Source organism: Luteimonas aquatica (assembly GCF_022662575.1).
Lineage (GTDB): Bacteria > Pseudomonadota > Gammaproteobacteria > Xanthomonadales > Xanthomonadaceae > Luteimonas > Luteimonas aquatica.
The window spans coordinates 607136-663380 of sequence record NZ_JALBFU010000001.1 but is presented as its reverse complement, the minus strand read 5'-3'; the positions used below and the strand labels follow the sequence as shown (position 1 = coordinate 663380).

At 69.7% G+C, this 56245-nt stretch carries 51 protein-coding genes (1 of these 51 only partly in view); 16 read left to right on the top strand and 35 right to left on the bottom strand.

The window, feature by feature from the left end; all coding sequences use genetic code 11:
* Positions 1-180: 180 nt before the first annotated feature.
* Both MD221_RS03125 and MD221_RS03120 read left to right on the top strand, forming a co-directional pair.
* The gene (locus MD221_RS03125) at positions 181-585 is read left to right on the top strand and encodes a VOC family protein (RefSeq protein WP_242107751.1); all 405 of its coding nucleotides are present in this window, start codon (positions 181-183) and stop codon (positions 583-585) included.
* Positions 582-1295 carry a hypothetical protein gene (locus tag MD221_RS03120; protein ID WP_242107750.1) on the top strand — a complete coding sequence of 238 codons (714 nt, stop codon included), beginning with the start codon at positions 582-584 and terminating at the stop codon, positions 1293-1295. The genes MD221_RS03125 and MD221_RS03120 overlap by 4 nt, the downstream gene beginning before the upstream one ends.
* A gap of 198 nt (positions 1296-1493) precedes the next feature.
* Here MD221_RS03120 and MD221_RS03115 read toward each other — a convergent pair whose 3' ends face one another.
* Complete coding sequence (locus MD221_RS03115; protein WP_242107749.1) at positions 1494-1973, bottom strand: peroxiredoxin; 480 nt, start codon at positions 1971-1973, stop codon at positions 1494-1496.
* A gap of 162 nt (positions 1974-2135) precedes the next feature.
* Here MD221_RS03115 and MD221_RS03110 point away from each other — a divergent pair, with 162 nt between their 5' ends.
* Together MD221_RS03110 and MD221_RS03105 are read left to right on the top strand one after the other, a co-directional pair.
* On the top strand, positions 2136-2582 hold the full coding sequence (locus MD221_RS03110) for an Hsp20/alpha crystallin family protein (protein ID WP_242107748.1): 447 nt from the start codon (positions 2136-2138) through the stop codon (positions 2580-2582).
* A 119-nt stretch (positions 2583-2701) separates the two neighbouring features.
* Positions 2702-3592 (top strand): DnaJ C-terminal domain-containing protein, encoded by an 891-nt coding sequence (locus MD221_RS03105; RefSeq protein ID WP_242107746.1) that lies wholly within the window; start codon positions 2702-2704, stop codon positions 3590-3592.
* 31 nt (positions 3593-3623) lie between these two features.
* On the opposite strand, the gene MD221_RS03100 is transcribed toward MD221_RS03105, so the two are convergent.
* From MD221_RS03100 to purB, 11 genes are all read right to left on the bottom strand, one after another.
* A complete protein-coding gene (locus tag MD221_RS03100) occupies positions 3624-3986 on the bottom strand; it encodes a response regulator (protein WP_242107744.1) in 363 nt (120 codons plus the stop codon).
* Between the two features lie 63 nt (positions 3987-4049).
* A complete protein-coding gene (locus MD221_RS03095) occupies positions 4050-5081 on the bottom strand; it encodes an acrylyl-CoA reductase family protein (protein WP_425602188.1) in 1032 nt (343 codons plus the stop codon).
* 7 nt (positions 5082-5088) lie between these two features.
* Positions 5089-5382 carry a GIY-YIG nuclease family protein gene (locus MD221_RS03090; protein ID WP_242107742.1) on the bottom strand — a complete coding sequence of 98 codons (294 nt, stop codon included), beginning with the start codon at positions 5380-5382 and terminating at the stop codon, positions 5089-5091.
* 123 nt (positions 5383-5505) lie between these two features.
* Complete coding sequence (locus MD221_RS03085) at positions 5506-6099, bottom strand: LOG family protein (RefSeq protein ID WP_242107741.1); 594 nt, start codon at positions 6097-6099, stop codon at positions 5506-5508.
* A gap of 161 nt (positions 6100-6260) precedes the next feature.
* Positions 6261-7697, bottom strand: coding sequence for a dihydrolipoyl dehydrogenase (gene lpdA, locus MD221_RS03080; RefSeq protein ID WP_242107740.1), 1437 nt, complete (start codon positions 7695-7697; stop codon positions 6261-6263).
* Positions 7698-7837: 140 nt separating this feature from the next.
* The gene (gene sucB / locus MD221_RS03075) at positions 7838-9097 is read right to left on the bottom strand and encodes a dihydrolipoyllysine-residue succinyltransferase (RefSeq protein ID WP_242107739.1); all 1260 of its coding nucleotides are present in this window, start codon (positions 9095-9097) and stop codon (positions 7838-7840) included.
* A 30-nt stretch (positions 9098-9127) separates the two neighbouring features.
* Positions 9128-11995 (bottom strand): 2-oxoglutarate dehydrogenase E1 component, encoded by a 2868-nt coding sequence (locus MD221_RS03070; RefSeq protein ID WP_242107738.1) that lies wholly within the window; start codon positions 11993-11995, stop codon positions 9128-9130.
* Between the two features lie 166 nt (positions 11996-12161).
* Positions 12162-13385, bottom strand: a complete 1224-nt coding sequence (locus MD221_RS03065; protein WP_242107737.1) for a cupin domain-containing protein — start codon at positions 13383-13385, stop codon at positions 12162-12164.
* A 156-nt stretch (positions 13386-13541) separates the two neighbouring features.
* On the bottom strand, positions 13542-15263 hold the full coding sequence (locus tag MD221_RS03060; RefSeq protein ID WP_242107736.1) for a hypothetical protein: 1722 nt from the start codon (positions 15261-15263) through the stop codon (positions 13542-13544).
* Between the two features lie 337 nt (positions 15264-15600).
* Positions 15601-15999, bottom strand: coding sequence for a VOC family protein (locus MD221_RS03055; protein WP_242107735.1), 399 nt, complete (start codon positions 15997-15999; stop codon positions 15601-15603).
* Positions 16000-16018: 19 nt separating this feature from the next.
* Positions 16019-17395 (bottom strand): adenylosuccinate lyase, encoded by a 1377-nt coding sequence (purB, locus tag MD221_RS03050; protein WP_242107733.1) that lies wholly within the window; start codon positions 17393-17395, stop codon positions 16019-16021.
* Between the two features lie 84 nt (positions 17396-17479).
* On the opposite strand from purB, the gene MD221_RS03045 reads away from it, so the two are divergent.
* The gene (locus tag MD221_RS03045) at positions 17480-18892 is read left to right on the top strand and encodes a class II fumarate hydratase (RefSeq protein WP_242107731.1); all 1413 of its coding nucleotides are present in this window, start codon (positions 17480-17482) and stop codon (positions 18890-18892) included.
* A 12-nt stretch (positions 18893-18904) separates the two neighbouring features.
* Here the strand turns inward: MD221_RS03045 and MD221_RS03040 are convergent, their stop codons facing one another.
* The 5 genes from MD221_RS03040 to MD221_RS03020 are packed head-to-tail and all read right to left on the bottom strand — an operon-like array spanning position 18905 to position 22419.
* Positions 18905-19531: a YggN family protein gene (locus MD221_RS03040; RefSeq protein WP_242107729.1), complete on the bottom strand. Its 627-nt coding sequence runs from the start codon at positions 19529-19531 to the stop codon at positions 18905-18907.
* A 58-nt stretch (positions 19532-19589) separates the two neighbouring features.
* Complete coding sequence (locus tag MD221_RS03035) at positions 19590-20660, bottom strand: hypothetical protein (RefSeq protein ID WP_242107727.1); 1071 nt, start codon at positions 20658-20660, stop codon at positions 19590-19592.
* Positions 20657-21559, bottom strand: a complete 903-nt coding sequence (locus MD221_RS03030) for an ABC transporter ATP-binding protein (RefSeq protein WP_242107726.1) — start codon at positions 21557-21559, stop codon at positions 20657-20659. Before MD221_RS03030 ends, MD221_RS03035 begins: the two co-directional genes overlap by 4 nt.
* Positions 21556-21933, bottom strand: a complete 378-nt coding sequence (locus MD221_RS03025; RefSeq protein ID WP_242107725.1) for a GntR family transcriptional regulator — start codon at positions 21931-21933, stop codon at positions 21556-21558. The genes MD221_RS03030 and MD221_RS03025 overlap by 4 nt, the downstream gene beginning before the upstream one ends.
* Before the next feature lie 3 nt (positions 21934-21936).
* Complete coding sequence (locus MD221_RS03020; RefSeq protein WP_242107724.1) at positions 21937-22419, bottom strand: hypothetical protein; 483 nt, start codon at positions 22417-22419, stop codon at positions 21937-21939.
* A 140-nt stretch (positions 22420-22559) separates the two neighbouring features.
* Here MD221_RS03020 and MD221_RS03015 point away from each other — a divergent pair, with 140 nt between their 5' ends.
* From MD221_RS03015 to MD221_RS02985, 7 genes are all read left to right on the top strand, one after another.
* Positions 22560-23117 (top strand): glutathione peroxidase, encoded by a 558-nt coding sequence (locus tag MD221_RS03015; protein WP_242107723.1) that lies wholly within the window; start codon positions 22560-22562, stop codon positions 23115-23117.
* Positions 23118-23348: 231 nt separating this feature from the next.
* Positions 23349-24269, top strand: a complete 921-nt coding sequence (locus MD221_RS03010; protein ID WP_242107722.1) for an FKBP-type peptidyl-prolyl cis-trans isomerase — start codon at positions 23349-23351, stop codon at positions 24267-24269.
* A gap of 67 nt (positions 24270-24336) precedes the next feature.
* A complete protein-coding gene (bamJ, locus tag MD221_RS03005; RefSeq protein ID WP_242107721.1) occupies positions 24337-25164 on the top strand; it encodes a BamJ family beta-barrel-assembly machinery protein in 828 nt (275 codons plus the stop codon).
* A gap of 35 nt (positions 25165-25199) precedes the next feature.
* Positions 25200-26546: a UDP-glucose dehydrogenase family protein gene (locus MD221_RS03000; RefSeq protein ID WP_242107719.1), complete on the top strand. Its 1347-nt coding sequence runs from the start codon at positions 25200-25202 to the stop codon at positions 26544-26546.
* Between the two features lie 4 nt (positions 26547-26550).
* On the top strand, positions 26551-26766 hold the full coding sequence (locus MD221_RS02995; protein ID WP_242107717.1) for a SlyX family protein: 216 nt from the start codon (positions 26551-26553) through the stop codon (positions 26764-26766).
* Positions 26767-26901: 135 nt separating this feature from the next.
* Positions 26902-27588 (top strand): DUF2058 domain-containing protein, encoded by a 687-nt coding sequence (locus MD221_RS02990; RefSeq protein WP_242107715.1) that lies wholly within the window; start codon positions 26902-26904, stop codon positions 27586-27588.
* Positions 27572-28372 carry a transporter gene (locus tag MD221_RS02985; RefSeq protein ID WP_242107713.1) on the top strand — a complete coding sequence of 267 codons (801 nt, stop codon included), beginning with the start codon at positions 27572-27574 and terminating at the stop codon, positions 28370-28372. The genes MD221_RS02990 and MD221_RS02985 overlap by 17 nt, the downstream gene beginning before the upstream one ends.
* 62 nt (positions 28373-28434) lie before the next feature.
* On the opposite strand, the gene MD221_RS02980 is transcribed toward MD221_RS02985, so the two are convergent.
* From MD221_RS02980 to MD221_RS02955, 6 genes are read right to left on the bottom strand one after another with little or no spacing between them, the layout of a single operon-like run.
* Positions 28435-29124: a hypothetical protein gene (locus MD221_RS02980; RefSeq protein ID WP_242107712.1), complete on the bottom strand. Its 690-nt coding sequence runs from the start codon at positions 29122-29124 to the stop codon at positions 28435-28437.
* 14 nt (positions 29125-29138) lie between these two features.
* Complete coding sequence (locus MD221_RS02975; protein ID WP_242107710.1) at positions 29139-29957, bottom strand: alpha/beta fold hydrolase; 819 nt, start codon at positions 29955-29957, stop codon at positions 29139-29141.
* A gap of 20 nt (positions 29958-29977) precedes the next feature.
* Positions 29978-32674, bottom strand: coding sequence for a methionine synthase (gene metH, locus MD221_RS02970; protein WP_242107708.1), 2697 nt, complete (start codon positions 32672-32674; stop codon positions 29978-29980).
* A 33-nt stretch (positions 32675-32707) separates the two neighbouring features.
* Positions 32708-33307 carry a short chain dehydrogenase gene (locus MD221_RS02965; RefSeq protein ID WP_242107706.1) on the bottom strand — a complete coding sequence of 200 codons (600 nt, stop codon included), beginning with the start codon at positions 33305-33307 and terminating at the stop codon, positions 32708-32710.
* Positions 33308-33318: 11 nt separating this feature from the next.
* A complete protein-coding gene (locus tag MD221_RS02960) occupies positions 33319-34497 on the bottom strand; it encodes a homocysteine S-methyltransferase family protein (RefSeq protein WP_242107705.1) in 1179 nt (392 codons plus the stop codon).
* Between the two features lie 54 nt (positions 34498-34551).
* A complete protein-coding gene (locus MD221_RS02955) occupies positions 34552-35481 on the bottom strand; it encodes an ArsR/SmtB family transcription factor (protein ID WP_242107703.1) in 930 nt (309 codons plus the stop codon).
* Between MD221_RS02955 and MD221_RS02950 the strand changes: the two genes are divergently transcribed.
* Positions 35432-36892: an acyl-CoA dehydrogenase family protein gene (locus tag MD221_RS02950; RefSeq protein WP_425602187.1), complete on the top strand. Its 1461-nt coding sequence runs from the start codon at positions 35432-35434 to the stop codon at positions 36890-36892. The two genes, MD221_RS02955 and MD221_RS02950, sit on opposite strands and share 50 nt — an antisense overlap.
* Before the next feature lie 25 nt (positions 36893-36917).
* Positions 36918-41912 carry an NAD-glutamate dehydrogenase gene (locus MD221_RS02945; protein WP_242107699.1) on the top strand — a complete coding sequence of 1665 codons (4995 nt, stop codon included), beginning with the start codon at positions 36918-36920 and terminating at the stop codon, positions 41910-41912.
* A gap of 599 nt (positions 41913-42511) precedes the next feature.
* On the opposite strand, the gene MD221_RS02940 is transcribed toward MD221_RS02945, so the two are convergent.
* On the bottom strand, positions 42512-43393 hold the full coding sequence (locus tag MD221_RS02940; protein ID WP_242107697.1) for a lysozyme: 882 nt from the start codon (positions 43391-43393) through the stop codon (positions 42512-42514).
* Between the two features lie 238 nt (positions 43394-43631).
* Here MD221_RS02940 and MD221_RS02935 point away from each other — a divergent pair, with 238 nt between their 5' ends.
* On the top strand, positions 43632-44402 hold the full coding sequence (locus MD221_RS02935) for an NAD kinase (RefSeq protein ID WP_242107696.1): 771 nt from the start codon (positions 43632-43634) through the stop codon (positions 44400-44402).
* A 42-nt stretch (positions 44403-44444) separates the two neighbouring features.
* Entirely contained in the window at positions 44445-45350 is a 906-nt protein-coding gene (locus MD221_RS02930; protein ID WP_242107693.1) for a 5'-nucleotidase, read from the top strand.
* Between the two features lie 66 nt (positions 45351-45416).
* On the opposite strand, the gene MD221_RS02925 is transcribed toward MD221_RS02930, so the two are convergent.
* The 11 genes from MD221_RS02925 to MD221_RS02875 form a co-directional block, all read right to left on the bottom strand.
* Positions 45417-45971 carry a DUF2939 domain-containing protein gene (locus MD221_RS02925; protein ID WP_242107692.1) on the bottom strand — a complete coding sequence of 185 codons (555 nt, stop codon included), beginning with the start codon at positions 45969-45971 and terminating at the stop codon, positions 45417-45419.
* 37 nt (positions 45972-46008) lie between these two features.
* Positions 46009-46695, bottom strand: coding sequence for a DUF2461 domain-containing protein (locus tag MD221_RS02920; protein WP_242107691.1), 687 nt, complete (start codon positions 46693-46695; stop codon positions 46009-46011).
* A 66-nt stretch (positions 46696-46761) separates the two neighbouring features.
* On the bottom strand, positions 46762-48204 hold the full coding sequence (gene sbcB, locus MD221_RS02915) for an exodeoxyribonuclease I (protein WP_242107690.1): 1443 nt from the start codon (positions 48202-48204) through the stop codon (positions 46762-46764).
* Positions 48201-49595 carry an FAD-dependent oxidoreductase gene (locus MD221_RS02910; protein ID WP_242107689.1) on the bottom strand — a complete coding sequence of 465 codons (1395 nt, stop codon included), beginning with the start codon at positions 49593-49595 and terminating at the stop codon, positions 48201-48203. Before MD221_RS02910 ends, sbcB begins: the two co-directional genes overlap by 4 nt.
* Positions 49592-50893, bottom strand: a complete 1302-nt coding sequence (gene kynU / locus MD221_RS02905) for a kynureninase (protein WP_242107688.1) — start codon at positions 50891-50893, stop codon at positions 49592-49594. The genes MD221_RS02910 and kynU overlap by 4 nt, the downstream gene beginning before the upstream one ends.
* Before the next feature lie 88 nt (positions 50894-50981).
* A complete protein-coding gene (locus tag MD221_RS02900) occupies positions 50982-51992 on the bottom strand; it encodes an amidohydrolase family protein (protein WP_242107687.1) in 1011 nt (336 codons plus the stop codon).
* 10 nt (positions 51993-52002) lie between these two features.
* Complete coding sequence (locus MD221_RS02895; protein ID WP_242107686.1) at positions 52003-54162, bottom strand: FUSC family protein; 2160 nt, start codon at positions 54160-54162, stop codon at positions 52003-52005.
* Positions 54163-54349: 187 nt separating this feature from the next.
* On the bottom strand, positions 54350-54880 hold the full coding sequence (locus MD221_RS02890) for a 3-hydroxyanthranilate 3,4-dioxygenase (RefSeq protein WP_242107684.1): 531 nt from the start codon (positions 54878-54880) through the stop codon (positions 54350-54352).
* Between the two features lie 9 nt (positions 54881-54889).
* Positions 54890-55324: a RidA family protein gene (locus tag MD221_RS02885; protein WP_242107682.1), complete on the bottom strand. Its 435-nt coding sequence runs from the start codon at positions 55322-55324 to the stop codon at positions 54890-54892.
* Positions 55321-55986, bottom strand: a complete 666-nt coding sequence (gene can, locus MD221_RS02880; RefSeq protein ID WP_242107680.1) for a carbonate dehydratase — start codon at positions 55984-55986, stop codon at positions 55321-55323. Before can ends, MD221_RS02885 begins: the two co-directional genes overlap by 4 nt.
* A protein-coding gene (locus MD221_RS02875) for an aldehyde dehydrogenase (protein WP_242107679.1) crosses the window boundary here: on the bottom strand, positions 55983-56245 show its 3' end. The gene runs 1171 nt beyond the window's last position; only the last 263 of its 1434 coding nucleotides appear in the window; its start codon lies beyond the right edge, outside the window; its stop codon occupies positions 55983-55985. The genes can and MD221_RS02875 overlap by 4 nt, the downstream gene beginning before the upstream one ends.

Genomic DNA, 56245 nt, shown 5'->3' with positions numbered 1-56245 from the left:
CGGGATCGAATCGCGCCGCTCGATCCCGCAACGGGCTGGTCGATGCTCGAAACCACGGCGACCCTGCGCCGTCCGTACCCGCGGGAATGCGATTGACGCTCGCCCCCGGTCGGGAGCAAAGTCGTCGCCATTCCCGCCTGGCGCTCGGCGCGTCGGGCGATGCACGAATCGGGGGCTTTCGTGGCAAAGATTACCGGGATCGGCGGCGTCTTCCTGAAGTGCAAGGGCGACAGCGCCGCGTTGGCGGCGTGGTACCAGAAACACCTGGGCCTGCAGCTGGAGGTCTTCGGCGGCGCCGTGCTGCGCTGGCCGGACGACAAGGCCGAGGACGGAGGGCTCACCGTATGGCATCTCGCCGACAGGGACAGCCAATGGTTCAGCCCGAGCGACTCGTCCTTCATGATCAACTACCGCGTGGACGGCCTCGACGAAATGCTCGCGCAGCTGCGCGCGGCCGATATCGCGATCGTCGGCGGCCCGGAGTCGCACGAGAACGGCAAGTTCGCCTGGATCATGGATCCGGACGGCAACAAGGTCGAACTGTGGGAGCCGATGCTCTGGGACGACAAGAACAAGGGCGCGTGAGTGCCGCGAAATCCGATGCCTTGGCACGAGTATGGAATATGTCGCGCTTGAGTCCGAAAGAACAGGCAAAGATTGACAGGAGAAAAGCGCTGCCGGTCCTGGCAGGGGCGGCGCTGGCGTTTCTCGCGTCCGTCCATTTCCTTGGCTTCGGCTTTTTCTCGACGATCAGCCTGGTGCTGCTGGCGATGGTGGGGTGGTACATCGCCACGGTCGAGGGCAACCTGTCGGCCGACGAGGCATTCGCCGCAGCAAGACGGCGCGAATCGGCTGCGCGCAGGCGCCCGCAGGCCGCGGGCGCGCCGCTGTCGGCGGAAGCAGGTTCCTGGGTGCTCGACGAGGACGACGAGGCCTGGAGCACGCGTTTGCAGGGATGCGATCTCGAGGTGAGGATCGCCGCGGAATGGAACGCGGCGAACGAAGCGCCGCCGCCGAGCGAGGCGCTGCTGGCAAGCGTGGCGGAGCTCGTTTCGGATTTCGGTCGGTTCGAGGAGCGGATGCGGCTGTTCCTGGAAGGCGAGGCGCAAAGGCCCGGCCTAATAAGGTTTCATGAAGAGATCGCGCGGCTCCAGGCGGAGCAGGTGGCCTTCCTGTTTCCGGCATATCCGGACAGGGCGGTGATTCACTTCGAACAGCTGGCGGCGGACAGGTGGTGGATGTGCCGATACGAAGGCGGCCAGGCCGTCCAAGGATCCTTGCGGTTCGATACTTGAAGGCGATATGTGTCGTGCGCCTGCGAGGACAGTGCGAAAAACTGCCGGGCGTCGGAAGCCCCGACGGACATGCGGACCACCTCGCTGTCGCCGGGCATCACCTATCAGCTCGGCGCGATCCGATGACCGGGCATATCCTAGGTCCGTATCGGCACATGCCGGAACGCGACATGCCGATACGGATCTGCCAAGGCGGAGTCAGGCCAGCTGCTGCAGCAGATAGTCGGCCGAGGACACGCGGAACTCGCCGGGCGCCTCGACGTTGAGCAGCTTCACCACGCCGTCCTCGGCGTACAGCGAGAAGCGCTTGGCGCGCGTGCCCATGCCGTAGGCGCTGGCGTCCATTTCCAGGCCGAGCAGGCGCGCGAATTCGCCGTTGCCGTCGGCCAGCATCAGCAATCCCTCCGGCGCCTGCTGGCTGCGGCCCCAGGCCTGCATGACGAAGGGATCGTTGACGGCCATGCACGCGACCTCGATGCCCTTGGCGCGGAAGTCGTCGAAGCGTTCGATGTAGCCCGGCAAATGGCGTTCCGAGCAGGTGGGCGTGAACGCGCCCGGCACGGCGAACAGCACCACCTTCTTGTCGTTGAACAGCGTGGGCGTGTCGATGATCTCGACGCCTTCGCCGATGCGCTGCAGTTTTGCCTCGGGTATGCGGTCGCCGGTCTGGATGGCCATGGGAAAGTCCCGTCGGAAGGGTGAACACAGTGTAGTCGGGGCGGCGTCCGGGGATGTCAAGGCGGCTTGAAATCATCGCGGGCGGGCCTATTTCGCTGGCATGGCGGCGCCATGCCGCCGTTCCGCACACAACCGTCAAGTCACCCCATTGGAGTCAGCATCATGAGTATCGTCCGTTATCGCCAGTGGCCGCTGCCGGCCGCGCTGCACAACGAGATCAAATACGCTTTCGGCCGCTTCGGCGACGGCGAAGCCGCCGCCGCGGACGCGCCGTGGGTGCCCGGCGTCGACATCAAGGAGGAGGCCGGGCGTTTCGTCATCCGAGCGGACCTGCCCGGCGTCGATCCGCGGGAGATCGAGATCCAGATGGACAAGAACATCCTCTCGATCCGCGGCGAACGCAGCGCCGAGCAGGCGGCCGAGAACGAGCGCTTCGCGCGAGCGGAGCGTCGCCACGGGCGCTTCCATCGCCGTTTCGCGCTGCCCGAGAGCGCCGATGCCGAGCGCATCTCGGCCAGCGGCCGCAACGGCGTGCTGGAGATCGTGATCCCGAAGAAGGCGGAAGTGGCGCCGCGCCGCATCGCGGTAGGGTCGCCGACCGTGCAGTGACCCCGTCGCGGGCATGAGCCCGCGGCACCGGGATGCGCCGCGATGGCGGTTTTCCGACAATCCGGGTATATCCTCGACCCGCGGCCGGACGGCCGCGGGTTGGGCGTTTGAGGGCGAGCATGCAATTCAAAGACTACTACCAGACGCTGGGCGTGGAGCCGAACGCGGGCGAGGCCGAGATCAAGACGGCCTACCGCAGGCTGGCGCGCAAATACCATCCGGACGTGAGCAAGGAAGCGGGGGCGGAGGAACAGTTCAAGGCGGTCAACGAGGCCTACGAGGCGCTGCGCGATCCGCAGAAGCGCGCGGCCTACGACCAGCTGCGCGCACGCGGCTACCGGCCTGGCGACGAGGTGCACGAGACGCCCGGCGGCTTCGGCGGCGCCGGCGTCCCCGGATACGATTTCGACGAGATCTTCGCCAGCGGCGCGGGCGGCGCCAACGGCGGGTTCAGCGATTTCTTCGAAGGCCTGTTCGGGCGCGGCGGTTTCGGCGCCGGCCATGCGCACCGGCCGACGCCGCGCGGGCATACGCGCGCGAAGCTGGCCGTTCCCCTGGAGGCCATCCACGACGGCTCGAGCGTGCGCATCAGCGTGAACGGCAAGGCCCTGGACGTGCGCATTCCCAAGGGCATCCGTCCCGGGCAGTCGATCCGCCTGGCCGGGCAGGGCGAGCACGGCGACCTGCTGCTGGAGATCGAGTACGCCGCCCATCCGCAGTTCGAGGTGGACGGGCGCAACATCATCTACACCCTGCCGGTGGCGCCGTGGGAGGCCGCGCTGGGCGCGGCCATCAGCGTGCCGACGCTGGGCGGGAAGGTGGAGCTGAAGATTCCCGCCGATTCGGAGGCCGGGCGCAAGCTGCGCCTGCGCGGTCGCGGCCTGCCGGGCAGCGGCGGCATGCCGGCGGGCGACCAGATCGTCGAGTTGGAAGTGGAGGCGCCCAAGGCGCGCAGCGACGCGCAGCGCGAGGCCTATCGCAAGCTCGCCGAGGCGTTCGCCAAGAGCTGACGACCGTCCGCGGGCAGGTGGTGCTGCGGCCTCAGCCGATCAGCTCGGCGATGACCTTCGCCAGCTCCGTATCGCTGAAGGGCTTGGTGAGGTAGGCCTTGGCGCCCTGGCGCAGGCCCCAGACGCGGTCGGTGTCCTGGTCCTTGGTGGTGACCAGGACGATCGGGATGTGCGCGGTGCGGGTGTCGCGGGTGATCGAGCGGGTGGCCTGGAACCCGTTGAGGTTGGGCATCACCACGTCCATCAGGATCAGGTCGGGCAGTTCGCGCTGCGCCAGCTCCACGCCCGCCGCGCCGTCCTCCGCCGTCAGGGCCTGGTGCCCGAGCTTCTCGACGATGCGGCGGATGCCCATCAATTGCGACGGCGAATCGTCGACGATCAGGATACGCGCCATGGGACTCCCCGAAGAGTGCGCCCCGATTGTAGCCATGGCCGTGCCCGGGGCAAGCGCGCCGCGCTAGAACGTGACCAGGGTCCGTCCGATCGAGCCGCCGGCGAGCATCGTCTCGAAGATCTCGGGCAGGTCCGCCAGCCTCGCCTCGCGGGTGCAGATGCGCTCGAGATGGCGCGGCTTCCAGTCCGAGGCCAGGCGGCGCCAGACCTCCTCGCGGATGTCGCGCGCGGTGCCGGCCGAGGCCACGCCCAGCAGCGAGACGCCGCGGATGATGAAGGGCATCACCGTGGTCGGCAGATCGTGGCTGGCGGCGAGGCCGGCGCTGGCGACGTTGCCGTAGGGCGCGGTCTGCGCCAGCAGGCTGGCCAGCATGGCGCCGCCGACGTTGTCCAGGCCGCCGCCGAAGCGGGCGGTGTCCATCGGCCGCGTGGTGGCGAGCGCGTCGCGGCCGAGCACGGCGCTGGCGCCGATCGCCGTCAGGTAGTCGGCGTGTTCGGGCTTGCCGCTGATCGCGTGCACCTCGAAGCCGGCGCTGCTGAAGATGTCGAGCGCGAGCGAGCCGACCCCGCCGCTGGCGCCGGTCACGGCCAGCGGCCCGAGGCCGGGCGTCTGCCGGTTCTCGCGCATGCGCAGCAGGGCCAGGGCGGCGGTGAAGCCGGCGGTGCCCAGGATCATGCTCTCGCGGAGGCTCAGGCCGGCCGGCAGCGGAATCGCCCAGCGCGCTTCCAGGCGCGCGTATTCCGAATAGCCGCCGTCGCGCGTCTCGCTGAGGCCGGAGCCGGTGGCGAGCACCGCGTCGCCTTCCTTGAAGGCCTTGTCGGTGGAGGCCACGACATGGCCGGCCACGTCGATGCCGCCGACCAGCGGGAAGCTGCGCAGGATCTTGCCCTTGCCGGTGCCGGCCAGCGCGTCCTTGAAGTTGACGGAGGAGTGCGCGGTCTTGACGACGATTTCGCCCGGGGCGAGATCGTCGAGCGAGAGCTCCTCGATGCCGCTGCGATAGCCGGCGTCGTCGCTGTGGATGCGGAACGCGCGAAAACTCCCCGGAATCGTCATGTCGTGGCTCTCGTCGTCCCAGCGAAGGCTGGGACCCATTTCGATTCTAGAGAATCTCCATGGACAAGTCCCGCCAATCCGGATTCGCATTCTCGATCAATGCGATCTTCCATAGCCGTTTCCAGGCCTTGATTCTTTTTTCCCTGATGATGGCCGATCGCATGTCGTCATGAGTTTCGTACCAGACCAGGGTATGAACGCTATATTTTCGGGTAAAAGCATCTGACGGGCAGGCTTTGTGCGCTGTCACGCGTCTGGCCAAGTCTGAGGTTACACCGACATAAAGGGTGCCGCGTGGTTTGCTGGCAAGCAGATAGACGGCAGGAAGTCGTTCACGCATCGGTTTCCATTCCGCTTCCATCCCCGGTACCAGGGTATGGAAGCAAAAATGGGTCCCAGCTGCCGCTGGGACGACGGCGTAAATTCGGGTGGCGGCTTTACGCAGGCCGCCGTAGGCGAATTCCTAGCGCAAGTCCTTGCGCCGCTTCTCGTCCATCCACTTGTCGGCATGCGCGGGGCTGTAGTCGCGCATCCAGGCGAACAGCGCGTCGAGGTCGGCGCCATGCCAGAGATCGCTGCGCTGGTCGGGGTGCAGGAAGCGTTCCTCGACCATGCGGTCGATCATCGACATCAGCGGCGCGTAGAAGCCGTCCACGTCCAGGAACGCGCAGGGCTTCTGGCCGAGGCCGAGCTGGCGCCAGGTCAGCATCTCGAACATCTCGTCGAGCGTGCCGAAGCCGCCGGGCAGGGCGACGAAGGCGTCGGCCAGGTCGAACATGCGCGCCTTTCGCTCGTGCATGGAGCCGACGATCTCGAGCCTGCTCAGGCCGCGGTGCGCGACCTCCCAGTTGACCAGCTGCTCGGGGATGACGCCGATCGCCTCGCCGCCGGCTTCCAGCACCGCATCGGCGACGATGCCCATCAGGCCGACGTTGCCGCCGCCGTAGACCAGCGCCAGCTTTTCCATGGCGATGCGCTGGCCCAGCGCCATCGCGCGCTCGGCATAGACCGGCTTGTTGCCGGCGTTGGAACCGCAGTAGACACAAATTGCGCGCATACGTCCGATGTGCTGTTTTTTTACCGGAATTCTGGCGATGCGGCTGGGTGCCCAAACCCCCAGGTCGGGGGCGATCGCACCGAAGGCGCGATGGGCGGGGATGGCATCAGCGTTGACAGACAAAGTTCGCAAAGCGAACTTTGTCATCCACAAGGCGAACTTCAGTTCGCCTTGTGGATCGCCCGCTTGTCCACCGCCATCGCCGCGTCGTGGATCGACTCGGACAGGGTGGGGTGGGCATGGCAGATGCGGGCGAGGTCGTCGGCGGAGCCCTTGAACTCCATGGTCAGCACGCCCTCGTGCACCAGCTCCGAGACGCCGACGCCGACCAGGTGCAGGCCGAGCACGCGATCGGTTTCCGCGTCCGCGATCACCTTCACGAAGCCGGCCGGTTCGGCCATCGCCACGGCGCGGCCGAGCGCGGCGAAGGGGAAGCTGCCGGTCTTGTACGCCACGCCCTCGGCCTTGAGCTGCTGCTCGGTCTTGCCGACCCAGGCGATTTCCGGCTCGGTGTAGATCACCCACGGAATGGTGTCGTAGTTGACGTGGCCGGGCAGGCCGGCGATCAGCTCGGCCACGGCGATGCCTTCCTCGAAGCCCTTGTGCGCCAGCATCGGGCCGCGCACGCAATCGCCCACGGCCCAGACGCCGTCGACGCCGGTGTGGCAATGCTCGTCCACCTCGATCACGCCGCGCTCGTTGAGCTTCACGCCGGTGCCCTCGGCCAGCAGGCCCTTGCTGGCGGCGCGGCGGCCGACGGCGACCAGCAGCTTGTCGACGGTGAGTGTCTTCTCGCCCTCGGCGTCGGTGTAGGTGACTTCCACCGTCTTGTTCTTGCCCTTGCCCTTGACCTCGGTCTTGCTGACCTTGGCACCCAGGCGGATGTCCAGGCCCTGCTTCTTGAACTCGCGCGCGGCGGTCTTGGCGACCTCGGCGTCGGCGGCGGCCAGGAAGTCGGGCAGGGCCTCGAGCACGGTGACCTCGCTGCCCAGGCGCTTCCACACGCTGCCCAGCTCCAGGCCGATCACGCCGGCGCCGATCACGCCCAGGCGCTTGGGGACCTCGGTGAAGTCGAGCGCCCCGACGTTGTCGACGATCGCCTCGCCGTCGAACTTGGCGAACGGCAGCTCGATCGAGTCCGAGCCGGCGGCCAGGATGACGTTGGTGCCCTTGAGCTCGACCTCGGTGCCGTCGTGCTGCTTGACCTTGACGATGTTGCCCGGCTGCAGCTGGCCGAACCCGTAATACGGAGTGACCTTGTTCGCCTTGAACAGCATCGCGATGCCGCCGGTGAACTGCTTCACGATCTTGTCCTTGCGGCCGACCATGGCGCCGATGTCGATCTTGGCGTCCTTGACGCTGATGCCGTGCTCGCCGAACAGGTGCTGCAGGTTCCAGTACTGGCGCGAGCTGTCGAGCAGCGCCTTGGAGGGGATGCAGCCCACGCGCAGGCAGGTGCCGCCCAGGGCCGGCTTGCCGTCCTTGCCGAGCGCGGCGTCGATGCAGGCGGTCTTCATGCCCAGCTGCGCGGCGCGGATGGCGGCGTGGTAGCCGGCGGGACCGGCGCCGATGACGATCACGTCGAATTGTTCGGCCATTTCGTATTCCTTGTTCAGCCCTTCTCCCGCTTGCGGGAGAAGGTGGCGCGTAGCGCCGGATGAGGGAGGCTGGGGAGAGGCGTTCGTGCCGCGGCCCTCACCCCAACCCTCTCCCGCGAGCGGGAGAGGGGCTCAAGGCATTACATGCCGAGCAGCATGCGGTGCGGGTTCTCGAGCTGGTTCTTGATGTCGACCAGGAACAGCACCGCGTCCTTGCCGTCGATGATGCGGTGGTCGTAGGACAGCGCGATGTACATCATCGGTGCGGCGACCACGGCGCCGTTCTCGACGATGGCGCGCTCCTTGATGGCGTGCATGCCCAGGATCGCCGACTGCGGCGGGTTGACGATCGGCGTGGACATCAGCGAGCCGAAGGTGCCGCCGTTGGTGATGGTGAAGGTGCCGCCCTGCAGGTCGTCCAGCGACAGCTTGCCGTCGCGTGCCTTCTTGGCGTAGTCGGCGATGGCCTTCTCGACGTCGGCGAAGCCCATGCGCTCGACGTTGCGCACCACCGGCGTCACCAGGCCCTTGTCGGTGGACACGGCGATGGAGATGTCGGCGTAGCCGTGGTAGATGATGTCGTTGCCGTCCACCGAGGCGTTGACGACCGGATGGCGCTGCAGGGCGTTGGCGGCGGCCTTGGCGAAGAAGCTCATGAAGCCGAGCTTGATGCCATTGGCCTTCTCGAACGATTCGCCGAGCTCCTTGCGCATCGCCATGACCTTGCCCAGGTTGACCTCGTTGAACGAGGTGAGCATGGCGATGGAGTTCTTGGACTGCATCAGGCGCTCGGCGATGCGGGCGCGGATGCGGGTCATCGGCACGCGCTCCTCGGGACGGGCGCCGCCGCTGACGCCGGCGGTCTTGCCGCTGGCGTAGTTGATCAGGTCTTCCTTGGTGACGGCGCCGCGACGTCCGGTGCCTTCCACCTGCGACGGGTCGATGCCTTCCTTCTCGGCGGTGAAGCGCGCGCCGGGCGGCAGCTCGTCGCTCTTGCCGCTGGTGACCGGGGCGGGGCGGCTGCTGGCCGGCGCCGCGGCCTCGGCCTTGCTCGCTTCGGCCTTGGGCTGCACCTGTTCCGCGCCGGCGGCCGGCTTGGCGGCGTCCGCCTTGGGTGCTTCGGCCTTGGCTTCGGCGGCCTTGGGCGCCTCGGCGGCGGCCGCGCCTTCCTCGATCACCGCGATGACCTGCTGGCTGGTGACGGTGGCGCCTTCCTGGAACTTGATTTCCTTCAGCACGCCGTCGACGGTGGAGGGGACTTCGAGCACGACCTTGTCGGTTTCCAGGTCGACCAGGTTCTCGTCGCGCTTGACCGCCTCGCCGACCTTCTTGTGCCAGGAGGCGATGGTGGCGTCGGAAACGGATTCGGGAAGAACCGGAACTTTGATTTCGGTGGCCATGTGCGGCGTCCTGGAAGCTTTAAAAGGGGATTACTCGGCGACCGCCGAGCCGTTGAACGGATTGACCAGCGCGTCGGCGACCAGCTTCTGCTGCTCGGCGACGTGGTCGTTGAGGTGGCCCGCGGCGGGCGAGGGCGAACGCGGCCGGCCGGCGTAGTGCAGCGCCTGCTTGTCGGCCAGGCAGAAGTTCAGGTGGTGGCGGATCTGGTACCACGCGCCCTGGTTCTGCGGCTCTTCCTGGCACCACACCACGTCCTTGGCCTTGGCGAAGCGCTTGAGCTCGGCGGCGAGCAGATCGCGCGGGAACGGATAGAGCTGTTCCACGCGCACCAGCGCGACGTCGTCCTGGCCGCGCTTGGTGGCGTCCTCGAGCAGGTCGTAGTAGACCTTGCCCGAGCACAGCACCACGCGCTTGACCTTCTTCGGGTCGGCCTTGGGGTCCGGGATCAAGTGCTGGAACTCGCCGTTGGCCAGCTCGTCCAGCGTCGAGACCGCCAGCTTGTGGCGCAGCAGCGACTTGGGCGTCATCACCACCAGCGGCTTGCGCGTGGTCATGCACAGCTGGCGGCGGATCATGTGGAAGGCCTGCGCCGGGGTGGTCGGCACGCAGACCAGCATGTTCTCCAGCGCGCACAGCTGCAGGAAGCGCTCCAGGCGCGCCGAGCTGTGCTCGGGGCCCTGGCCCTCGTAGCCGTGTGGCAGCAGCAGCGTCAGGCCGGTGATGCGGCCCCACTTGGCCTCGCCGGAGGACAGGAACTGGTCGATCACCACCTGCGCGCCGTTGGCGAAGTCGCCGAACTGCGCTTCCCAGATGTCCAGCGTGTCGGGGTCGGCGGTGGAGTAGCCGTACTCGAAGGCCATCACCGCCTCCTCGCTGAGCAGCGAGTCGATGATGGTGGCGTCCTCGGGGTCGTCGACCAGCTGCCGCAGCGGCAGGTAATAGCTGTCGGTCTTCTGGTCGTGGAGGATGGCGTGGCGATGGAAGAAGGTGCCGCGCCCGGAGTCCTGGCCGACCAGGCGCAGGCGGTGGCCGTCGGCGAGCAGGGTGGCGTAGGCGAGGTTCTCGGCGAAGCCCCAGTCGGCGCCGAGTTCCCCGGCCGCCATCTTGACGCGGTCCTCGTAGATCTTGGCCACGCGCGGATGCAGCACGACGCCACTCGGGATGGTGTTGATGATCGTGGCGAGCTCGTCGAGCTTCTTGCGCTTGACGCGGGTGTCGACCGGGTCGGTGATGCGGCCGGAGAGCAGCTTCGACCAGTCGATCGCGAACTCGTCGGGCTTGGGCGTGGCCAGCTCGGTGGTGACCTCGCCGGCGTCGAGCTTGTTGCGATAGCCGTCGACGACGGCCTGGGCCTCCTCGGCCTTGACCGTGCCGGCGTCGACCAGGCGCTGGGTGTACAGCTCGCGCGTGGTCTTGAGCTTGCGGATGATCTGGTACATCAGCGGCTGGGTGGCCGCCGGCTCGTCGGCCTCGTTGTGGCCGTGGCGGCGGTAGCAGACCAGGTCGATCACCACGTCCTTCTTGAACTGCTGGCGGAAGTCGTAGGCGAGCTCGGCGCAGAACACCACGGCCTCGGGGTCGTCGCCGTTCACGTGCAGCACCGGCGCGCCGACCATCTTGGCCACGTCGGTGCAGTACAGGGTGGAGCGGGCGTCGTCGCGGGCGCTGGTGGTGAAGCCGACCTGGTTGTTGATGACGATGTGGATGGTGCCGCCGACCGCGAAGCCGCGCGCCTGCGACATCTGGAACAGCTCCATCACCACGCCCTGGCCGGCGAAGGCGGCATCGCCGTGCAGCAGCACCGGGATCACCTGCCTGCGTTCGCCGTCGCCGCGGCGGTGCTGGCGCGAGCGGACGCTGCCGGCGACCACCGGGTCGACGATTTCCAGGTGCGAGGGATTGAAGGCCAGGGCGACGTGCACCGGGCCGCCGGGCGTGGCGACGTCGGCGGAGAAGCCCATGTGGTACTTCACGTCGCCGGTATGGGCGCGGTCGTCGGCGGCATGCTCGAACTTGCCCTCGAACTCGTCGAAGAGCTTGCGCGGGTTCTTGCCGAGCGTGTTGATCAGCACGTTGAGGCGGCCGCGGTGGGCCATGCCGATGACCATGTCGTGCACGCCGTCGGAACCGGCGCGGCGCACCATGTTGTCCAGCAGCGGAATCAGCGAGTCGCCGCCTTCCAGCGAGAAGCGCTTCTGGCCGACGTACTTGGTGTGCAGATAGCGTTCCAGGCCCTCGGCGGCGGTGAGGCGCTCGAGGATGCGGCGCTTCTCCTCGTCGCTGCGGTGGTAGTTGCCGCCGGCCGCCTCCAGGCGCTCGTACATCCAGCGGCGCTGCTCGGCGTCGGCGATGTGCATGAACTCGGCGCCGATCGAGCCGCCGTAGGTGGCGCGCAGCAGGCCGACCAGGTCGCGCAGGCGCATCCGTCCGGGGCCGCCGAAGGTGCTGGTCTCGCCGCCCGGTCCGGTGGCGAACTCGCTGTCGAGGTCGGCGTCGGTGAGCCCGTGGAATTGCAGGTCCAGGTCCGGCGCGTCCGGCTTGGCGGCCATCTTCAGCGGATCGAGGTCGGCCTGCAGATGGCCGCGCGAGCGGTAGGCGGTGATCAGCTTGAGCACCGAGCCCTGCTTGCGGGAGTTCTCGCTGTCGACCACGGCGCCGCCGCCGGCCGCGACCGGCCCCGGCTTGCGCAGGTCGCTGGCGGCCTGCGCGATGCGTTCCATGATCGCCGAGTGCGGGACGTCGCCCGCCTCGCGGCCCTTGAAACTGTCGAACCAGGATTTCCACTTCGGCCCCACGCTGTCGGGGGCGACCAGGTACTGCTCGTACAGTTCCTCGATGTAGGCGGCATTGGCGCCGAGTTGCGAGGACTGCGCAAACTGCTTCAGGAGACTGTCCACTCTGGCTTTTTTTGGCTCGATGGCGGGGTAAATGCCTGATCCTTCGGGGATTTCGACGAACCCGGGGAACGGCGCGGATAAGAAGCCGAATTATAGCCGCAGCGTATGTCGCGGTGCATCATGAGCGGCATTGCGAGGCGGCGGCGGGACAGCCCGCGTGCAGGATTCACGCCTGCTCGCCGGGATCGGGCTCGCCCGGGCCTTGCAGCCGGTAATGGCCGCCTTGCATCAGTTCGTAGATGGCGTCGCGTCCGCGTTCGGACAAGGCCGCGTAGGCGGCGCCGTCGAGCGCGTCGGCCGCGGCGATGGCCTGCGCGTCGCGTACCGGCAGGGCATAGGCTTGGCCGGCGGCGTAGAGGCGGGCGCCGCGCGCGCTGCGGCGCCAGGCCAGCCGCGTCCAGGGGTGGCGCTGCAGCAGGTAGCCCTGGCGCAGGTCCCATTCGATCTCGATGCGCGAGCGGCCCGTGTCCTGCGGCGCGGCCAGGCCGGCGCTGCGGTAGAGGGTGATGAAGCGGCCGAACCAGTCGCCGAGGCGGTCGGGGTCGTTCATGCGCAGGACGTTCAAGGCCTCGACCACCCGCCGCATGGCGTCGGCGTCGATCTCGTTGCCGTCCCCCGGCGGGACCAGGTCGGCGTCGCCGTAACGCAGCGTTTCGTCGGCGTCGGCGGCCAGGGTGTCGATGTAGTCGCCCATCAGTTCGGCCGCCGAAGGCGCGCGCATGCCGATCGAGAAGGTGAGGCAGGGGTCCTCGGCCACGCCGTGGTGGGGGACGCCGGGCGGCAGATAGAGCATGTCGCCGGGGGCGAGCACCCAGTCGTGGGTCGGGGTGAAGCGGCGCAGCAGCTTGAGGTCGACGTCGTCGCGGAATCCCAGCGGCGGATTGCGGCCGGCGTCGATCTGCCAGCGGCGATGGCCCTGTCCCTGCAGCAGGAACACGTCGTACTGGTCCACGTGGGCGCCGACCGAGCCGCCGGTGGCGGCGAAGCTGATCATGACGTCGTCGATGCGCCAGCGCGGGATGAAGTCGAAGGCGGCCAGCAGCGCGGCCACGTCGGCGTCCCACTTGTCGACGTCCTGCACCAGCAGGGTCCAGTCGCGGTCGCCGAGGCCGGGGAATTCCTCTTCCGCGAACGGGCCGTGGCGCACGCTCCAGGTGTCGCTGGCGCGGTCGTGGGCGATCAGGCGCGAGAGCGCCGCCTCCTCGCAGGCCAGGCCGGCCAGGTCCTCCGGTTCGAGCGGGGAGACGAAACCCGGGAAGGCGTTGCGGATCAGCAGCGGACGCTTCTGCCAGTAGTCGCGCAGGAACTCGCGCGGGGCCATGCCCAGCGGCGCGCGTCCGGCGGCGTCGATCTCGATGGCAGGGGAGGCGGCGGGGGAGCGTCGGGTCATGAGGGGGCGGCGCGGTTCGGTGCGCCCCCGGCATCCGGCAGCGTGCGCTGCGCGGCGAGGAGGGCATGGCGGCGTCGCGAATGATACTACCGAAGGGCGCGCCGCCCGCCCGCCACCGCTCCGTGGACGGCGCGTCCACGGAGCGGGGGTGTCGCCTCAGACGGCCGGGACCGTCACTTCATAGTCGCAGGACACGTTGTAGGCGTTGCCGATCGCCTTGACCTTGGCGCGCGAGAGGCCCAGCGCCGCCGCCGCGTTGATCACGGCCTGCGCCGCGTCCTTCTGGTTGGTGTCGCCGCCGGTCATGGTCAGGCCGGCCAGGAACGCCGTGTCCATGTCGCGGGCGCCCACGGCCTTGCGCGCCACCAGGTTGCACGAGGACCAGTACTGCCCGGCGGTGTGGCCGAAGCCGATGTCGGGATAGATGTGGGTGAGGTTCCAGTTGGTGACGCGCCCGTCCCAGAACGGGTTGTGGCCGTCCCAGTTGAACACCCAGTCGTAGGCCGCGTCGCCCGGCTGCCACTGGCCCGCCAGGTCGCGGCTGTAGCCGGCGGCGAGGTAGTCGCCCACGCCCTCGGACAGGCCCTCCACCTGCGACAGGTTGCCGTCGGTCAGCCAGTCGTGCAGGCCATGGCCGAGCTCGTGCACCACCACGTCGGCGTCCTGGGCGTCGTCCACGCCGCCCTCGCCGAAGGACAGGTCGCCGGCCAGGCGCGAATAGCGCGAGTTGTCGCCGCCGCCGAAGCCGTGCGGATCGAAGCGCACGCCGCCCTTGTACTGGTAGGGCACCACCGCGATCTTCAGCGTGTCGTTGACGTAGCGCATGTAGCTGTCGATGTGGAAGTAGGCGTTGACGGCGTCGAAGTGCACGTGGTCGCGCGCGTACTGGAAATTGCGCTGCTTCTGGTTCGGGCAGGCGTTGTCGTTGGGTTCCTCGATGTCGCGGCAGTCGGCGTAGGGGCCGGTGAGGCGGAAGGTGCGGCCGCCGGGCAGGTAGCTGATGTCGCGCAGCAGGACGGTGCGCAGCTGCGAGGTCAGCTCCGGCGTGTTGGCGTTGTCGCCGTCGGTGTAGCCCGGATCGTCATAGGCCTTGCGCGCGGAGGACAGCGGATCGGGCTGGAACACCCAGCCGCTGGCGACAGTGGGCGAGGCGTTCGCGTACAGCATGGTGTCCTCGGCGCGGACCACCTCGCCGCTGCGTTCGTCGACCAGCACCTCCCAGCTGTCGGCCTCCACGCGCCAGGCGACCAGCGTCCTGCCCTGCGGGTCGCGGTACACCACGCGCTCGGCCTTCCGGTGGCCCGGAGCCTGGGCGCCCAGGTAGGCGCGGGCGACCGCGCTCGCGCGGCTCGCGTCGAGGCCGCCGCTCTTGGCCGAGGCCACCGGCGCCAGGCCGGAGACGCTGCGGTTGCTGACGTAGAGGATGTTGCCGTTGTCCTGCACGCTGACGGCGATGTCGCTGCCGTAGACCGGCAGGCCCTGCTGGCGCTGCCGATAGCGCACCACGGAGAAGCCGGGGAAGCTGCGCACGCGCACCTGCTGAAGCCCCTCGAGCGCGTCCTCCTTCAGGCCGAGCACGTCGTGGCGCGCCACCAGGTATTCGTAGGCGGCGCTGGCGGCCGCGGCCTGGCGTTGCGCGGCGGTGGCGCCGGCCTTGGCGCCGGCGGGCGCCGAGAAGCCGGGCTGGTACAGGCTGATGGCCGAGCCGTCCTTGCGATAGCGCCCGTCCGGCTTGGCGACGCCGCGCTCGGGCGCGACCACGTTGCGGGTCAGTGCCACGGCTTGCTTGGAGAGCGCCGCGGGCTTGGCGGCATGGGCGGCGGGGGCGAACGACAGCGCGATCGCGCAGGCGAGCAGACACGGTTGCAGCACGTGCATGGCGGATTCCTCTCGTTTTTTGGATCAGGGGTGGCCAGCGACGCGGAGTCGCCGACGTTTCGAAGGCGCGCATCCACTCCGACAGGGCGATCCTTTCGCCGCCGCGGAGCCCCCTGTCGCTTCCGCCATGCGCAGATCACAAAACTCGCCGGTACCGCGATTGCGTGTCCTTCCGATCCGACTGTGCGTATGCAATCGTCCATGCCACGTGAAGCGCATGCTGCACCCGCGGCAGGGATGTGACGTTTTCAGTCAGCGCGATTTCAGTCAGCGCGATTTCAGTCGGTGCGATCGATGGACGGTTCCATCGAACGCAACGATCCCGCCTGCGTCGCGCTCAGTCCGCGATCTCGTCGTAGCCGCGGCCGAGGAATTGCAGCAGGCACCATCCGTGCCCGTACGGGTCGGCCAGCTGCACGAGGCGTCCCCAGTTGGCTTCGCGGATGTCGCCTTCCTGCCGCGCGCCCGCGCCCAAGGCGCGCGCGAGGGCGGCATCGAGGTCGTCCACGACCACGTCGCAATGCAGCGGCGTCCAGTGCCGCGCGTAATCCCGCGCGGACGCGCCGGCCCCGAGGCTGCCGGCGGGTTTGCGCAGCAGATAGATCGGGCAGTCGGCGCCGAGCAGCTCGATCACGCCGCCGCCCAGGCGCCGGGCCGGGCGCAGCCCGAAGGCCGCGACGTAGAAGGCCTGCGCCTCGGCCAGATCGGGCACGTCGATGTTGAGCAGCAGCTTCATGCCCGGGCGCCGCGCGGCCTCAGATCCCGCGCGCCAGGCGCTCGGCCAGTCCGGTATAGGTGGCCGGCGTCATCTCCAGCAGGCGCTGCCGGTCCGCCTCGGGCAAGTCCAGCCCCTCGATGAAGGCGCGCATGGAGTCGGCATTGATGCCCTGGCCGCGGGTGAGCGCCTTGAGCTGTTCATAGGGCTCGGGCAGGCCATGGCGGCGCATCACCGTCTGTACGGCCTCGGCCAGCACTTCCCAGGAGGCGTTGAGGTCGGCGGCCAGGCGCTCGGGACTGGCCGAGAGCTTGCCCAGGCCGCGCAGCAGGGCGTCGTAGCCGATCAATGCATGGCCGAAGGCGGTGCCCAGGGCGCGCAGCACCGTGGAGTCGGTGAGGTCGCGCTGCCAGCGGCTGATCGGCAGCTTGGCGGCGAAGTGCTCGAACAGCGCGCTGGCGATGCCGAAGTTGCCTTCCGCGTTCTCGAAGTCGATCGGGTTGACCTTGTGCGGCATGGTCGAGCTGCCGACTTCGCCGGCCTTCACCGCCTGCTTGAAGTAGCCGAGCGAGATGTAGCCCCAGATGTCGCGGCACAGGTCGATGCAGACCGTGTCGATGCGCTTCTGCGCGTCGGAGATCTCGGCGACGCTGTCGTGCGGCTCGATTTGGGTGGTGTAGGGATTGAAGTCCAGGTCCAGCGATTCGACGAAGCGCCGCGCGAACTGCGGCCAGTCGACGTCGGGATAGGACACGGCATGCGCGTTGTAGTTGCCGACCGCGCCGTTGATCTTGCCCGAGAGCGAGACCGCCGCCAGCTGCTCGCCCTGGCGCCGCAGCCGCGCCACCACGTTGGCCAGTTCCTTGCCCACCGTGGTCGGCGAGGCGGTCTGGCCGTGGGTGCGCGAGAGCATCGGCAGCGCTGCGTGTTCGTGGGACATGGCGCGCAGGCGCTCGATCAGCGTGTCCAGGCGCGGCAGCAGCACCTCGCGCCGGGCCTGGTTGAGCATCAGCGCGTAGGACAGGTTGTTGATGTCCTCGCTGGTGCAGGCGAAGTGCACGAACTCCAGCGCCGGCCCCAGCTCGGCGTCGTCCTTGAGCCGTTCCTTGATGAAGTACTCCACGGCCTTGACGTCGTGGTTGGTGGTGCGCTCGATCTCCTTCACGCGCGCCGCGTCGGCCGGCGCGAAGCCTTCGGCCAGCGCGCGCAGCCTGGCGGTCGCGGCCTCGGAGAAGGGCTTGAGCTCGACGATGCCGTCCTCGGCGGCCAGCGCCAGCAGCCATTCCACCTCCACGCGCACGCGCGCCCTGATCAGGCCGTACTCGGAGAAGATCGGCCGCAGCGCGTCGACCTTGCCGGCGTAGCGGCCGTCGAGCGGGGACAGGGCGAGCAGCTGGGTTTCGGTCTCGGCGGACATGGCGTGGCGATGGCGGGGCAGGCGGCAATTCTAATCGCTGAGGCGTATGTTATGGAGGATCGAATCCCCTTGCCGAGTTTTCCCATGGCGTCCCCCAAGCAGAAATCCTTTCGCACCGAACACGACAGCATGGGCGAGCTGAAAGTCCCCGCCGATGCCCTGTGGGGCGCGCAGACCCAGCGCGCGGTGGAGAATTTCCCGGTGTCCGGCCGGCCGCTGCCGCGCGGCTTCATCCGTGCGCTGGGCCTGATCAAGGCGAGCGCGGCGGCGGTGAACGGCGAGCTCGGCCTGCTGCCCAAGGCGACGGCCAAGGCGATCCGCGGCGCCGCGCTGGAGGTCGCCGAGGGCGCGCACGACGCGCATTTCCCGATCGACGTCTACCAGACCGGATCCGGCACGTCCTCGAACATGAACGCCAACGAGGTGATCGCCACGCTCGCCACCCGGGCGGGCCGCAAGGTGCACGCCAACGACCACGTCAATCTCGGGCAGAGCTCCAACGACGTGATCCCGACCGCGATCCGCGTCTCGGCGCAGCTGGCGACGGTGGAAACGCTGCTGCCCGCGCTCAAGCACCTGCGCAAGGCCATCGACGGCCGCGCCCGGCACTACGCCAAGGTGGTCAAGACCGGGCGCACGCACCTGATGGACGCGATGCCGCTGACCTTCGGCCAGGAGTTCGGTGCCTGGTCGTCGCAGTTGGTCTCGGCGCAGGCGCGCATCGAGGACGCGCTCAAGCGCCTGCGCCGCCTGCCCATCGGGGGCACCGCCATCGGCACCGGCATCAATGCCGATCCGCGCTTCGGCAAGACGATGGCCAGGACGCTCTCGGCGCTGACCGGGACGAAGTTCGAGTCGGCCGCCGACAAGTTCGAGGGACTGGCCGCGCAGGACGACGCGGTGGAACTGTCCGGCCAGCTCAACGCGCTGGCGGTGGCGCTGATGAAGATCGCCAACGACCTGCGCTGGATGAACTCCGGCCCGCTTGCCGGCCTGGGCGAGATCGAGCTGCCGGCGCTGCAGCCGGGCAGCTCGATCATGCCGGGCAAGGTCAATCCGGTGATCCCGGAGGCGACGGTGATGGTCTGCGCCCAGGTGATCGGCCACCACACCGCGATCACCGTGGCCGGGCAGACCGGGAATTTCCAGTTGAACGTCACCCTGCCGCTGATCGCGGTCAACCTGCTGGACTCGATCTCGCTGCTGGCGGCGGTGTCGAACCTGCTCGCCGACCGCGCCATCGCCGGGCTGAAGCTGCGCAAGGACAACATCGAGGCCGCGCTCGGCCGCAATCCGATCCTGGTGACCGCGCTCAACCCGATCATCGGCTACGAGAAGGCCGCCGCGATCGCCAAGCGTGCCTACAAGGAGAACCGCGCGGTGTTCGAGGTGGCGCTGGAGGACAGCGGCCTGTCCGCGGCGCAGCTGAAGAAGCTGCTCGACCCGGCGGCGCTCACCCGCGGCGGCATCCATGCCGGCGGCGGGGGCGGGGGATGAGCGCGGCGGCGCTCAGGTCTCGTTCTTGCAGTCGGTGATGTCGGTGAGGGACATCGTCGCGTAGGGCTTGAACTCGGGCAGGGCGGCGGCCAGCTGCTCCTGCGCCTTGAGCAGCGCGGGCAGCGCGTCGCACAGCTTCAGCGCCTGGGCCTTGATCTTCTCGGCCTGCGGCGCGATGCGCGCCTCGATGTCCTGGGTGTTGCCGGAGAACACGCCCTTGAGCGCTTCGCCGGCGGCCTGCAGGCCGAGGTCGGCGCCCTGCAGGCCGATCTCGGCGCCGCGGCTGGCCACGCCCTGCAGTTGGCGGCGGTATTCCTGCAGCAGGGCATGCTGCTGCGCGTTGACCTCGATCCTGCGGCCGGCGATCAGCAGGTCGCCCTCGGGCGTGATCTGCGCCTTGGCGACGTTGCCGTTGCCGTCGAGATCGAGGTTCTGCGTCGCCAGCTCGGTGCGGACCTTGGCGATCTCGCTCTTGGCCTCGTTCATGCCTTTCCTGGCCTCGTCGATGCCGGCCTTGGCCTCGTCGATGGCCTGCTTGACCACGGTGCCGTTGCCGTTGTTCGGCGCCGGCCCGCAGGCGGCCAGCGCGAGCGCGGCGGCCAGGGGGAGAAGCTTGAGCAGGAAGGTTGCGGCGTTCATGGTGGGATCCCCGTGGGTGGTCGTGTCTGTCGTCGGCCTCGATCGGCCTCCATTGCCTTCAATCGGCCAGTTCGCGCCGCCGCCGCAGCTGCACGGCGCCGTAGATCATGAGCGCGCCGGCGATCGCGCCCAGCCACAGCTGCGGCGTGAGCAGGGTCGCGTACAGCGAACGCAGGCTCGAGACGGAGGCCATCACCCGGTTGCTGTCGGCGAAATCGAGCGACCTGACGGTGTCGATCCACGATCCGGGGACGATGCTGGTCAGGGCGCGGCGGACGATGTTGTTCCAGAACCAGCCGCTGTCGATGTGGAGCACGTCGAGGCTGCCGAAGATGGCGCTGACGAACGTCACGGCGATGCCGGCGAACAGCGGCAGCATGATCGCCCACAGCCCGGGCTTGCCGCGGGCCCATGCCGAGCACAGCATCAGCCAGCCGACGGTGGGCAGGGCCCACAAGGCGTAGATCGGAATCGCGGCGAGGATGTGCGCGATGACCGAGAACGGATTGCCGGTCGCCCAGACGAACGTGAAGGGGTTGCCGCCGTGGAACAGCACGAGCGCGCTCATCAGCAGCAGGAAGCCGAGCATCGTCGCGATGCCGGCCAGCGCGGCCAGCGTCGGGATGACCAGCGCCGCGCTCACCGCCTTGGACAGCACGGTCTGGCCATCGGAGATCGGCAGCGACTTCCAGAACAGGACACTGCGATCCTTGCGCTCGTCGTAGAGCGAGTTCAGGCAGTACAGGAAGACCACCACCGTCATGGCGATGAACGACCAGGCGGTCGACAGGTAGAGGATCGCCTCGATCGCATCGCCCAGCTTCCGCAGCTCCACCGCGCTGAGATTGAGGCTGTCGAGGTTGTAGATCGCATCGTTTAGCCGCATCGAGCGGTCGCCGATGTCGATGATCTTGTCGGAACTGCCGCGCAGCACCGCCTCGCCGAAGATCGTCGCCAGCAGGGTCAGCAGGAGCGAGACGCCGCCGGCGACCAGCGGCACCCACAGGAACCCTCCCTTGTGCTCCCAGAACTCGCGCCTGAGCAGCAGCAGGAACTGCCGCGAGCGCGGTATCGGCATCGGCATCGGCGTCCGCAACGCCAGCGGAGCGTCGTCGGAGATGGCGTTCATGCGTAGGTTCCTTTCATGGTGGCCACGAACAGGTCGGCGAGGCCCGGCGGGCGGCTTTCGCCGAGACCGGCGACCTCCGCGCGGGAGGGAGCGTCGGCGCGCTGCAGGTCGAACAGCGCCACGGTTTTCCCGAAGGGCAGGGCGCGCTCGTCCAGCGGCCTGAGCGCGCGCGCGGCCTCCACCCGGTCGGCGTTCACCAGCACCTCGACGAAGCGCTCGCCGACCTGCTCCATCTCCGCGTCGAGCACGATCCTGCCGTCGCGGATGAACATCACGTCGGTGAGGATGTGCTCCACCTCCTCGACCTGGTGGGTGGTGATGATGATGGTCTTCTGCTCGTCGAAGTAGTCCTCCAGCAGGCGCTGGTAGAACTGCTTGCGGTAGAGCACGTCCAGGCCCAGGGTGGGCTCGTCGAGCACCAGCAGCCGCGCGTCGATGGCCATCACCAGCGCCAGGTGCAGCTGCACGATCATGCCCTTGGACAGCTCGCGCACGCGCTGGCGCTTGTCGAGCTTGGTGTTGGCGAGGAAGCGCTCGCATTTCGCGCGGTCGAAGCGCGGATGCACGCCGGCGACGAAGTCGATGGCCTGGCCGACGCGGATCCAGCGCGGCAGCACCGCCACGTCGGCGATGAAGCAGACATCGTTCATCAGCTCGTCGCGCTGCGTGCGCGGATCCCGGCCCAGCACCTTCAGCTCGCCCTCGAACGGGGTCAGGCCGAGGATCGCCTTCAGCGCCGTGGTCTTGCCCGCGCCGTTGGGGCCGATCAGGCCGACGATCCGGCCGGGCGCGATCTCGAACGCGGTGCCGTCCAGCGCCACCGTGGCCTTGTAGGCCTTGCGCAGCCCGTGCGCGCTGATCACCGGGGCCTCGTTGTCATAGGAAGCGGGCGCGCTCATTTGCCTTCTCCCCTTGCCGGCGCCGCGGGACCGAGCAGGTCCTCGGTGGACAGGCCCAGGCGCTGGATGCGCTCCATGACCAGCGGCCATTCCTCCTTGAGGAAGCGCTCGCGCTCGTTGGAGAGCAGCTTCCTGGACGCCTCTTCGGTCACGTACATGCCGAGCCCTCTGCGTTTTTCGACCAGCGCCTCGTCCGCCAACTCCTGGTAGGCGCGCGAGACGGTGATGGGGTTGAGTTGGTATTCGGCGGCCACCTGCCGGACCGAAGGCAGGGCGTCGCCCGGTTTGAGCACCCCGTCGAGCATCATCGCCACCACGCGTTCCTTGAGCTGGCGATAGATGGGGGCGCCATCGTTCCATTGGATTCCCGTCATCGATCAGCTCCCGCTACGACGCAGTCCGCGTGCGAAGGAAAAGTAGGGCACGGTGAAGGCGTTGCGCAGCCGGTGCGACTTGCGCACGCTGCGCTTGGCCTCGCTTTCGCGCTCGGCCTCGACCTCGGCCGTGCGCAGGCCGTCGAGGGCGGCGTCGGCGGAGACCTGGGCGGCCAGCACCAGGGCGGCGGCGACGATCCCGTCGACGGCAGTCTGGGTGCCCGCCAGCTTCGCCTCGAAGGCCTGCGTCTGCGCCTCGGCCTTGGCCGCCAGCACCTCGGCGCGGGCCTGGACGACGGCCGCGCGGGCCTGGGCGGCGATCATCCGGGCCTCCGCCGCCATGTCCTGCGCGACCTGCGCTTCGGGGATGTCGGCCAGGGCCGGGGCGGGCGGCGTCGCGGCGGGGCCGCGGGCCAGCAGGACGCCGGCCAGGAGCAGTCCGGGGGCGGAGAGGGCCAGCAGGGAGTTATGCAGTTTGCGGTGCATGGCGGGCGTCCTTCCTGGGTGATCGGTGTTGTATTCAACTATAACACCAAAACACGACGCGTCAACCGGATTTCATGCCGATCCGGACCAACTAAAGTCATACTCCTCCCGGTATCGGACGGTCGAGAAAGGTCATTTCAATGAAATCAACGACTTGCGTTGCCGCTGCGCTGCTGTTCCTGTCGGGAGCGGCGATCGCCGCCGGTGGCCTGCTGGACCGCAGCTACCGCCCCCTGGCGGGCAAGCAGGAGGTGAACCTGGCGCGCACCTACGGCGGCGACGTGCTGCTGGTGGTCAACACGGCGAGCAAGTGCGGATTCACGCCGCAATTCGAGGCGCTGGAAGGCCTGCACGCCAAGTACAGGGCGCAGGGCTTCGCCGTGCTCGGCTTTCCCTCCGGCGACTTCAAGGCGCAGGAATTCGAGGACGAGAAGCAGATCCAGGAGTTCTGCACGCTCACCTACGGGGTGAAATTCCCGATGTTCCAGAAGGTGCACGTGGTCGGCGCCGAGGCGACGCCGCTGTACAAGGACCTGCAGGCGGCCACCGGCGAGGCGCCGAAGTGGAATTTCCACAAGTACGTGATCGGCCGCGACGGCAAGGTGGTGGCCAATTTCGGCAGCAAGGTCAAGCCCGACGCGCCGGAGGTGGTGGCGGCGATCGAGCAGGCCCTGCGCGCGCCGCGGCCGGCCCGATGAAATTCTCCGAATGCCGTTGCGGGCGCCGCCCTTGGTGGGCGCGGGGCGGCCATCCCCGGCGGGGCGGCGAACGCCTCGCGGGCGCTTGCTAAACGCCGTCGCCTCGCCCGTTTGCCCCTGCGCGGCGCGCCCGCGACAATAGCCGGCTCCGCCGCCCGGCGGACGCGTCGGCCGGAACGCATCGGCCCGCGCGCGATCCAAACGCAATCCCTCGCATGGAGAGTTTCTAGGATGAAGTCTTTACTGCGCGGCGTCGCCGCGCTGATGGCGGCCGCGGCCGCGATGTCCGCCCTGGCGCAGGACAAGACCGCGCTGGTCAGCGAACGCGACAAGGTCAGCTACACGATCGGCATGGACGTGGCGCGTTCGTTCCAGCCGGCGGCGCAGGACATCGACCTGGCGGCGCTGGAGCGCTCGATCCGCAACAGCCTGGACGGCGGCAAGCCGCTGCTCGAGGAGAACGACGCCATGGCCGTGGGCAAGGCGCTGATGATGCGCATCGCCGCGCGCAGCGGCCAGCCGCTGCCCGGCGTCGCCCCCGGCACGCCGCCGCCCGAGCTGGCCAAGGACAAGGCCGGCCTGTTCCTGGGCATCGAGGTCGGCCGCTCGCTGCAGCCGCTGAAGGAGCAGATCGATCTGCCGACGCTGATGCAGGCGGTGCGCACGCGCTTCGCCGACGGCGCCTCGCTGCTCTCAGACGCCGACATGGACACGGTGCGCAAGTCGCTGTCCGAACGCCTGCAGGCCGAGAACGCCAAGGCCGGCGAAAGGAACGCCGCCGCGGGCCGCGACTTCCTCGCCAGGAACAAGGCCGTCAAGGGCGTGTTCACCACGCCCTCGGGCCTGCAGTACATGGTGCTGCGCCAGGGATCGGGCAAGCGGCCGCTGCCCAGCGACCGCGTGCGCGTCAACTACGAGGGCACGCTGCTCGACGGCACCGTCTTCGACAGCTCCTACAAGCGCGGCGAGCCGGCCGAGTTCGGCCTGACCCAGGTGATCGCCGGCTGGACCGAGGGCGTGGCGATGATGCCGGTCGGCGCCAAGTACCGGTTCTGGATCCCCGGCAACCTGGCCTACGGCGAGAAGGGCGGCCCCGGCATCGCCGCGAACTCCACCCTGGTCTTCGATGTCGAACTGCTGGACATCCTCTGACACCCTTCACCCGGGGGCCCCGCGGCCGCCGGTCTCCTTCGTCTACCTACCCAGGAGTTACCCAACAATGACCCCGCACTTCCGCTTTGCCGCCGCCGGCGCGCTCGCCGCCTCGCTCGTGTTCGGTTTCGCCGCCTGCAAGAAGATCGAGGACGGCGCCAAGCCCGGGGAGAAGAAAGAGGGCGACACGACCCAGGCCAAGACCGGCGACAGCGACATCGCCAAGAGCAGCGGCCTGAAGACGACCAAGGAGCAGGCCAGCTACATGATCGGCATGGAGATGGGCAAGTCGCTGCAGCAGATCAAGGACGAGATCGACTTCAACACCCTCACCAAGGCGCTCAAGACCAGCATCGAGGGCGGCAAGCCGCTGCTCACCGACGCGCAGGCGCAGCAGATCGCCCAGACCTTCGGCCAGGAGATGCAGGCCAAGCAGCTGGCCAAGATGGAAGAGCAGAAGAAGACCAATGCCGCCGAGGGCAGCAAGTTCCTCGCCGAGAACGGCAAGAAGCAGGGCGTGCAGACCACCGCTTCGGGCCTGCAGTACCAGGTGCTGACCGAGGGCAAGGGGCCCAAGCCGACCGCGGCCGACACGGTGCGCGTGCACTACAAGGGCGAGCTGCTCGACGGCAAGGTGTTCGACAGCTCCTACGATCGCGGCGAGCCCGCCATCTTCCCGCTCAACCAGGTCGCGCCGGGCTGGGCCGAGGGCGTGCAGCTGATGCCGGTGGGCAGCAAGTACAAGCTGTGGATCCCGAGCAAGCTGGGCTACGGCGAGCAGGGCACCCCGGGCGGCCCGATCCCGCCCAACGCCACGCTGGTGTTCGAGGTCGAACTGCTCGAGATCATGAAGCCGGGCGCCACGCCCGCGCCCGCCCCCGCGGCGAAGAAGTGATCGCCGGGTCCCGGCCATCTAGACGGAGCGCTTGAATGCGGGTAGCGATTTTTGGAACCGGTTATGTCGGCCTTGTCACGGGAACGTGCCTGGCCGAGGTCGGGCACGACGTGGTCTGCGTGGACATCGACCAGGGCAAGGTCGACGGGCTCAACAACGGCGTGATCCCGATCTACGAGCCGGGGCTGGAGCCGATGGTGAAGGCCAACCACGCGGCGGGACGGCTGCGCTTCACCACCGATGCGGCGCAGGCCGTCGCGCACGGCGACGTCATCTTCATCGCGGTCGGCACGCCGCCGGACGAGGACGGCAGCGCCGACCTGCAGTACGTGCTGGCGGTGGCGCGCACGGTCGGCGAGCACCTCGACCGGCCGGCCGTGGTCGTCGACAAGTCGACGGTGCCGGTGGGCACCGCCGACAAGGTGCGCGCGACCATCGCCCAGGCGCTGGCCGCGCGCGGCGTCGAGATCGCCTTCGACGTGGTGTCCAATCCGGAATTCCTGAAGGAGGGCGCGGCGGTCGAGGACTGCATGCGCCCGGACCGCATCGTGATCGGTTCCGACAGCCCGCGCGCGGTGGAGCGGCTGCGCCGGCTGTACGCGCCGTTCAACCGCAACCACGACCGCCTGGTGGTGATGGACGTGCGTTCGGCCGAGCTGACCAAGTACGCGGCCAACGCGATGCTGGCGACCAAGATCAGTTTCATGAACGAGATCGCCAACATCGCCGAGAAGGTCGGGGCCGACGTCGAGGCGGTGCGCCAGGGCATCGGTTCCGATCCGCGCATCGGCTGGCATTTCATCTATCCGGGCGCCGGCTACGGCGGTTCGTGCTTCCCCAAGGACGTGCAGGCCCTGGCCCGCACCGCGCAGCAGCACGGCCACGCGCCGACGCTGCTCAACGCGGTCGAGGCGGTGAACGACCGCCAGAAGGGCCACCTGTTCGAGCTGATGGCGCGCCATTACGGCGGCGAGGCAGGGCTGCGCGGCAAGACCGTGGCGGTGTGGGGCCTGTCGTTCAAGCCCAACACCGACGACATGCGCGAGGCGTCCAGCCGCCGTCTGCTGCAGCAGCTCTGGGACGCCGGCGCGAAGGCGCAGGCCTACGATCCCGAGGCGATGGCCGAAACGCGGCGCATCTACGGCGAGCGCGACGACCTGCGCCTGTGCGACAGCGCCGAGGAAGCGCTGCGCGAGGCCGACGCGCTGGTGGTGGTCACCGAGTGGAAGCAGTTCCGCAGCCCGGATTTCGCCAGGCTGAAGGCGCGGCTGCGCGACGCGGCGATCTTCGACGGACGCAACCTGTACGAACCGGCCGAGGTCGAGGCCGCGGGGCTCGCGTACTACGGCATCGGACGCGGGCGTTCGCTGCAGGCGTCCTGACGCGATGCCGGAAGACCTCGAACAGCGCCTGGTGGAACTGGAAACGCGGCTCGCCTTCCAGGAGCACACGCTGACCGCGCTGAGCGACGAGCTGGCGGCCACGCGCCTGGAGCTCGCGCGGCAGACCGACCTGCTGCGGCGCGCGCTCGAGGAGCTGAAGCTGTCGCGCGGACTGCCGCTGGGCGATCCGGCCGACGAACCGCCGCCGCCGCATTACTGAAACGGTATCGGGCGCGGCGGTCCGCCGCGGCCCGGCCTGCAGTTGAGGCAGAATGGGCCCGCCGACGGCGGATCGGGAAACGCCGTTTCCGCATCCGCCTCCCGATTCCCTGTCCAGATCATCCATCGCAGCCTCATGAGCGACACCCTGCGCGACCAGTTGCTCGGCCTCGGCTTCAAGCCGGCGCCGAAGTCCGAATCCAACAAGCCGCCGCGCCGCGACGACGGCAAGCGCGGCGGCCCGCCGCGCGCGGAACAGGCGCGCGCCGGCCAGGCGCGGCCCGGGAAAAGCCGACCCGGCAAGGCGGAGCATGGCGCGCCGCGCGGCGGCAAGCCGGGGCAGGGCGAGCAGCCGAAGGGCAGGCCGCCGCGCCACCACGGCAGGCCGCGCAACCAGGAAGACATCGACCTGGCCAAGGCCTATGCGATCCGCGCGCAGAAGGAGAAGGACGAGCGCATCGAGGCCGAGCGCCTGAAGCAGGAGGAAGCGCGCCAGCGCCGCGAGGCGCGCGCCAGGCTGGCCGAACTGCTCGAGGGCAAGGCGCTCAATGCCGCCGAGGCCGACATCGCCCGCCACTTCGACTACGGCGGCAAGATCAAGCGCATCTACGTCAATGCCGAGCAGCTCAAGGCGCTCAATGCCGGCGAGCTCGGCGTGGTGCAGCTCAACGGCCGCTACCTGCTGGTCGATGCCGGCGTGCTGGCCCAGGCGGAAGCGGTGTTCGCGCCGTCGATCGCGCTGAAGGTCGATCCGAACGCGCCGGCCGGCGACGATCCCTACGCGGACCCGAAGTACCAGGTTCCCGATGACCTGGTCTGGTGACGCCGCGGCGCCATCGCACTCTGCGCGGCATGCCAGCCGCATCCTGATCGTGGCGTTCGCCGCGCTGGCCGCGACGCCGGCGCCGGCCAGCGAGGAGCCGCCGGCGTTCGACCGGCCCGGCATCGCCTTCGCCACCGACACCCTGCCGCGCGGCGCCTTCGCCTGGGAGCAGGGGCTGCCAGACGCCAGCACCGACCGCAGCGGCGGCGTGCGCACCACCACGTGGACGGCGGACACGCTGTTGCGCCTGGGACTCGGCGACGGCATCGAGCTGCAGCTGGGCGCGGACGCCTTCGGCGGCGTGAACGTGCGCGGTCGCGGCGTGCGCGAGCGCGCGCACGGCGGCGGCGACGGCCACGTCGGCATGAAATGGGCGCCGGCCACCGCGAGCGACGCGTTCTCCTGGGCGATGCTGGCGACGGCGTCGCTGCCGTTCGGCAAGGCGCCGCTGGGCGGCGGCGGGCACGATTACGACCTCGGCGTCACCTGCAGCTGGGCGCTGCCCGCGCAGGCCAGCGTTTCGCTGTATGCCGACCGCAGCTGGGGCGACGGCGGCCGCGGCTGGATGTTCTCGCCGAGCCTGTCGTTTCCGCTGGGCGGGGAGGTCGGCGGCTATGTCGAGGCCGGCTACGGCACGGGCGCGGCGCGCACGCGCGTGGCCGGCGGCGGCGTGACCTGGATGGCGACCGAACGGCTGCAGCTGGACGCCTCGTTCCTGCGCGGGCTCGATGCGCAAAGTCCCGACTGGCAGGGTGGCATCGGCATGGCGCTGTTGTTCCCCTGATCGCAGGCCCCGGCACGGAATCGCGGCGTCTTCGCCGGGACGGTTCGCCCGGAGCGGCTTCGCTAGAACAGTTCTTCCAGCGGCGTTTCCAGCAGCTCCGTCGCGCGATGCGCGAACTGGCGCAGATGCGAGACGCCCAGGTCGCGGATCAGCGTATGGCTGCTGTGCGGCACCCGCGAATCGACGATGTCGTGCGGCGCGATGTTCTTGCCGTGCACGCCCTCGACGAACTCGATGCCGGCCGCCGCGTAGCAGTGCTGCGCCATCGCCGAGCAGAACACCGCGCCGTCCTTCTCCAGCAGGTTCTTGCGCCGGCGCAGGCGGCTGCTGTACATCGCCAGCATGGTGCCGGCCAGCTCGCTGATCGAATAGCTCGGCAGGCCCGCCAGCAGGTCCAGCGCGGCGGTCTGCACCTTGCGCACCTGCTCGGCGTCGAGGCCGAAGTCGAGCACGGCGACGTTGGGAAACCGCTCGGCGTCGTGATAGCGCTGCAGGCGGTTCTCCTGCACGCCGACGCGGATCTGCCGGTAGCGGAAATCCAGGTCGGACTCGATCACCCACCAGTGCCCGTCTAGGCGCCGTTCGAGGAACAGGAACACGTGCGACCACTGGCTGCGGTGGCGATCGGCGGTGAGCGGCGCCTGCGCCTTGCGGATCATCTTGCTGGTCAGGTCGCTGCCGGCAGACAGGCCGATGCGGCCGGGCGCGGCGTGCTTTTCCAGGAAGGCGGCGTTGCCGGTCGACAGGTCCATGTGCGTTGCGCAGCTCAGGCGGCGGCGGACAGGGCGGCGGCGCGCATGCCCGCGAGCAGGTCGCGGACCAGCAGGGCGGTGCGCTCGGGCTGTTCCATCGGGAACAGGTGCCCGCCCTCGACCCAGGCCAGGCGTTCGCCGACCAGGCGCCGGGTCGCGCGCTGCCCGGTCTGGCGCATCTCGCGCGAGCGCGTGCCGCCGATGAAGGCGACCGGCACGGTCAGTTGCGAGGCGGCGACCGCGACGCTGCGGCTGGGCAGGGCGCGATAGATGCGGTATTCGATGTTGCGGTCGAACAGCAGCTCGCGGCCTTCGGCGGTGGCGGCGGTGCCGAGTTCGGCGTAGTCGCGCAGCACCCGCGGATCCCAGGCGGAAAAGCCGGGCTTGGCCGCGTAGTGCGCATAGACCGCATCGACGTCGGGCCAGCGGGTGCGCCGCTGCAGGGTCTGGTCGAGCGGGATGAAATGGCGGTCGAGTCCGCTCCAGCGCCCGAACTTGAGCAGGCGCGCGCTGAAGCCGGTGATCAGCGGCGAATCCAGCAGCAGCACGCCGGCGACCGCTTCGCCGAGCCGGCGCGCCGCCAGCAGGCTCAGGTAGCCGCCGAGCGAGTGCCCGACCAGCCACGGGCGCCGGCCGCCGGCGTCCAGGCCCTGGACGTGCTCGCACAGCTGGTCGACCAGGCGCGGCCAGCCGCGGCTGACCGGGTAGTGCGGATGGTGGCCGTAGCGGTCGATGGCCGAGATCTCGAATTCCGGCGCCAGCGCCTCGAACAGCCGCCGGTAGACCGGGGCCGGGAAGCCGTTGGCGTGGGAAAAGACGATGCGGTCTTTCATCGGGGCGGGAAGATGCCGGGCTACTCCGGATCGTAATCCAGATTCGAGGCCAGCCAGCGTTCCACCTGAGCCAGGGACACGCCCTTGCGCCGGGCGTAGTCCTCGGCCTGCTCCTTCGACACCCGCCCGACCACGAAGTACTGGCTGCGCGGATGGCTGAAGTAATAGCCCGAGACGGCCGCGGTGGGCAGCATGGCGAAGCTCTCGGTCAGGGTCATGCCGGCCTTGTCGCCGGCCTGCAGCAGGGCGAAGAGGGTGGCCTTCTCGCTGTGCTCGGGGCAGGCCGGATAGCCGGGGGCGGGGCGGATGCCGCGGTACTGCTCGGCGATCAGCGCCTCGTTGTCGAGCGCCTCGTCGGCGGCGTAGCCCCAGAACTCGGTGCGCACGCGCTGGTGCAGCCGCTCGGCCAGGGCCTCGGCCAGGCGGTCGGCCAGGGCCTTGAGCAGGATGGCGTTGTAGTCGTCGTGGGCGGCCTCGAAGCGCGCCACGTGCGGTTCGATGCCGATGCCGGCGGTGACGGCGAAGGCGCCGATCCAGTCGGGGCGGCCGGCCTCGCGGGGCGCGATGAAGTCGGCCAGGCAGAAGTCCGGACGGTCGGCCGGCTTGTCGACCTGCTGGCGCAGGAAATGCAGCCGCGCCGGCCCGTCCCCGGCGGCGAGCACCACGTCGTCGCCCTCGCTGTGCGCCGGCCACAGGCCGAACACCGCCTTGGCCGTCAGCCACTTCTCGGCGACGATCTTCTCCAGCATGGCGCGCGCGTCGCGGTAGAGCTCGCGCGCCTGCGCGCCGACGACGGCATCGTCCAGGATCGCCGGGTACTTGCCGGCCAGTTCCCAGGCCTGGAAGAACGGCGTCCAGTCGATCACCTCGACGAGCTCGGCGAGCGGATAGTCGTCGAAGGCGTGCACGCCGGGCTGCCGCGGCGCGGGCGGCGCGTAGTCGTCCCAGCCGCCGTCGAACTTCTGCGCGCGCGCCTTCTGCAGCGGGACCAGACGCTTGGCGTCGCCGCGGTTGCGGTGGCGCTCGCGGATCTCGGCGTAGTCGGCGTCGTTGGCGGCGACGAAGCCGGCGCGCATGTCGCGCGAGATCAGCGACTGCGCCACGCCGACCGCGCGCGAGGCGTCCTTCACCCACACGGTCGGCGCGCTGTAGTGCGGATCGATCTTCAGCGCGGTGTGCGCGCGCGAGGTGGTGGCGCCGCCGATCAGCAGCGGCGTGTCGAAGCCCTGGCGCTGCATCTCGCGGGCGACGTGGCTCATTTCCTCCAGCGAGGGCGTGATCAGGCCGGAGAGGCCGATCAGGTCGGCGTTCTCGGCGCGGGCGGCGTCGAGGATCTTCTGCGCCGGCACCATCACGCCCAGGTCGACCACGTCGAAGTTGTTGCAGGCCAGCACCACGCCGACGATGTTCTTGCCGATGTCGTGGACGTCGCCCTTGACCGTGGCCATCACGATCTTGCCGTTGGACTTGCCGACATCGCCGGTCTTTTCCTTCTCGGCCTCGATGTAGGGCAGCAGGTAGGCCACCGCCTTCTTCATCACCCGCGCCGACTTCACCACCTGCGGCAGGAACATCTTGCCGGCGCCGAACAGGTCGCCGACCACGTTCATGCCGTCCATCAGCGGGCCCTCGATCACGTCCAGCGGGCGCGTCGCCTGTTGGCGCGCTTCCTCGGTGTCCTCCTCGACGAAGCCGTCGATGCCGTGGACCAGGGCGTGGGTCAGGCGCTCGCGCACCGACTTGCCGCGCCAGGCCTGGTCCTCGGCCTTCGCTTCGCCCTTCCTGCCCTTGTAGCGCTCGGCGATCTCCAGCAGGCGCTCGGTGGCGTCCTTGCGGCGGTTGAGCACCACGTCCTCGACCCGCTCGCGCAGGTCCGGATCGAGATCGTCGACGATCGGCAGCGCGCCGGCGTTGACGATGCCCATGTCCATGCCGGCCTCGATGGCATGGTAGAGGAACACGGCATGGATGGCCTGGCGCACCGGCTCGTTGCCGCGGAAGGAGAACGAGACGTTGGAGACGCCGCCGGAGACGTGGCAGTGCGGCAGCGTGCGCTTGATGACGCGGGTGGCCTCGATGAAGTCCACCGCGTAGTTGTCGTGCTCCTCGATGCCGGTGGCGATCGCGAAGATGTTCGGGTCGAAGATGATGTCCTCGGGTGGGAAGCCGACCTCCTCGGTGAGGATGCGGTAGGCGCGCGTGCAGATCTCGACCTTGCGCGCGCAGGTGTCGGCCTGACCCTGCTCGTCGAAGGCCATCACCACCGCGGCGGCGCCGTAGCGCAGCACCTTGCGCGCATGCTCGACGAAGGCCTGCTCGCCTTCCTTGAGCGAGATCGAGTTGACCACGCCCTTGCCCTGCAGGCACTGCAGGCCGGCTTCGATCACGCTCCATTTCGAGGAATCCACCATCACCGGGATGCGGGCGATGTCGGGCTCGGAGGCGATCAGGTTGAGGAAGCGCGCCATCGCCTTCTCGGAGTCGATCAGGCCCTCGTCCATGTTGACGTCGAGGATCTGCGCGCCGTTGGCGACCTGCTGGCGGGCGACCTCCACGGCCTCGTCGTAGCGTTCCTCCTTGACCAGCTTGCGGAACTGCGCGCTGCCGGTGACGTTGGTGCGCTCGCCGACGTTGACGAACAGCAGCTCCGGCGTGATGACCAGCGGTTCGAGGCCGGACAGCCGGGTGTGGCGGGGCGGGGCGGAATTCGAACGCATGGAGTCGGATTGCTCTTGGACGGACATCGGCGGTTACCAGACCTTGTAGACGCGCCCGCTCTGCACGCCTTCCACGCTGCGCCGGTAGGCGAGCGCGGCGCGGGCGGCGGGCACCGGTTCGAAGCCCGGGAAGTAGGCGCGATAGCCCTCCCAGGATTCCTGCAGCGCGTTGGGGCTGACCACGTTGATGCGCAGGCCGCGCCCGAGCTCGCAGGCGGCGGCGCGCGCGAAGCCTTCGACGGCGGCGTTGACCGCGGTGGCGTTGGCGCCCTGGCGGATCGGCTCCTCGGCGAGGATGCCGGTGGTCAGGGTGATCGAGCCGCCGTCGTTGAGATGGTGCTGCCCGATCAGCGCCAGGCGCACCTGGCCGAGCAGCTTGTCCTGCAGGCCGCTGTCGAACTGCGCCGGCGTCATCTCCGCCAGCGGGCCGAAGTGCACGTTGCCGCTGGCGGCGACGATCGCGTCGACCTTGCCGGTGGCCCGGAACAGTTCCGCGACGCTGGCGTCATCGCGCAGGTCCACGCGGAAGTCGCCGCTGCCGCGGCCGGCGCGCAGGATTTCGTGGTCGGCGGACAGCTCCGCGTCGATCGCGCGGCCGAGCGTGCCGCTGGCGCCTACCAGGAGGATCTTCATCGACGGGCGGCTCACGCGGCGTCGGCCAGCGTTTCGGCCGGCAGCGGCCGCGGCTCGATCCCGCGCATCACCTCGGCGATCGCGCGGATGTGCGCGGGCGTGGTGCCGCAGCAGCCGCCGACCAGATTGAGCAGGCCGGATGCGGCGAACTCCTTCAAGGTGGCGGCCATGTCCTCGGGCGTCTCGTCGTATTCGCCGAAGGCGTTGGGCAGGCCGGCGTTGGGATGGGCGCTGACGTAGGCGTCGGCGACGGTGGCCAGTGTCTCGACGTGCGGGCGCAGGTCGCTGGCGCCGAGCGCGCAGTTCAGGCCCACCGACAGCGGCCGGGCATGGGACACCGAGGCATAGAACGCCTCGGCCGTCTGCCCGGACAGGGTGCGCCCGGAGGCGTCGGTGATGGTGCCGGAAATCATGATCGGCAGCCGCGCGCCGCGCGCGTCGAAGGCTTCCTCGATGGCGAACAGCGCCGCCTTGGCGTTGAGCGTGTCGAAGATGGTCTCCACCATCAGCGTGTCGGCGCCGCCGTCGATCAGGCCGTCGGCCGCCTCGCGGTAGGCCAGGCGCAGCTCGTCGAAGCTGGTGTTGCGGAAGCCGGGATCGTTGACGTCCGGGCTGATCGAGGCGGTGCGGCTGGTCGGGCCAAGCACGCCGATCACGAAGCGCGGCTTGCCCGGGGTCCTGGCCTCCGCGGCATCGCAGCATTCGCGCGCCAGCCGCGCGCCGGCCTTGTTCAACTCGTAGACCAGGTGCTGCAGGTGGTAGTCGGCCTGGCTGACCGAGGTGGCGTTGAAGGTATTGGTCTCGATCAGGTCCGCGCCGGCCTCCAGGTATTCGCCGTGGATGGCGCCGATGATGTCCGGGCGGGTGAGCAGCAGCAGGTCGTTGTTGCCCTTCAGGTCGTGGCCGCAGGCCGGCCCGTGCCCATGCCCGGAAGGCTGGCCTTCGGCGGCCTGTCCTTGCGCGTGTGGCTCGCATTCGGAAGTCCGGCCATGGATGGCCGGGCTCTCCGCGAGGGATTCGCATTGTGAGTCGTAGCCGTCGGCGAAGCGCTCGCCGCGGTAGTCCTCCTCCTCCAGGCGGTAGCGCTGGATCATCGTGCCCATCGCGCCGTCGATGATGAGGATGCGCTCGGACAGGGCGCGCTGCAGGGCGGCGACGCGTTGCGGGTGGAGCCAGGGGAGCGTTTTCATGGGGCCGGTTCCTCGGGGGAGGGAAGCAGGGGACCTGGAGACCTGGATGCCGGGTCAGGGTTTCTTGGCGATCAGCGAGATCACCTCGAAGTGCGGCGGCCGCTTCTCGCGGGTCACCGTGCTGCACTCGAGCGTGCGCACGCCGGCCTTGTCGGCGAAGCGGCGCAGTTCCTTCTCGCTGAAGCCGAGGTTGGCGTGGCCGTAGGCCTCGACCGCGCTGCGGTGCTCGTGGTGGGCCAGGCTGCACAGCAGCAGGCGGCCGCCGGACTTGAGCACGCGCGCGGCTTCGGCCACGGCCTGCGCCGGCTTTTCGGCGTAGGTGAGGGCGTGCATCAGCACCACCAGGTCGAAGCTGGCCGGCTCGAAGGGCAGGGCGTGCATGTCGCCCTCGCGCACCTCCACGTTGCGGAAGCGGCGCAGCCGCTCGCTGGCCGCCGCCACCACGCGCGGGCTGGTGTCCACGCAGACGTAGCGGTGCGCGTGCGGGGCCAGCAGCTCGGCCAGCACGCCGTCGCCGGAGGCGATGTCGAGCACGTCGCCCGGCTCCAGCAGTGGCAGCGCCGAGCGCGCCAGCGCCTCCCAGGTGCGCCCCGGGGAGTAATGGCGCTCCATGTCGCCGGCCACCGAGTCGGCCCAGTTGCGGTCGGCCGCGCGCATCGCCAGCACGGCCGGCACGCGCTCGGCGTCCTGGCGCAGCAGCGGGTCGTCGCTGCCGGTGGACAGGGCCTGCCAGAGCGCGCGCTGGGCGGGGTCGAGGGTGGCCTCGTCGAAACGGTAGTACGCCGACACGCCGGCGCGCCGGTCGCGCACCAGCCCGGCTTCCTTGAGCTTGGCCAGGTGGGTGGACACGCGCGGCTGCGCCAGGCGGGTGATCGAGGCCAGCTCGGCCACGGTCAGCTCCTCGCTCTCCAGCAGGGCCAGCAGGCGGACGCGGGTGGCGTCGGCCAGGACTTTGAGCCGGGACGACCAGCCTTCCAGATCCATAAATATCTTCCTATCGCGATATAGAGATATTGTGGGTGCGGCGGCAAGGCAGGTCAAGGGCGGACGGCGGTCCGCAGCCCGGGCCTGCTGCGGAAAGGCTTTCGCAGCCATCCCTGACGGCGCAGATCGGCTTCGGATGCTCCGGCCCGGCCATCCATGGCCGGGCGTTCGTCGCGCAGCAGACGCCTTGTTGGCGTTTTCTAACCACGCGCGCCCTCACCCCATTTACAATTCCGCATCTGCATCGAAGCCGGAGCGCAACGTGGAGTTTGGATTCACCGAAGAGCAGTTGATGATCCAGGACGTGGCCAGGCGCATCGCCCAGGAAAAGATCGCGCCCAGTGCCGAGCATTACGACAGGACCGGGGAATTCCCGCTCGACAACATCAAGCTGCTCGGCGAGAACGGCCTGATGGGCATCGAGGTGCCCACCGAATACGGCGGCGCCGGCATGGACCCGGTCAGCTACGTGCTGGCGATGGTGGAGGTGGCCGCCGGCGACGCCGCGCACTCGACCATCATGTCGGTCAACAATTCGCTGTTCTGCAACGGCATCCTCACCCACGGCACCGAGGAACAGAAGCAGAAGTACGTGCGCGCGATTGCCGAGGGCGCGGAGATCGGCGCCTTCGCCCTGACCGAGCCGCAGTCCGGCTCCGACGCCACCGCCATGCGCTGCCGCGCGGTGAAGCAGGCCGACGGCACGTACGTGATCAACGGCAAGAAGAGCTGGATCACCTCCGGTCCGGTGGCCAAGTACATCGTGCTGTTCGCCATGACCGACCCGGACAAGGGCGCGCGCGGCATCAGCGCGTTCATGATCGACACCGGCCGCGCCGGCTTCCACCGCGGCAAGACCGAGCCCAAGCTCGGCATCCGCGCCTCGGCCACCTGCGAGATCGAATTCGCCGACTACGTCGCCCAGCCGGACGACCTGCTGGGCGAGGAGGGGCACGGCTTCAAGATCGCCATGGGCGTGCTCGACGCCGGCCGCATCGGCATCGCCTCGCAGGCGATCGGCATCGCCCGCGCCGCCTACGAGGCGACCCTGGCCTACGTGCGCGAGCGCAAGGCCTTCGGCCAGCCGATCGGCGCCTTCCAGATGACCCAGGCCAAGATCGCCGACATGAAGTGCAAGCTGGACGCGGCCCTGCTGCTGACGCTGCGCGCGGCCTGGCTCAAGGGCCAGAAGCAGAAGTTCACCACCGAGGCGGCCGTCGCCAAGCTCACCGCCTCCGAGGCGGCGATGTGGATCGCGCACCAGGCCGTGCAGATCCACGCCGGCATGGGCTACTCCAAGGAAATGCCCCTGGAGCGCTACTTCCGCGACGCCAAGATCACCGAAATCTACGAGGGCACCAGCGAGATCCAGCGCCTGGTCATCGCCCGCCACGAAACCGGACTGCGCTGAGCCGCAACCAACGGAACTGCAAAAAATGAGCCCAAAATCTCCTGCCGTGCGCCGCAAAGCGGATCGCGCCGGCTCCGTACAAGCCGGCGCCAAGCAAGTCCGGCCGGCCCTGCTCGAACCGATCTTCCAGGCCGCGCGCAAGCGCGCCGGCAAGTCCGGCCAGGACCTGGCCGTCGCCTTCGCGGGCGCGTTCTACCAGCGCATGAGCGAGGACGAGTTCCCGCAGCACAGCCCCGAGGGCTGGGCGGCGCTGGCCAACGACTTCCTCGCCTTCGCCGGCAACCGCAAGCGCGGCACCGCCAACGTGCGCCTGTTCAACCCGACCCAGAAGACGCACGGCTGGGAGTCGCCGCACACCGTGCTGCAGATCGTCAACGACGACATGCCGTTCCTGGTCGATTCGGTGACCATGGCGCTGGCCGACCATGGCGTGGGCGTGCACGTGCTGGGGCATCCGATGGTGCAGGTCTCGCGCACGCCGGGCGGCAAGCTGACCGCCGTGGGCGAGGGTGAGTTCGAGTCGATGATGCACCTGGAGATCGACCGCCAGTCGGCCGCCGACAGCGCCGAGGTCGAGGCCGCGATCCGCGGCGTGCTCGAGGACGTGCGCGCGATCGTGGCCGACTGGGAGGTGATGCGGCAGAAGATGCTCGGCGTCGCCGACGACGTCGGCTCGCGCAGGATGCCGGTGTCCGACGCCGGCCGGCACGAGGCGCAGGAATTCCTGCGCTGGGCCGCCGCCGACCATTTCACCTTCTTCGGCTACCGCGAGTACGTGGTGGAGACGCAGGGCAAGGACGAGGTGCTGCGCACCGTGCCCGGCAGCGGCCTCGGCCTGCTGCGCGGCAAGGAAGTGGGCAAGGCGCGCTTGCTCAAGACCCTGGCCGCCTCGAAGATGCCGCAGTCGGGCTCGGTCGACGCGCTGATCCTGACCAAGAGCAACGCGCGCTCCACCGTGCACCGCCCCGGCTACATGGACTACATCGGCGTGCTCAGCTTCGACGCCAAGGGCAAGCCCTCGAAGGAGCAGCGCTTCCTCGGCCTGTTCACCTCCAGCGCCTACAACCGCCGTCCCTGGGACATCCCGCTGGTGCGCGAGCGCTACGAATACGTGATGCGCGCCTCCGGGCTCAAGCCCAACAGCCATAGCGGCAAGGCGCTCAAGCACATTCTGGAAACCCTGCCGCGCGACGAGCTGTTCCAGTCCAGCGAGGAGGAGCTGTTCCAGCTGGCCAGCGGCATCCTCGGCCTGCAGGAGCGCGTGCGCAACAAGCTGTTCCTGCGCCGCGATCGCTACGGCCGCTACTACTCGGTGCTGGCCTACATCCCGCGCGACCGCTACAACACCGACGTGCGCCTGCGCGTGGAGGCGATGCTCAAGCGCGAGCTGGACGCCGAGGACATCGACACCAACCTGCAGGTCGGCGAGTCGCCGCTGGCGCAGCTGCACCTGCTGGTGCGCCCGCGCGGCGGCGCCAAGGCCGACGTCGACGCCGCCCGGCTCGATGCCGGCCTCTCTGAGATCGTGCGCAACCGCTACGACGACCTGCGCGACAGCCTGGTGCGCGCGCACGGCGAGCACGACGGCCTGACCCTGGCCGGCCGCTTCGGCCGCGCCCTGCCGGCCGCCTACCTGCAGGGCACCACGGCCGACGCCGCGGCCGAGGACGTGCGCCGCATCGCCTCGCTGCAGGACGCCGAGGACATCGCGCTCAGCCTGCAGCGCACCGGCAACGACCTGCGCCTGAAGCTGTACCGCTGGCACGACGACATCCCGCTCTCCGACGCGCTGCCGATGATGGAGAACATGGGCATGCGGGTGATCTCCGAGCACCCGTATCCGATGCAGATCGACGGCCGCGCGGTGTTCCTGCAGGACTTCGAGGTGGAGTTCGGCCTGTCGAAGCAGGCCCGCGAGCTCGACGTGGACGCGGTCGCCGCCAGCTTCGAGGAGGCCTTCGAGCAGGTATGGCGCGGCGGCGCGGAGAACGACGGCTTCAACCGCCTGGTGCTCGGCGCCAACCTGAGCTGGCGCCAAGTGGCGATGCTGCGCGGCTACTGCAAGTACCTGCTGCAGGTCGGCGTGCCGTTCTCGCAAAGCTACGTGGAAGAGACCTTCGCGCGCTATCCGCTGCTGGCGCGCCTGCTGGTCGAGCTGTTCGAGGCGCGCTTCGACCCGTGCACCGGGCACGAGAGCGCGGCCGAGATCGCCAAGGGCGCCGAGCGTTTCGCCCGCCAGCTGCGCGCGCTCAGCGACGGCGACGAGCAGACGCTGAAGGAGCTCAAGCCGGTGATCGACGCCCGCCGCGAAGGCCGCGAGGCGCAGTACGACAGCGTGCGCAAGGCGATCAAGGCGCTGCTGGAGCGCGTCTCCAGCCTCGACGAGGACCGCATCGTGCGCAGCTTCATGGGCGTGATCGACGCCACGCTGCGCACCGGCTACTACCAGGCGCAGATGGTCGAAAAGGCCGGCTACGTCGCCGCCGACCGCGAGTACATCAGCTTCAAGCTCGACTCGGCCCGGGTGCCGGACCTGCCCAAGCCGCGTCCGTACCGCGAGATCTTCGTCTACGGCCCGCGCGTGGAGGGCGTGCACCTGCGCTTCGGCCCGGTCGCGCGCGGCGGCCTGCGCTGGTCCGACCGCCGCGAGGACTTCCGCACCGAGGTGCTCGGCCTGGTGAAGGCGCAGATGGTGAAGAACACCGTCATCGTGCCGGTCGGCTCAAAGGGCGGCTTCTTCGTCAAGCGCCCGCCCGCGGCAGGCGACCGCGACGCCGTGCTGGCCGAGGGCATCGCCTGCTACAAGCAGTTCATCAACGGCCTGCTCGACATCACCGACAATCTGGTCGAGGGCAAGGTGGTGCCGCCGAAGAACGTGGTCCGCCACGACGGCGACGACCCCTACCTGGTGGTGGCCGCCGACAAGGGCACCGCGACCTTCTCCGACATCGCCAACGGCATCGCCCGCGAGCACGGGTTCTGGCTCGACGACGCCTTCGCCTCGGGCGGCTCGGTCGGCTACGACCACAAGGGCATGGGCATCACCGCCAAGGGCGCCTGGGAGTCGGTGAAGCGGCATTTCCGCGCGCTCGGCCGCGACAGCCAGACCCAGGATTTCACCTGCGTGGGCATCGGCGACATGTCCGGCGACGTGTTCGGCAACGGCATGCTGCTGTCCAGGCACATCCGCCTGCTGGCCGCCTTCGACCATCGCCACATCTTCATCGATCCGAACCCGGACGCGGCGCGCTCGTTCAAGGAGCGCACGCGCATGTTCAAGCTGCCGCGCTCGAGCTGGGAGGACTACGACAAGTCGCTGATCAGCAAGGGCGGCGGCGTGTGGCCGCGCAGCGCCAAGTCGATCCCGATCAGCGCCGACGTGCGCGCGGCGCTCGGCATCGAAGGCAACGTCAACGCGCTCAGCCCCAACGAACTGCTCAGCGCGATCCTCAAGGCGCCGGTCGACCTGCTCTGGAACGGCGGCATCGGCACCTACGTCAAGGCCAGCACCGAGACCCACGCCGACGTCGGCGACCGCGCCAACAACGCCATCCGCGTCGACGGCCGCGACCTGCGCTGCAAGGTGGTGGGCGAGGGCGGCAACCTCGGCCTCACCCAGCGCGGCCGCATCGAGGCGGCGCTGGCGGCGGGCGTGCTGCTCAACACCGACTTCATCGACAACTCGGCCGGCGTGGACACCTCCGACCACGAGGTCAACATCAAGATCCTGCTCAATGCGCAGGTGCAGGCCAGGAAGCTCAAGTTCGAGGCGCGCAACGAGCTGCTGGCGTCGATGACCGACGAGGTCGCCGCGCTGGTGCTCAACGACAACTACCGCCAGAACCAGGCGCTGAGCCTGATGGAGCGCATGAGCCTGACGCGGCTGGGCTCGAAGCAGCATTTCATCCAGACGCTGGAGTCGCAGGGCCTGCTCGACCGCCAGATCGAGTTCCTGCCCTCCGATGCCGAGATCGCCGAGCGCAAGGCGCGCGGCATCGGCCTGACCCGGCCGGAGCTGTCGGTGCTGCTGTCGTACTCGAAGCTGGTCGCCTTCCAGCAACTGCTCGACTCCGACGTGCCGGAGGACGCCTACCTGTCCAAGGAGCTGGTGCGCTACTTCCCGGCGCCGCTGCAGAAGAAGTACGCCAAGGCGATGGAGCACCACCGCCTGAAGCGCGAGATCATCGCCACCGCGGTCACCAATTCCACCATCAACCGCATGGGCGCGACCTTCCTGCTGCGCATGCAGGAGGACACCGGCCGCAGTCCGGGCGAGGTCGCCAAGGCCTTCACCATCACCCGCGAGACGCTGGACGCGCGCGAGCTGTGGGCGCAGATCGACGCGCTCGACGGCAAGGTCGCCGAATCCGTGCAGATCGACGCGCTGCAGGTGATCTGGACGCTGCAGCGTTCGATGACGCGCTGGCTGCTGGCGCGCCCCGGCGCGATTCCGGACATCACCACCGCGGTGGAGCGCTACCACGACGGCTTCCGCGACGTGCGCGCCGGCGAGAACATCATCGCCGACTCGCAGCGTCCGGCCTACGAGGCCAGCCTGCGCGACTGGCGCGAGAAGGGCGTGCCGGACGACCTGGCCGGACAGCTGGCGGCGCTGCCGTACCTGGAGGCCTGCTGCGACATCATCGAGCTGGCGCGCGACCGCAGGCTCAAGCCGGCCGACATCGCCCGCGTGCATTTCCGCCTCGGCGACGCCTTGCACCTGCCCTGGCTGTTGGCGCAGATCGACGCGCTGCCGGTGGACGGCCGCTGGCACGCGATCGCGCGCAGCGTGTTGCGCGACGAGCTGGCCACCCAGCAGCGCGCCCTGGTCGGGCAGGTGCTGACGATTCCCGGCTCGGATCCGGAGGCGCGGGTGAAGCAATGGCTCGCGCGCGAGGACGCCGCACTGCGCTTCACGCTGGCGATGCTCAACGAGCTGGCGGCGCAGAAGACGCTGGACTATCCGACCGCCTCGGTGGCGGTGCAGCGGCTGGCGCAGCTGGCGGCGTTGAGCCGGTAAGCGGGCCTGCCGTGCCCCTCTCCCGCGTTGCGGGAGAGGGGATGCGAGCGTAGCGAGCGAGGGTGAGGGGCGGCTCTTCTGTTGCCTTGCGCGGTGCTGCTCTAGGGATGCTGTCGTCGGCAGTTGATGCCTTGAGGGCGGTGCGCGCGTGCCACTGGTTTCGGATGGGGCATCGATGCCATCCCTGGCGCGACTGTATTGCTTTCGGAACGTCCGGCCCCCTCGCCGCGCTGACGGCGCGGCTCGAAATCCATGGCCGGGCGTTCGCAACCGCAGCGGACGCGTTGTGGGCATTCGCTCAGCGTACCACTGGTGTTGGATGCTGATTCGATGCCCTCCTTGGCGCGACCGCGCCGCCTTCGGAACGTCCGGCCCCCTCGCCGCGCTGACGGCGCGGCTCGAAATCCATGGCCGGGCGTTCGCAACCGCAGCGGACGCCTTGTGGGCATTCGCTAAGCGTACCACTGGTTTTGGATGCTGATTCGATGCCATCCTTGGCGCGACCGCGCCGCCTTCGGAACGTCCGGCCCGGCCATCCATGGCCGGGCGTTCGACCCCGCAGCGAACGCCTTGTGGGCATTCGCTAAGCGTGCGGGGTCTCACCCATTCGCCAAGGCCTGTAGGCGGTCGTAGGCGCCGTTGAATTGATTCTGGTCGCCAGGGAACGTGCCCGAGTCGGCGTACTGCCAGATCGTGTAATAGCCCCAGGCGTAGGGCAGGGTGCCGGGGCTGGAGGCGTAGCGCGCCACCCACAGCGGATTGTTGTTGCTGAAGTTACCCGAGGTGCCCACGCACTGCGTCCACCAGCTGGTGCTGGTGTAGATCACCGCCCAGCGCCCGGTGCGGGCGTGGTACTGGTTGACGAAGGAGGCGATCCAGTTGGCCATGCCGGCCTTGCTCAGCCCGTAGCAGGTGGCGCCGTAGGGGTTGTATTCCACATCGAGCGCGCCGGGCAGGGTCTTGCCGTCGCGCGACCAGCCGCCGCCGTGATCGACGAAGTAGTTGGCCTGGGTGGCGCCGCTGGAGATGTCGGGGCGGGCGAAATGGTAGGCGCCGCGGATCATGCCGACGTTGTAGGAGCCGTTGTACTGCTGGGCGAAATAGGGATTGGTGTAGCCGGTGCCCTCGGTGGCCTTCACGTAGGCGAAACGGGCGCCGTTGCTCCAGGCCGCGCTCCAGTTGACGTTGCCCTGCCAGCCGCTCACGTCCATGCCCTTGACCGAGGCCAGCAGCGGCGTGGCGAGATAGGAATAGCCGGGCACCTGCCAGCTGCCTTCGTGCAGGCGGATCTGCGAGCCCATGGCGTGGTCCTGGGTGACGATGCGGGCCGCGGTGGCGGCGTCGATGTCGGGGTTCAGGCGTTCCAGCCAGTCCGGCGCCACGCCAGGCGGCAGGGATTGCTCGGTGGACCAGGCGGCGGGGGCGGCGAGTACGCAGGAGACGGCCAGCAGCGCGATCTTGCAGCGGGAAAGCGATGACATAGGAGTTCTCTCCTCCAGGAATGGGATGTGTGGGCGCCGCCGAAGCGTGGCGGAAGCGGCCGCCGATGGCGGAAAGCCGATCGTGGGCGGCCGATCGCGCGAACGCGCACTTCGATCGATGGCGCCGGGCGAGGATAGGCGGCAGGTGCGTCATCGCCGCGAGAAGACCGCGTGACCGGGCGCCCGCGCGGCGGGACGGCGGCGCTGCTATGCTGGATCGACCGCTTTGGAGCCGACGATGACCGCGACGCACCGCATCGCCTTTCTCGCCAGTCCCGCCGACGGCGCGCAGGATGCGCAGGCGCAGCTGATCGCGCTGCACGGCCAGGCCGAGCCGGCCGAGGCCGACGTGATCTGCGCGCTCGGCGGCGACGGTTTCATGCTGCAGACGCTGCACCGCCACGGTGCGCTCGGCAAGCCGGTGTTCGGCATGAAGCTGGGCACGGTCGGTTTCCTGATGAACCAGTATCGCGGCGAGGACCTGCTCGCGCGCATCGCCGCCGCCGAGCCCGCCGTGCTGCGGCCGCTGGAGATGGTGGCCTCCACCGAATCGGGCGCCTCGGTCGGGTCGCTGGCCTACAACGAGGTCTCGCTGCTGCGCCAGACCCGCCAGGCCGCGCACCTGAGCATCGACCTGAACGGCGTCACCCGGCTCGACGAACTGATCTGCGACGGCGTGATGGTGGCCACGCCCGCCGGCAGCACCGCCTACAACTTCTCCGCGCACGGGCCGATCCTGCCGCTGGGATCCTCGGTGATCGCGCTCACCCCGATCGCCGCGTTCCGCCCCCGCCGCTGGCGCGGCGCCCTGCTCAAGGCCCAGACCGAGGTGCGCTTCCGCGTACTCGATCCCTACAAGCGCCCGGTCAGCGCCACCGCCGATTCGCACGAGGTGCGCGACGTGGTGGAGGTGACCATCCGCGAATCGCGCGACCGCACCGTGACCCTGCTGTTCGATCCCGAACACAACCTCGAGGAACGCATCCTCAGCGAACAGTTCATGGTCTGAGCGCCATCGTCCAAGCACCGCCGCATACGCGATAATCGCGCCATGCCCGATCCCGCCGCCCCGATCCTGACCGTCGCGATCTCCTCGCGCGCCCTGTTCGACCTGGAGGACAGCCATGCGCTGTTCGAGGCGCAGGGCATCGACGCCTATGCCGAGCACCAGCGCAACCGCGAGGACGAGGTGCTCGAGCCGGGCATCGCCTTCCCGCTGGTGCGCAAGCTGCTGGCGCTGAACCAGGGAGCGCCGCCGGAGGCGCCGCGCGTGGAGGTGATCCTGCTCTCGCGCAATTCCTCCGACACCGGGCTGCGCGTGTTCAACGCGATCCAGCACCATGGCCTGGCGATCTCGCGCGCGACCTTCACCTCGGGCGCGCCGACCTGGCCCTACCTGCGCCCGTTCGGCGCGCAGCTGTTCCTCTCGGCCAACCCCGACTCGGTGCGGCGGGCGCTGGAGAACGGCGCCGCGGCGGCGACGATCCTGCCGGCGCGGGCGCCCGCGCACCGCTACGACCAGCTGCGCATCGCCTTCGACGGCGACGCGGTGATCTTCGACGACGAGGGCGAACGCGTCTCGCGCCAGGGCGGCGTGGAGGCCTTCCATCGCCACGAGCGCGAGCGCGCCCACGAACCGCTGTCCGGGGGGCCGTTCCGGGGCTTCCTGGACGCGCTGCACCGTCTGCAGGCGATGTATCCGCCGGGCGAGGCCGCGCCGATCCGCACCGCGCTGGTCACCGCGCGCTCGGCGCCGGCGCACGAGCGGGTGATCCGCACCCTGCGCGAATGGGGCGTGCGCCTGGACGAGGCGCTGTTCCTGGGCGGGCGGCCGAAGGGTCCCTTCCTGGACGTGTTCGGCGCCGACATCTTCTTCGACGACTCGCTGCACAACATCGATTCGGCGCGCCAGCACGTCGCCGCGGGGCACGTTCCGCACGGCGTTTCCAACGACTGAGCGCGGCGCGCAAGCGGAGCATTGCGCAAGCGAGCCGCTTTGGAAGCGGGCTGCCGCGGAAGCAGGCTACTGCGGAAGCACGATATCCGAGAGCTTCCAGTCCAGTCCGTGCCGGGTGAACACGAAGACCATCGGGCGGCCGTTGCGGTCGCTCACCGTCGCGGTGAAGCGCGACAGCGACTCGAAGCGGTATTTGGGATCGTGCAGGGGTTCCGGACGCGCGGCGGCGACGCTGCCGTCCGCCGCGACCTCGTCCTCGCGCCCGCGGAACGGCTCGTTGTTGACGCGATCCCAGATCTGCCGTCCCTCCATCATCGCGCCCAGGCCCGAGGGCGTGACCAGCCCGTCGATGGCGCTGCCGGCGAGGCTGTTGGCCAGGCCCAGGCCGAAGGCGGCGAGCGGGTTGCCGCCGGCGTCGCCGGCCTGGCGCGCCAGGCGGTCGGCGAACTGCGCCTTGAAACTGCTGCGCAAGGCGGGGAAATCGACCTGTTCGGAGAGCGCGGCCGCATCCCCGGCTTTCACCGCCGCGCGGATCGCGCGCACGGTGAGGAACGGGCCTGCGGCGACATAGGCCAGCAATGCCACCAGGACGAGAACCACCAGCCAGAGCCATTTCTTCATCGATGCGCTACCGCGAGGAAGGAGAGGGGATCGGCGCTCAGAACTCGAGATCGAGCGCGGCGCAGAGGTAGTCCACGAACGGCCCCAGGCTCTGCAGGTCCTTGGCCAGGGTCTGCCGCAGCCGGGGACCGAGCATGACGCTGTCCTCGATCAGGCGCGAGGCGACGAAATTCTTGTGGCGCAGGTCGTCGATGAACTCGAAGTCGGCGGGGAAGCCGTGCGGCGGGCGCACCAGCATCTCCTCCTCCTCCAGGTCGAAGCGGCGGCGCAGCGCCGGCGCGTGCGCGGCCGCCTTCCAGCTGCCCGGATTGTCGAAGATGAACTGCCGGATCTGCCGCTGGGTCGCGGTTTCCGGATGCCACAGGCCGGCGCCGACGAAGCAGTTGCCGGGCTGCAGATGCAGGTAGAACGAGGGCGCCGGCACCTGCTTGCTGCGCTCGTGGAACAGCCGCGCGCCCTGCCAGGTCTTGTAGGGCGTCTTGTCGCTGGCGAAGCGGGTGTCGCGCTGGATGCGGAACAGGGAACCGCCGACGGTCTTGGGCTCGGAGCGGAAATGCTCGCTGACCGCGCGCAGGTCGGGCTGCAGGTCGGCGAGCAGGCGCTGGAACGGCGCGCGCACGTGGCCATCGTAATCGTCCTTGTGGGCGAGGAACCAGGCGCGGTCGTTGTTGCGCGCCAGTCCGCGCAGGAATTTGAGGCTCTTGTCGGAGAAATAGGCGGGCATGGCTAGGGGGTCATGGCGGTGTTCGGCGAATGGAGGGCCGTCGCGACGGCCGGCGCAGACGTTCCCTCATGTCAGCGAGCGATGCAACTCCCGGCCCCAGGCGTCCAGGCGGTCGAGCAGCGCCAGCTTGGCGCCGTCGTCCGCGTGCGCGGCGCGCAGGGCGGCGATCTCCGCCTGGTAGCGCGGCAGGCTGAGCTCCGACAGCTCCGACTCCTCGAGCAGGCGATGGCGCCGGTAGGCGTCCCAGCGCATCTGCTCGGGAACGGTCAGCGTCTCGGGCCAGTTGCGGGCGCGGAAGCGGAACAGCAGTTCGGGCAGGCGCGGGTCCTGGAAGCCGAAGTCGCGCAGCCCCAGCGCCTCGGGCGGCGTGCCGCGCACGTCGGCGAGCCGGCGCTTGTCGCCGTCGCCCATGAAACCTTCGTATAGCGCGCCGTCGGCGTCCGAGGGCGGCCGCTCCTGCGTCGCGGCGAACACGCGGCGCACCTTCTCGGCCAGGGCCGGTGCGACCTCGCGCAGCCGCGCCGCGCGGCGCTCGGCCAGCGCCGGATCGATGGACAGGCGCCGGAAGTCGGCCTCGCGCAGGTGCGCCCATTCGATCAGCGCGGGACACCGGTTCAGGTGCACCTCCTTCAGCGGGATGCGCGCCTCGCCCTCGGGCAGGTCGGCGCTGCGCACGTACAGGCGGTCGGCGATCGCGCCCGGGTCCATGTCGAGCAGCGCTTCCGGGTCGCCGTCCAGGTCGAACACGATCACGCGGCTGTCGATGCGCGGGTGCCGCGCCAGCGGCAGCACCGCCGCGGCGCACAGGCGCGCGGCGGGATAGCGCTGGGAGACGTGCAGCACCGGCGCGGCGGCGGTGATGTCGAGCAGGGAGGCGGCGTAGCGCTTGTCGCGCAGGCGCAGGGCGTAGTCCCACAGCCGCGGCTGCGCCTGCTTGAGCTTGCGCGCCATGCCGATCAGCGCGCGCACGTCCGAGAGCGCCTCGTGAGCGTCGCCGATGCGCACTTCGTTGGCGCTGGCCAGGTGTTCGAGACGGAACGAGGTGGCGCCGTCCTCGCGCTTGGGCCAGGCGATGCCGTCCGGGCGCAGCGCGTGCGCCAGGCGCATCACGTCGAGCAGGTCCCAGCGCGAGTTGCCGTTGCGCCATTCGCGCTCGTAGGCGTCGAAGAAATTGCGGAACAGGCCGTGGCGGACGAACTCGTCGTCGAAGCGCAGCGAGTTGTAGCCGAGCGTGCAAGTACCGGGCTGCGACATCGCCTCGGCGATGCGGGCGAAGGCCTCGGCTTCGCGGATGCCCTCGCGCAGCGCGTCCTGCGGTGCGATGCCGGTGACCAGCGAGGCGATCGGCACCGGCAGCAGGTCGTCGGCCGGGCGCACGAAGAAATCGATCGGCGCATCGATCTCGTTGAGATCGACATCGGTGCGGATCGCGGCGAACTGGGCGATGCGGCTGCGGCGCGGATCGGTGCCGAAGGTCTCCAGGTCGTAGAAGAGGAAACTGGCGCTCACGCGGCGTCCTGCAGAGGTGCCAGCCGCGCGTTGACCCGCGCGTCGACGGCGGTCCAGTCCACGCCGTCCAGCGAATCCAGCCCGCGCGTGGCCTCCACCAGGATCTCGCGCTGGATGTCGCTGCGCGCCAGGGCGGTGGCGTAGGGGATGCGCATGAAGGTGACCATGGTGTAGTGCGGAACGAAGCGGCCCGGGTGGCGCTCCTGCAGGGCGCGCTCGAGTTCGCGCTGCAGCAGGAAGTCGGGGTCGTCGACGCGGTCGCGCATCTCCAGGTAGTTCTCCAGCGCCATCTGCTGGATCGCGGCGGCATTGGGCTTGCGCTCGTCCTCGAACGCGGCGAAGGCGGCAGCGAGGTCGGCGGCGTCGGCGTGCGCGTCCAGGTGCCGGGCCAGCGCCACGCAGTCCTCGAAGGCGCAGTTCATGCCCTGGCCGTGGAAGGGCACCATGGCGTGCGCCGCGTCGCCCAGCAGGACGGCGCGGCCGCCCAGGTGCCAGCGATCCAGGTACAGCGTGGCCAGCTGTCCGGGCGGGTTCTTCGCCCAGTCGGCGCGCAGGCGCGGGATCAGCGGCAGTGCGTCGGCGAAGTCGCGCTCGAACAGCGCCACCGCGTCGTCCGGCGTCTTCAGCGCGGCGAAGCTCGGCCCGTCCTGCCCCGGAATCGGCGCGTTCGGCAGCGGTGCATTGGGCAAGAACAGCGTGACGGTGAAGGTCTTCTCGTCGTTGGGCAGCGCGATGCACATGTAGTGCCCGCGCGGCCAGATGTGCAGGGCGTGGGGCTCGATGCGGAAGCCGCCGTCGGGCGCCGGCGGGATCTCGAGCTCCTTGTAGCCGTGGTCGAGGAATTCGCTGCGCTCGCCCAGCGGCGCATGCGCGTTCATCGCCGCGCGCAGCGCCGAGCCGGCGCCGTCCGCGCCGACCAGGGCGCCGGCCTCGATCTCGTGCCGCACGCCGTCGCGGTCGTCGACGAAGCGGGCGATGCCGGCGTCGAAATCGACGCCGTCCAGGCGGCGATGGAAGTGCAGCGCGGCGCCGGCGCGCTCGGCCAGGTCGAGCAGGGTGATGTTGAGGTCGCCCCGGTGCACCGACCAGATCACTTCGGAATCGTCGCGGCCGTAGCGTTGCAACTGCAGGCGTCCATCCAGGAAATGCACCATGCGTCCGCGCATCATCACCGCCTGGCGCATCACGGCCTCGTCCGCGTCGGCCTGGCGCAGCGCGTGCCGGCCGCGCTCGGCCAGCGCGAGGTTGATCGAGCGACCGCCCTCGTAGCCCTTCACGCGCGGGTCGCCGCGCTTCTCGAACACCTGCACGCGCCAGCCGCGGCGGGCCAGCAGGGTGGCGAGCAGCGCGCCGGCCAGGCCCGCGCCGACGATGGTCAGGGACTTGCTCATGCGGCGCGCCAGGCTTCGGCCGCGCGCACGAAACGCATCACGTCGGCGTGGGTGTTGTAGAGCGGGGCGGGGGAGATGCGGATCACGTCGGGCTCGCGCCAGTCGCCGAGCACGCCGGCGCGGGCCAGGAACTCGAACAGCGAACGTCCGGCCTCGCGCCCCTGCAATCCCTGTCCCTGCAACACGCGCAACGACAGTTGCGCGCCGCGCCGTTCGGGATCGTCGGGGGTCAGGATCTGCAGGGTGCCGGCGAGGCGCTGGCGGATCAGCGTTTCCAGGTAGCCGGTCAGCCGCACGGACTTCTCGCGCAGCGCCGGCATGCCGGCGCGCGCGAACAGTTCCAGCGATCCGCGCAGCGGCGCAAGGCCGAGGATCGGCGGATTGCTCAACTGCCAGCCCTCGGCGCCGGGCGTGGGCGAGAACTCCGGGCCCATGCGAAAGCGCGTGCTCTGGTCGTGGCCCCACCAGCCGGCGAAGCGCGGGCGCTCGGTGCGCGCGTGGCGCGCATGCACGAAGCAGCCGGCCACCGCGCCCGGCCCGGCGTTCATGTACTTGTAGTGGCACCACACCGCGAAGTCGGCGCCGGCATCGTGCAGGCGCAGCGGCAGGTTGCCGACGGCGTGGGCAAGGTCGAAGCCGACCACGGCGCCGGCGGCATGGCCCAGGCGCGCGATCTCGGCCAGGTCGAAGGCCTGTCCGGTGCGGTACTGCACGCCGGGCCAGACGATCAGGGCCAGGCGCGGGCCGTGCTCGGCGATGGCGCGCGCGATCGAGGCCATCGAAAATATGCCGCTTGAAGACCCGTCGTCGGGCGTGTCGGGTTCGAGTTCGATCAGGTCGGTGGCCGGGTCGAAGCCGTGGAAGCGCACCTGCGACTCCAGCGCGTAGCGGTCGGAGGGGAAGGCGCCGGCCTCCATCAGGATCGCCGGGCGTTCGCGCGTGGGGCGGTAGAAGCTGACCAGCATCAGGTGCAGGTTGGCGGTGAGCGAGTTCATCGCCACCACCTCGGACGGTTCGGCGCCGACCACCGCGGCGAGCGGCTCGCGCACCAGTTCGTGGTAGGGCATCCACTGCGCCTGCCCGGTGAAGTGCCCCTCCACCGCTTCCATCGCCCACTTCTCCAGTACTTCCTCGACGTGGGCGCGCGCGGTGCGCGGCTGCAGGCCCAGCGAGTTGCCGCAGAAGTACGCCTGGTCGCGGCCGTCGTGCTTCGGGATCAGGAACTGTTCGCGCAGGGCGAGCAGAGGATCGGCGGCGTCCTGCGCCTGTGCGTAGGCGTCGGAGAACAATGCACTCATTGCGGAGAAATCCTCGGGTGACGGGATGGCTGGCCACGGCCGCAGGAATGACGGATCACGGAATCACCCGCTGCGACGGCCGCAGCGCTCACGCGAACCTCGATTTGGACAGGCCCAGCCACTCCAGCGCGGTGCCGTGGTACAGGCGTTCCTGGCCGGCGGTATCCAGCGACAGCGCGGCGATCCCGGCGCCCGGCTCCTGCTCGCCGAGCGGGAAGGGATAGTCGGTGCCCAGCATCACGCGCTCGGGCCCGCAGGTGTCGAGCAGGTAGCGCAGGGCGCGCGGGTCGGCCACCCAGGAGTCGAAGTACAGGCGCTGCAGGTAATCGCGCGGGTTGCGCGGGTTGTCGGTGGCCACCAGGTCCGGGCGCATGTTGAAGCCGTGCTCGATGCGGCCGACGGTGTAGGGGAAGCTGCCGCCGCCGTGCGCCAGGCAGATCTTCAGCTTGGGCAGACGCTCCAGCACGCCGCCGAAGATCAGGCAGCAGGCCGCGCGCGACTGCTCGGCCGGCATGCCCACCAGCCAGGGCAGCCAGTACTTGGGCATCGACTCGCTGCCCATCATGTCCCAGGGATGCACCAGGATCGCGGCGCCGAGATCGCTGGCGGCCTCGAAGAACTCGAACAGCTCCGGCGCGTCCAGGTTCCAGGCCCCGATGTGCGAGCCGATCTGCACGCCCTGCAGCCCGAGCTGGTCCATGCAGCGCTCCAGCTCCTGCACCGCCAGCCGCGGCGACTGCATCGGCACGGTGCCGATGCCGGCGTAGTGGCGCGGATGGCTGCGGCAGGTCTCGGCCATGTGCTCGTTGAGCGCGGCGTGCAGATCGAGCGCCTGGTTGGGCTTGGCCCAGTAGCTGAACATCACCGGTACGGTGCTGATCACCTGCACCTGCACGCCGAAACGGGCGTAGTCGTCGATGCGCTCGCGCGCGTCCCAGGTCTTGGACCAGATCTCGCGGAAGAACTTGCCGTCCTTGTAGATGCGGTGGCGGCCGTCGTCGGTGTGATGGATCAACGGGAAGCGCTCGTCGCCGTACTTCTTCGCCAGATCGGGCCAGTCCCGCGGCAGGTAATGGGCGTGGGTATCGATCTTGAGCATGCGCCGGATTCTACCCGCGTTGGTTCTGGGCGGTCGTCATGGGCGCCGCGGCCGTCGCGGCGGCCGCATCGCGCTGCAGCAGGTGGGCCAGCGTATCGACGGCGTCGACGATGCGGTCGCAGGCGTCGGCCAGGGCGATGCCGGCGGCACCGGCATCGGGCAGGGCGGCCAGGGCCTCGGACAGCCGCCGCTCGGCCGGGCGCAGCGACGGGACCTGCGGCGGCCGCTCCTCGCGCAGGGCGGCGGCGATCCTGGCCAATGCCTGGTCGGCCTGTTCGGCGAAGGCGCCGAGTTCGGGCAGCTGCGGCAGGCCGGTCTCGTCGCGCAGCAGCGCTTCCAGCGACAGGGTGGCGCGGATCAGGCGGTGCGCATTGGCCAGGAAGGACTCGGTCCAGGCGAGCCGGGCCCTGGCCGCGCCGCGCTTGGGCTCGGCACGCAGCCGCTCCACCGAGGCCAGCGCGTTGGTGCGGGCCGCGCGCGCCGCGCTGCGGGTTTCGTAGAGCGCCGTGAAATTTCCCGTTGCGGCATCGCGGCCGAGCACCGCAGCAATGTGCGTGCGGTAGGCCTCGACCAGCGTGGCCAGCGCGTTCGTCGTGCGCCGGCCTTCCCAGGTCGGCCACAGCGCGTAGGCGGCCAGGGCCAGGGCGCTGCCGAGCACGGTGCCGAGGATGCGCATCTCCACGGCCTCGCCCGGCGCGATGCCCTCGAAGGAGAGCAGCAGCACCAGCATCGCGGTGAGCATCGCCACGCCCACCGCGTAGTTGACCTGCACCAGCAGGCGGAACACGAAGCACAGCAGGGCCATCAGCGCCAGGCGCATGGCCACCCCGTCCATGGCCAGGTGCGCGACCGCGGTGCCGATCAGCAGGCCGATCAGCGTACCGACCACGCGCAGCACGCCGAACTGCATGGTGCCGCCGAAATCGGGCTTGAGCACGATGGCGGCGGTCATCGGGATCCACACCCCGTGCGGGATCTGCAGCATGCGCTCGCAGGCCGCGGCGATGGAGACGCAGACCGCGCTGCGCAGCGCGTGGCGCAAGGCGATCGAGGACAGCTTGAGGTTGGCGCGCAGGGTCTGCAGCGGATTGCCGGGGCGCAGCGCCGCCGGCAAGCGGGCCTCGGCGAGTTCGGCGCGGATCTCGCCGCGGCTGCTGGCCCAGTCGCTGTTGCGCACCAGCGCGCGCAGCTGGCCGGCCAGGCTCTGCGCCCGCGCCAGGGCGATGCGCGAGAGGCGGCGCTCGCGCAAGGCGCTGGGCTGCTGCGCGTCGGTCAGGCCCTGTCGCGCCTGCGCCAACGCTTCCACCAGGGCGGCGAAGCCGGCGGCCTCGCTTTCCGCGCGCAGCGGCGGCTCGGCCTCGCGCATCGCCACGGCCAGCCGCTGCAGCACGCGCTCGGCCGAGTTGAGCACGGCATCGATCGCGGCCAGCACCGCCGGCTCGCGGATGCGGCCGTGCAGCTCGCCCAGCGAAAGCAAGTCGATGCGCACGCGCTCGCACAGCTCGGCGACGATGCGGAACGACTGCACCGCGATGCCACGCGAGCGGTGCTGGCCATGCAGCAGCTGCAAGGCGTCGGTGGCCGCCTGCGAGACCGGCGGCGGCTGCGAGGGATCGGGGCGGATGCGCGCGGTGTCGGCCAGTTGCTCCAGCACCGTGGCCAGCGCGAAGCGCTCGGGCCGGTAGCGCTGCAGCGGCCAGGCGGCCACGGCCATGAGCGTCTGCAGCAGGCCGCCGGCCAGGATCAGCGCCGCCACGCCGGGCGCGTGCCCGGGCGCGACCTGCATCTCCGCGGTGATCATCATCACGATGGTATTGGTCAGCCCGACGCGCGCGGCCACCGGCCCGAGCGCGACCAGCAGCCCGCCGACCGCGCCGAACACCGCCACGGTGGCGACGAACAGCGGCGTGCAGGGGCCGACCAGGATGCCGATCAGCGCGGCCAGCCCCGCCGAGGCCGCCGCCAGCAGCATGCGCTGCATGCGCAGGCGGTAGGGACCGGGCAGGTCGGTGAACATGGTGTTCAGCGCGCCGACCGTCATCGCCAGCCCGGCCGGCACCTGGTCGATGGCGATGCCCACCGCCAGCGGCGCGACGACCGTCACCGTGTTGCGCAGGGCGACGCGGGCGGGCACCTCGCGCGGCTGGAAGACGATCAGCGAGCGCAGCATGGGCGAAACGGCGCGCTTGCGAGCCACTGGCTCGCGCGCCGCCGAGCGCCCGGCCAGAGATGGCCGGGCTGGACGTTCAGCACAGCGGGCATGCTGCGCCAGGGACGGCGAATGGGCGGGTGGGAGCAATGGTGGCCGCCATCCGCCGCGAGCCTGCGCAGATCGCCATGGGACGTCTCTCCAGCCGTCACGTATCCGGGAACTCGTACTTCGACGGCGCGGGGTTCAGGTGCCCGCAGTGCTTGCAGGTGCGGTGCTCGCGCGAGGAGTAGAAGCGCTCGAACACCGGCGGGAAGTCCTTCTCGATGTCGTGCAGGAAGAAGTACTCCTCGTACAGCTTGTGGTTGCACTGCTCGCAGAACCACATCAGGCCGTCGTCCTCGTGCGGCAGGCGCTTGCGCTCGATCACCAGGCCGACCGAGTCGGGCATGCGCTGCGGCGAATGCGGCGTGCGCGGCGGCAGCAGGAAGATCTCGCCGGCCTTGATCGGGATATCGCGCACCGCGCCGTCCTCTTGGATGCGCAGCACCATCTCGCCCTCGAGCTGGTAGAACCACTCCGGCCCCTCGTCCCAGTGGTAGTCGGTGCGCTGGTTGGGGCCGCCCACCACCATGACGATGAAGTCGCCGTCGTAGATGCACTTGTTGCCGACCGGCGGCTTGAGCAGGTGGCGGTGCTCGTCGATCCACTTCTGGAGATTGAGCGGGGCGGGAAGCATGGCGAGGTCCTAGGCGGAGGCCGCCTTCACGACGGCGGTGCACTTGAGTTCGATCGCGATCGGGGTCGGCAGCGCGGTGATGCCGAGCGTGGTGCGGCAGGGGGCGCTGGCCGGGTCGGGGAAATATTCGGCCCACACGGCGTTGTAGGCGCGGAAGTCGCGCGCCATGTCGGTGAGGTAGACGGTCACGTCGACCAGGTCCTCCCAGCGCGCGCCGCTGGCCTCCAGCACCGCGCGCACGTTGGCGAACACCGCGCGCGCCTGTGCCCGGATGTCGTAGTCGCGCACGCGGCCGTCGCCGTCGTAGACGTTGCCCGGGATCGCGTCGCTGGCCGGCTCGCGCGGGCCGATGCCGGAGAGGAACAGCAGCTCGCCCACGCGGCGCGCGTGCGGATACGCGCCGACCGGGCGCGGCGCGGCGCCGGCCTGGATGGCCTCGCTCATCGCGGCGACCCGCCCTGGGTGCGCTGCACGCGGGCGATGGCGGCGTCGTAGGCCGCTTCCAGCTTCTCGTAGGCGTCGATGCTGATGCCCATGTCGTGCGCGCGCCCGTTCTGCAGGCTGTACACCCAGCCGTGCACGGTGAGCGACTGTCCGCGTGCCCAGGCGTCGCGGGCGATGGTGGACAGGCAGACGTTCTGCACCTGCTCGATCACGTTCAGCTCGCACAGGCGGTCGTGGCGCTCGTTCGGGCGCGCGCGCGCGAGCATCGCGGCGTGCTTGTCGGCGACGTCGGCGACATGCCGCAGCCAGTTGTCGGCCAGGCCGACGCGGTGGCCGTGCAGCGCCGCGTGCACGCCGCCGCAGCCGTAGTGGCCGACCACCAGGATGTGCTTGACCTGCAGTACGTCGACGGCGAACTGGATCACCGACAGGCAGTTCAGGTCGGTATGCACCACGACGTTGGCGATGTTGCGGTGGACGAACACCTCGCCCGGCGCCAGGTCGATGATCTGGTTGGCCGGCACGCGCGAGTCGGAGCATCCGATCCACAGGTACTCGGGCGCCTGCTGGCGCGAGAGGCGCGCGAAGAATTCCGGGTCCTCCGCGCGGATGCGTTCGGACCAGATGCGGTTGCGCAGCAGCAGTTCGTCGAGGGTGCTCATGGGGCGGGCAGGTGCAGGCAGACGTTCTTGGGTTCGGTGAAGAAGCGCAGCGCCTCGGCGCCGCCCTCGCGGCCCAGGCCGGACTGGCCGACGCCGCCGAAGGGCGTGCGCAGGTCGCGCGCCAGCCAGGTGTTGATCCAAACGATGCCGGCGCGGACGCCGGCGGCGAGGCGGTGGGCGCGGTCGAGGTCGCGGGTCCAGAGCATGGCGCACAGGCCGTAGTCGCCGGCGTTGGCCAGGCGCAGCGCATCGTCGTCGT

Bases quoted from the DNA above. Each gene is read 5' to 3' on its own strand.
- MD221_RS02895 (WP_242107686.1), bottom strand. From the start codon at position 54,162: ATGCTGCGCTCGCTGATCGTCTTCCAGCCGCGCGAGGTGCCCGCCCGC.
- purB (WP_242107733.1), bottom strand. From the start codon at position 17,395: ATGTCCGCCGAGACCGAAACCCAGCTGCTCGCCCTGTCCCCGCTCGAC.
- can (WP_242107680.1), bottom strand. From the start codon at position 55,986: ATGAGCACCCTCGACGAACTGCTGCTGCGCAACCGCATCTGGTCCGAA.
- MD221_RS02940 (WP_242107697.1), bottom strand. From the start codon at position 43,393: ATGTCATCGCTTTCCCGCTGCAAGATCGCGCTGCTGGCCGTCTCCTGC.
- MD221_RS02935 (WP_242107696.1), top strand. From the start codon at position 43,632: ATGACCGCGACGCACCGCATCGCCTTTCTCGCCAGTCCCGCCGACGGC.
- MD221_RS03025 (WP_242107725.1), bottom strand. From the start codon at position 21,933: ATGACGGGAATCCAATGGAACGATGGCGCCCCCATCTATCGCCAGCTC.
- MD221_RS03085 (WP_242107741.1), bottom strand. From the start codon at position 6,099: ATGCGCGCAATTTGTGTCTACTGCGGTTCCAACGCCGGCAACAAGCCG.
- kynU (WP_242107688.1), bottom strand. From the start codon at position 50,893: ATGAGTGCATTGTTCTCCGACGCCTACGCACAGGCGCAGGACGCCGCC.
- MD221_RS02960 (WP_242107705.1), bottom strand. From the start codon at position 34,497: ATGAAAACGCTCCCCTGGCTCCACCCGCAACGCGTCGCCGCCCTGCAG.
- MD221_RS03105 (WP_242107746.1), top strand. From the start codon at position 2,702: ATGCAATTCAAAGACTACTACCAGACGCTGGGCGTGGAGCCGAACGCG.
- MD221_RS02955 (WP_242107703.1), bottom strand. From the start codon at position 35,481: ATGGATCTGGAAGGCTGGTCGTCCCGGCTCAAAGTCCTGGCCGACGCC.
- MD221_RS02925 (WP_242107692.1), bottom strand. From the start codon at position 45,971: ATGAAGAAATGGCTCTGGCTGGTGGTTCTCGTCCTGGTGGCATTGCTG.
- MD221_RS02985 (WP_242107713.1), top strand. From the start codon at position 27,572: ATGACCTGGTCTGGTGACGCCGCGGCGCCATCGCACTCTGCGCGGCAT.
- MD221_RS02965 (WP_242107706.1), bottom strand. From the start codon at position 33,307: ATGAAGATCCTCCTGGTAGGCGCCAGCGGCACGCTCGGCCGCGCGATC.
- MD221_RS02995 (WP_242107717.1), top strand. From the start codon at position 26,551: ATGCCGGAAGACCTCGAACAGCGCCTGGTGGAACTGGAAACGCGGCTC.
- MD221_RS02930 (WP_242107693.1), top strand. From the start codon at position 44,445: ATGCCCGATCCCGCCGCCCCGATCCTGACCGTCGCGATCTCCTCGCGC.
- MD221_RS03115 (WP_242107749.1), bottom strand. From the start codon at position 1,973: ATGGCCATCCAGACCGGCGACCGCATACCCGAGGCAAAACTGCAGCGC.
- MD221_RS03010 (WP_242107722.1), top strand. From the start codon at position 23,349: ATGAAGTCTTTACTGCGCGGCGTCGCCGCGCTGATGGCGGCCGCGGCC.
- MD221_RS02900 (WP_242107687.1), bottom strand. From the start codon at position 51,992: ATGCTCAAGATCGATACCCACGCCCATTACCTGCCGCGGGACTGGCCC.
- MD221_RS03030 (WP_242107726.1), bottom strand. From the start codon at position 21,559: ATGAGCGCGCCCGCTTCCTATGACAACGAGGCCCCGGTGATCAGCGCG.
- metH (WP_242107708.1), bottom strand. From the start codon at position 32,674: ATGCGTTCGAATTCCGCCCCGCCCCGCCACACCCGGCTGTCCGGCCTC.
- MD221_RS03095 (WP_425602188.1), bottom strand. From the start codon at position 5,081: ATGGGTCCCAGCCTTCGCTGGGACGACGAGAGCCACGACATGACGATT.
- MD221_RS03045 (WP_242107731.1), top strand. From the start codon at position 17,480: ATGGCGTCCCCCAAGCAGAAATCCTTTCGCACCGAACACGACAGCATG.
- MD221_RS03110 (WP_242107748.1), top strand. From the start codon at position 2,136: ATGAGTATCGTCCGTTATCGCCAGTGGCCGCTGCCGGCCGCGCTGCAC.
- MD221_RS02885 (WP_242107682.1), bottom strand. From the start codon at position 55,324: ATGAGCGAGGCCATCCAGGCCGGCGCCGCGCCGCGCCCGGTCGGCGCG.
- MD221_RS03040 (WP_242107729.1), bottom strand. From the start codon at position 19,531: ATGAACGCCGCAACCTTCCTGCTCAAGCTTCTCCCCCTGGCCGCCGCG.
- MD221_RS03100 (WP_242107744.1), bottom strand. From the start codon at position 3,986: ATGGCGCGTATCCTGATCGTCGACGATTCGCCGTCGCAATTGATGGGC.
- MD221_RS02890 (WP_242107684.1), bottom strand. From the start codon at position 54,880: ATGCTTCCCGCCCCGCTCAATCTCCAGAAGTGGATCGACGAGCACCGC.
- MD221_RS03055 (WP_242107735.1), bottom strand. From the start codon at position 15,999: ATGAAGCTGCTGCTCAACATCGACGTGCCCGATCTGGCCGAGGCGCAG.
- MD221_RS02975 (WP_242107710.1), bottom strand. From the start codon at position 29,957: ATGAAAGACCGCATCGTCTTTTCCCACGCCAACGGCTTCCCGGCCCCG.
- MD221_RS03035 (WP_242107727.1), bottom strand. From the start codon at position 20,660: ATGAACGCCATCTCCGACGACGCTCCGCTGGCGTTGCGGACGCCGATG.
- MD221_RS03015 (WP_242107723.1), top strand. From the start codon at position 22,560: ATGAAATCAACGACTTGCGTTGCCGCTGCGCTGCTGTTCCTGTCGGGA.
- MD221_RS03065 (WP_242107737.1), bottom strand. From the start codon at position 13,385: ATGACCCGACGCTCCCCCGCCGCCTCCCCTGCCATCGAGATCGACGCC.
- MD221_RS02910 (WP_242107689.1), bottom strand. From the start codon at position 49,595: ATGAGCAAGTCCCTGACCATCGTCGGCGCGGGCCTGGCCGGCGCGCTG.
- MD221_RS02980 (WP_242107712.1), bottom strand. From the start codon at position 29,124: ATGGACCTGTCGACCGGCAACGCCGCCTTCCTGGAAAAGCACGCCGCG.
- MD221_RS03000 (WP_242107719.1), top strand. From the start codon at position 25,200: ATGCGGGTAGCGATTTTTGGAACCGGTTATGTCGGCCTTGTCACGGGA.
- MD221_RS02920 (WP_242107691.1), bottom strand. From the start codon at position 46,695: ATGCCCGCCTATTTCTCCGACAAGAGCCTCAAATTCCTGCGCGGACTG.
- lpdA (WP_242107740.1), bottom strand. From the start codon at position 7,697: ATGGCCGAACAATTCGACGTGATCGTCATCGGCGCCGGTCCCGCCGGC.
- sucB (WP_242107739.1), bottom strand. From the start codon at position 9,097: ATGGCCACCGAAATCAAAGTTCCGGTTCTTCCCGAATCCGTTTCCGAC.
- MD221_RS02990 (WP_242107715.1), top strand. From the start codon at position 26,902: ATGAGCGACACCCTGCGCGACCAGTTGCTCGGCCTCGGCTTCAAGCCG.
- MD221_RS03020 (WP_242107724.1), bottom strand. From the start codon at position 22,419: ATGCACCGCAAACTGCATAACTCCCTGCTGGCCCTCTCCGCCCCCGGA.
- MD221_RS03060 (WP_242107736.1), bottom strand. From the start codon at position 15,263: ATGCACGTGCTGCAACCGTGTCTGCTCGCCTGCGCGATCGCGCTGTCG.
- MD221_RS02945 (WP_242107699.1), top strand. From the start codon at position 36,918: ATGAGCCCAAAATCTCCTGCCGTGCGCCGCAAAGCGGATCGCGCCGGC.
- MD221_RS03090 (WP_242107742.1), bottom strand. From the start codon at position 5,382: ATGCGTGAACGACTTCCTGCCGTCTATCTGCTTGCCAGCAAACCACGC.
- bamJ (WP_242107721.1), top strand. From the start codon at position 24,337: ATGACCCCGCACTTCCGCTTTGCCGCCGCCGGCGCGCTCGCCGCCTCG.